Here is a 51,961-nt window from a genome sequence, read left to right on the forward strand (position 1 = left end):
AAAGCGCCTCTACGTCAGAAGCTCCATCCCCCTCCCATTCTGAGTGAGCCGCTTCCGCTTTTAGATGTTATCCAGCTTCAGCGGCTAGAATGGTCGGTGGCTTCGCGTCTTCCTGTGAGGCAAAAAGCGCCTCTACGTCAGAAGCTCCATCCTCCTCCCATTCTGAACGAGCCGCTTCCGCTTTTAGATGTTATCCAGCTTCAGCGGCTAGAATCTCCGGTCATTTCGCTCTCTCGCATGAAGCAAAAAGCGCTTCAAGGTCGAGAGCTCCAATGCCCTCCCATTCTGAGCGAGCCGCTTTCGCTTTTAAACTGGCCTAACTAATTCAAATTGTTCTCCTAATTTTGCATAGTTGTGTCCTGCTAGGCGGCTTATTGGTTTGAGTCCTTCTGCGTGAATGCGCCCTTTTTCATATAGATGTTCGGCAACGTGGAAACGAACGACTCGTCCAATTAGTAGATCACAAGCTGGTGAGTCTTCCGTTCCGCCAAGTGGAATTGCACGTTCTAATACGCATTCCATTCGAATATTTGCTTCTTTTACACCTGGAACAGAGATGACTTCACTTTCGATTGGTGTTAGTTTTGCTAGTTCAATTTCACTTTCATTTGGCGGGAGGTTAGCTGCTGTTTCGTTAATTGCTGCTACATATGATTCGTCAGAAATATGTACGACAAATTCTCCTTTTTCAATTGCGTTTCGGGAAGTGTCCTTTCTTTCTCCTGCTTTTCGTTGTACAGATACTGAGATAAGTGGTGGATTAGCAGCGACAATATTGAAATAACTATATGGTGCTCCGTTTAGTACACCTTCTTTTGTTACAGAAGTAACGAATGCGACAGGACGAGGGATGATACTTCCGGTAAGTAATTTGTAATTATCTTTTTCAGTTTGTTCATTTGGATTAATGGATAACATGCTTGTAATCCCCTTTCTAAATATGAATACTTATTGTTTGTTTACAAGATAACGATGAGAAAATCCTGCTGGAAATAATATTTTGTTTCATAAAAAGAACTTACTTCAATTGTAATGAAGTAAGTTCTTTTTCAAGAATCTCAAATTTGAGATAAAAATTAAAGTAAAACGTATGCGCCAGGTCCGATTAAAGCTACACCAACAGCGACAGCGATTAACATTAAGTTATATTCATATCCGTTTTGTGTTACCCAGTAACCATTTTTTCCGTGAACAGTGAAGATAGCCATTAACATTGTTCCAACGATAAATAATGAACCAACTACAATGAAAATACCTGATGCGAATAAGAAACCACCTAGTAATTCAGTTGCGCCAGCCATAAATGCCATAAATACACCAGGACGTAAACCGATTGACTCCATCCAGCCACCTGTTCCTTTTAAACCGTAACCGCCGAACCAACCAAATAATTTTTGAGCGCCATGACCCATGAATGTAATTCCTATAATAAGACGAATAATAAGTAGACCGAAATCCATCATTTTTAAAACCTCCTAAAAGTTATTAACTTACCTTACGTAAGTAATAATAAAATAGTTACTTACTATAGTCAAGTGGATTTTGAAAAAAGTTTGAATTAAATTTTACAAATTAACAACAAAAAATAAAATGTAGTAAAGACCTCTAGACAAGTTGGACAAAAAAAGAGAAAATATAAATAGAAGTTAACTTCTTATTGTTATTCAGACAATCAGAATTGACTGGAATTTTGTGAAGCGCTACAATAAGAGTCTATTAGTAATGACATAATTTATTTCGAAAGCGTTTTTACAGTATAATATTCGAAGTATGAAGTCTTACATGTATCCCGAGTTTTACTAGGGATTGCCCTATAAACTTTTAGGTAAATTATAAGGAGGACTATCCTATGTTTAAAAAATTATTCGGTCTTGGTTCAAAAACAAATGAAGAAACAATCGTAGCTCCATTAACTGGAGCAGTGAAAAATATTGAAGAAGTACCAGATCCAGTATTTGCTGGTCGTATGATGGGTGACGGTGTTGCAATTGATCCTACTGAAGGTGTAGTTGTATCTCCAGTTGATGGTGAAATCGTACAATTATTCCACACAAAACATGCTATCGGAATTAAAGCGAAAAACGGTACAGAAATTTTAATCCACGTTGGATTAGAAACTGTAAAAATGGAAGGTGAAGGTTTCGAAGCTCACGTTTCTGAAGGCCAAGCTGTAAAAGCTGGAGATAAATTAATCTCATTCGACTTAGAATTAATCCGTGAAAAAGCGAAAAGCACAATTACTCCAATTGTTATTACAAACACAGATGCAGCTGAGTCTATTAAGACAACTGTAGGCGTAGCAGCTACAAAAGGTTCAACAGAAGTAATGAAAGTTACAATGAAATAATTGCAATATAAGAGGAATCCGTTTCGTATGAAATGGATTCCTTATTTTTGTTGCGTGTTCAGTATGTATGTTAAAATACTCTAGGCACTTGGAAATAGGGTTTCACATATATGTGGATAAGGCGCATTTTTCTTAGAAAAAATATAAGAGAAATGCGCCTTTTGTATATTCACATTTCTTTTGTTCTATTCTAATGTAAGTTATGATGAATGATAAGAAATCGAATATAGGGGTGGGTTTGAATGAAACGAGTGTTATTTGTTTGTACTGGCAATACATGTCGTAGTCCAATGGCTGAGGCGTTGCTTCGTCATCACGGAGGAGATAAGTTTGAAGTGCAATCTGCTGGTGTTTTCGCCTATCCTGGGAGCGATGCATCGGTACATGCGAAGGAAGCTTTAGCTGAAAAAGGAATTTCAATTGATCATGCGGCGCAGCAAGTAAATGAAACTTTGCTTGATTGGGCTGATATTGTCGTAACGATGACAGAAAACCATAAGCAAATTGTACTTGGGCATTATCCGAGCGTTGAAAAGAAATTAAATACGTTATATGGATTAACTGAAGGTATAGGCAAGGACATTTCAGATCCATTTGGAGGCTCGCTTTCTATTTATAAAGAAACGTTAGATGAGATGGAAAAACTTGTACAAACTTTACTGAAAAAACATTCAGTAGGTTGATGTTTCGTGTATAATACGATATTGGAGATCACTTCTTCCTATATGAGGTAGCGAGTGTGAAATGAAGATAATTGATTGAAACTTTGGAGGGGTAAAAATGAAAGTAGTAATAGCATCTGATCACGGTGGTATGAATATCCGCAAAGAACTTGTAAGTTTATTAGAAGAGTTAAATATTGAATATATTGATTTAGGTTGTGAATGTGAAGCTGGTTCTGTTGATTACCCTGACTTTGCGTTTCCAGCAGCTGAAATGGTAGCGAATGGTGAAGTAGATCGTGGTATTTTAGTTTGTGGGACAGGCATTGGTATGTCAATCGCAGCAAACAAAGTAAATGGTATCCGTTGTGCGTTAGTTCATGATACTTTCAGCGCGAAAGCGACGAGAGAGCATAATGACACTAACATGCTAGCAATGGGCGAGCGTGTAATTGGTGCTGGTCTAGCGCGTGATATCGCGAAAATCTGGTTAACAACTGATTATGAAGGTGGTCGTCACGAAAACCGCGTAGGAAAAATTAAAACATACGAAACAAAGTAATAGATTCTAACTATCAGTAGTGTGAAATATAATTTGGTGAACCAACCTGTGAAAGGAAGAGGCGTAATGACAGAAATCGTAAAGGTAAGAGAACAGCTGCAAATGTCGCTTTCTGATTTCCAAGAACAAGCTTCATTACAAAGCGGTCAAGTTTTTGTAGTGGGTTGTAGCACGAGCGAAGTGCTAGGCGAAAGAATTGGAACATCAGGAACGATGGAAGTAGCAGAGGCGATTTTCTCTGAGTTAAAACAATTTCAAGAGCAAACAGGTATTGAATTAGCGTTTCAATGTTGTGAGCATTTAAACCGTGCTTTAGTAGTTGAGAGAGAAGTAGCGATAAAATATCAATTTGAAATTGTAACAGTTACGCCTGTTAGATCAGCAGGTGGTGCATTGGGGACATACGCGTATCACAATTTGAAAGATCCGGTAGTAGTTGAGTTTATTAAAGCTGATGCAGGAATGGATATTGGTGATACATTTATCGGTATGCATTTAAAGCATGTAGCTGTTCCGGTTCGTACAAGTGTGAAGGAAATTGGAAGTGCGCATGTAACGATGGCCAAAACACGTGGAAAACTAATTGGTGGAGCACGTGCTGTCTATGCGGCAGTGGAAGAGACTACCACTTGCCGTTAAATATGAGAAATTAGGAAGTCATATAGTACCTGTTTATCATAAGATAAAAGGTATGTTGTCTGACTTTATAATAGAAGAAAGAAAAGACCGATTTTCGGTCTTTTTTTTCTTTTATGATATAGAAAGTCATGTTAGAATGTAGTTGAAAACATGAAGGTTCGAAAGAATTACAACCTGAATTTTCGTTTTTTCTGAATAAATAAGAAAAAACTATTGGGAATCGATGTAATTCGTTCAGAAAAGGGGGATTTTGGTGGATCATTTAAAACGTCAAGATGAAAAGGTATTTGCTGCAATTGAGGCAGAACTAGGAAGACAGCGTTCAAAGATTGAGTTAATTGCTTCGGAAAACTTCGTAAGTGAAGCAGTAATGGAGGCACAAGGTTCTGTTTTAACGAATAAGTATGCTGAAGGATATCCTGGAAAACGTTACTATGGTGGCTGTGAACACGTAGACGTAGTAGAAGATATCGCACGTGATCGCGTGAAAGAAATTTTCGGCGCAGAGCACGTAAATGTTCAACCACACTCTGGTGCACAAGCGAACATGGCAGTATACTTCACGATTTTAGAGCAAGGCGATACAGTACTTGGTATGAACTTATCTCATGGTGGTCACTTAACACACGGAAGCCCTGTTAACTTCAGTGGAGTACAATATAATTTCGTAGAATATGGCGTGGATGCTGACTCTCACCGTATTAATTACGATGATGTATTAGCAAAAGCGAAAGAACATAAACCAAAATTAATCGTTGCAGGTGCAAGTGCATACCCTCGTGTTATCGATTTCAAGCGATTCCGTGAGATTGCAGATGAAGTGGGCGCTTATTTAATGGTTGATATGGCACATATCGCAGGTTTAGTAGCTGCTGGTTTACATCCAAATCCAGTACCACATGCACATTTCGTTACAACGACAACACATAAAACGTTACGTGGTCCGCGTGGTGGTATGATTTTATGTGAAGAGCAATTTGCAAAACAAATTGATAAATCAATCTTCCCTGGTATTCAAGGTGGTCCACTTATGCACGTAATCGCTGCAAAAGCTGTTGCATTTGGTGAAGCACTTCAAGATGATTTCAAAACATATGCACAAAATATCATTAACAATGCGAACCGCTTAGCTGAAGGTCTTCAAAAAGAAGGACTTACACTTGTTTCTGGCGGAACAGACAATCACTTAATCTTGATTGATGTTCGTAACTTAGAAATCACAGGTAAAGTAGCAGAGCACGTATTAGATGAAGTTGGTATTACAGTGAACAAAAATACAATTCCATTTGAAACAGCAAGCCCATTTGTAACAAGTGGTGTACGTATCGGTACAGCAGCTGTAACATCTCGTGGTTTTGGTTTAGAAGAAATGGATGAAATTGCGTCACTTATTGCTTATACATTAAAAAATCATGAAAATGAAGCTGCATTAGAAGAAGCACGTAAGCGTGTAGAAGCGTTAACTAGCAAATTCCCAATGTATCCAAATCTATAATAGATTGAAGAAGACTGCCGAGACTTAATTGTTTTGGCGGTCTTTTTTTTGGACATATATTATTTTTAAAGTATGTATACAAATGATGAATAAATTTTGGCGATATAATGAAGGATACAGCTCCCATAATTGGTAAAGATACTAGATAGATTCATTGTAAAATCATGATTTTGCCAAATTTGCCCTTGAATATTAGTAGCGTTTTCTTTACAATCGTAAATAGTGTAAAAAAGCGTGCAAACGCATGAATATCATCTAAAGGAGAGATTCACATGGGAAAACTGTATGTATTTGATCACCCGTTAATTCAACATAAGATTACATATATTCGCGATAAGAATACAGGTACGAAAGATTTTCGTGAATTAGTGGACGAAGTAGCAAGCTTAATGGCTTTCGAAATTACTCGCGACCTTCCACTTAAGGACATTGAAATTGAAACACCTGTAAGCAAAGCGACAACAAAAGTGATCGCTGGTAAAAAACTTGGTTTAATTCCGATTTTACGTGCAGGTTTAGGAATGGTTGATGGAATTCTGAAATTAATTCCAGCAGCAAAAGTAGGACACGTTGGTTTATACCGTGACCCTAAAACATTGCAACCGGTAGAATACTATGTGAAACTTCCAACGGATGTAGAAGAGCGTGACTTTATCGTACTAGATCCGATGCTAGCAACAGGTGGTTCTGCGGCTGAAGCAATTAACTCTCTGAAAAAGCGCGGTGCGAAACAAATTAAATTAATGTGTATCGTTGCAGCTCCAGAAGGGGTAAAAGTAGTACAAGAAGAACATCCTGATGTTGATATTTATGTAGCAGCATTAGATGAGAAATTAAATGACCACGGATATGTAGTACCAGGTCTTGGTGATGCTGGTGACCGTTTATTCGGAACGAAGTAAGACAACTGACGAGCAGGGGAGATTCCCCAGCTCGTCTTTTTTTGCTGTAAGCAAGTAGGGGAGGGGGAGAGGATAAATATACATCGTATATACAACATAAGTTGCATACACCTCACATATAATATAGAAGTCTTACGTCTGAGGAACACTATATTATGGAAGAAAAGCGTTATATCTCGAAAATATAATAGTGACAAACTTGTGAACATTTCCTTCTATTATAAAGAGAAAACTGTTAGAAATTGCATATATGTAACCAGTATTTAGAAGGGGAACGTTTTCATTTTTGGGAGGAAATGCCTAATACTCAAATTTTTAGATTTTTTACGATTTCTCGTTGACACTGTTAATACCCTATTGTATGCTAACAACGGGGATAGATGGTAGGGCTTTCAGTGACAAAATTACATCTATTCCGTGACGAAAATGTAAACTTTTTGTTTTGTATAGGATTTATGCAAAAAAATGAGTTATTATTAACACATCGTGAATGAGGGTTACATATTGGAGGGATGAATCCTTGCAAAAAAACGATCGCAGCCATATAAAAGCTTATGCTTTAATGTCAGGTATTCTTGCTCAATTAGTCGGTTCTATTCTTGTTGGAATCTTTGGTGGGCAGTGGATTGATAATAAGGTTGGAACGTTTCCGTTGTTTCTTATTATAGGGTTATTACTCGGACTAGGAACAGGGGTATACGCAATGATTCGACTCATTCGACATTACTATTCGGGAGAGCAATGATGATAGACGTACATGGACTTGTCCAAAGACAAAAGAAATATATGTACTACTTGCTTGCGCTTCTAGTGCTAGGATGGGGATTTACCTCTTACAAGGATGTATTTCTTGGACTGATTATCGGTACGATTTTCAGTTTTCTTAGTTTGCGCATCATTGCACGTAGAACAGACAAGCTGCTAGATCGCGTAACAAATGGAGAAAACGTGAAGTTCAAAGCAACAGCGGTAAGTACATATTCAAGATTCGCCACGATTGGGTTATTAATTTTATTTGCAGCCAAATATCAAGAGTTAATCGCGATGTGGGGCCTAGGTGTAGGATTGCTGACAGGATACCTTGTCATGATCATAGATTTTCTTTATTTAGAGTATAAGAGCAGGGAAGAGAGGTGAATTACTAGTGGAACACGGTAAATTAGTTGAATTTCTAGGTTTAACGTTCGATTTGTCATCAGTTATGATGGTTACTGTAGCAGCAGTTATTGTTTTCTTAATCGCTGTTATCGGAACTCGCAGCTTAGCTCTTCGCCCAACCGGGATGCAAAACTTCATGGAATGGGTGTTTGACTTCGTGAAAGGGATTATCAATAGTACGATGGACTGGAAAACAGGTGGACGTTTCTTAACGCTTGGCGTTACGCTTATCATGTTTATCATCGTATCGAACTTCCTTGGTTTACCATTCATGTATTCAGCAACTGAAGCTGGCGAACATATTGCATGGTGGAGATCACCAACGTCTGATCCAGCAGTTACATTAACATTAGCCGTGATGGTAGTTACCCTCACCCATTATTATGGAATTAAGATGAAGGGTACGAAAGAGTACGTAAAAGGTTATTTCCAACCTATGAAATTCTTATTCCCATTAAAGGTTATTGAGGAGTTTGCTAACACATTAACGTTAGGTCTTCGTTTATTTGGTAACATTTATGCAGGTGAGATCTTATTAGGATTACTTGCTAAGTTGGGCGGAGCATCAGTCCTTGGGGCATTAGGTGCGCTTGTACCAATGTTAGCGTGGATGGGATTCAGTGTATTCGTTGGATCAATCCAAGCATTTATTTTCGTTATGTTAACGATGGTTTATATGGCTCATAAAGTAAGCCATGACCATTAATATAATTTAAGTAAGAAAAAATTTATTTTTTTATAATACAAAGGAGGACAAATTAAATGAGTTTAGGTGTAATCGCAGCTGCAATTGCAATTGGTTTATCAGCATTAGGTGCAGGTATTGGTAACGGTCTTATCGTATCACGTACAATCGAAGGTGTTGCTCGTCAACCAGAATTAAAAGGCGCACTTCAAACAATTATGTTCATCGGGGTTGCTTTAGTTGAGGCACTTCCAATCATCGGTGTAGTTATTGCATTCATCGTAATGAACAAATAAGGGAGACTCCCCTTACATAGATGGCGAAGAGTGTTTTTCCGAACTTTCTTCGCCATTGCTTTATGAACGAAACGTATGTCTTTTTTTTTCATATGATCAATTTAGATATTTTGAAGGGAGTGAATCCTTGTGCCAACTTTATTATTAGGAGCTTCCATTCCATTTGGAACGATTGCTTATACATTGTTCATTTTCTTACTTCTATTAGTAATGCTACGCAAATTTGCGTGGGGTCCTTTAATGGGAATTATGAAAGAACGTGAAGAGCATGTTGCTAATGAAATCGACGCTGCAGAAAGAAATAATGCTGAAGCGAAGAAATTAGTAGAAGAACAACGTGAGATGTTAAAACAATCGCGTGTTGAAGCACAAGAGTTAATCGAAAGAGCGAAAAAGCAAGCTGTAGATCAAAAGGATGTTATTGTTGCTGCTGCGAAAGAAGAAGCAGAATCAATTAAAGCATCTGCTGTACAAGAAATTCAACGCGAAAAAGAGCAAGCAATTGCTGCTTTACAAGAACAAGTCGCTTCTTTATCTGTTCAAATTGCTTCTAAAGTAATTGAAAAAGAATTAAAAGAAGAAGATCAAGTGAAGTTAATTCGCGATTATATTAAAGAAGTAGGAGAAGCGCGATGAGCAATGGGATTGTAGCAAAACGTTATGCTGTCGCTCTTTTTAAAATTGCAAAAGAAAAACACGTATTAGAAATGTTTGAAGAGGAATTACGCCTTGTACAAAACGTTTATGTAAAGAACGGAGAACTACATAGCTTTTTAACGCAACCGAACATTTCAAAGGAACAAAAGAAAACGTTTCTTGCAAACGTATTCGGATCTGTTTCTGAATCTATTTTAAATACGTTATATATTTTAATTGATAACAAACGCATTGATATCTTACCTGAAATTGCAGATGAATATGTTGTTCTTGCTAATGAAGAACGTAATGTAGCGGATGCAACTGTATATTCTACTCGTCTTCTATCAGAAGAAGAGAAGCTTAACATTGCTGAAGCATTTGCAAAGAGAACGGGAAAAGATGCAATTCGCGTGAAAAATGTTGTAGATGAAGATTTACTAGGCGGAATTAAAGTACGTATTGGAAATCGCATTTATGACGGAAGTTTACAAGGAAAATTAGCACGTATTCAGCGTGAATTAATGAAGAATAGATAGGGGTGAAGCACATGAGCATCAGAGCTGAAGAAATTAGCGCACTGATAAAGCAACAAATCGAGAACTATCAGTCTGAAATCGAAGTTAGTGATGTTGGTACAGTTATCCAAGTTGGTGACGGTATCGCGCGTGCTCATGGTCTTGATAACGTTATGGCTGGTGAACTTGTAGAGTTCTCTAACGGCGTTATGGGACTAGCACAAAACTTAGAGGAAAACAACGTAGGTATTATCATTTTAGGACCTTACACAGAAATCCGTGAAGGTGACGAAGTTCGTCGTACTGGTCGCATCATGCAAGTACCAGTAGGAAAAGAACTAATTGGTCGTGTTGTAAACCCATTAGGTCAACCAGTTGATGGTTTAGGCCCAATCAATACAACAAACACTCGTCCAATCGAAAGTCCAGCACCAGGTGTAATGGATCGTAAATCTGTTCATGAGCCACTTCAAACAGGTATTAAAGCGATCGATGCTCTTGTACCAATTGGCCGTGGTCAACGTGAGTTAATCATTGGTGACCGTCAAACTGGTAAAACAGCAGTTGCACTTGATACAATCATTAACCAAAAAGATGAAGACATGATTTGTATCTACGTAGCAATTGGACAAAAAGAATCAACTGTACGTAACGTAGTAGAAACACTACGTAAGCACGGTGCATTAGAATACACAATCGTTGTAACTGCATCTGCTTCTCAACCAGCTCCATTACTATACCTAGCTCCTTACGCTGGTGTAACAATGGGTGAAGAGTTCATGTACAATGGTAAACACGTATTAGTAGTATATGATGACTTATCAAAACAAGCAGCGGCTTACCGTGAGCTGTCATTACTATTACGTCGTCCTCCAGGTCGTGAAGCTTACCCAGGGGATGTATTCTACTTACATTCTCGCTTATTAGAGCGTGCAGCAAAATTAAGTGATGCAAAAGGCGGCGGTTCTTTAACTGCACTACCTTTCATCGAAACACAAGCAGGGGACGTATCAGCATACATCCCAACAAACGTAATTTCTATTACGGATGGACAAATCTTCTTACAATCTGACCTATTCTTCTCTGGCGTACGTCCAGCGATCGATGCGGGTACTTCTGTATCTCGTGTAGGTGGATCTGCTCAGATTAAAGCAATGAGTAAAGTATCAGGTACACTTCGTCTTGACCTTGCATCTTACCGTGAGTTAGAAGCGTTCGCTCAGTTCGGTTCTGACCTTGATAAAGCAACTCAAGCGAAATTAAACCGTGGTGCTCGTACTGTTGAGGTATTAAAACAAGGATTACACAAACCGTTACGTGTAGAGAAACAAGTTATCATTCTTTACGCTTTAACACGTGGATTCCTAGATGATATCCCAGTAGTAGATATCACTCGTTTTGAAGAAGAATTCCATGCTTGGTTAGATTCTAATGCGACTGACTTATTAGAAGAAATCCGCACAACTAAGAAACTTGCGGATGACGACAAATTTGCAGCAGCAATCAATGGATTTAAAAAAGTATTCGTAGCTTCTGAATAATAATAAAAAGTGGAGCCGACTGTTCAGCCCCATCGGCTAAGGTTCTTTCTCACAGAAGGTGCTTTTTACCTTCTTGTGGGGAAGGTTCTTAGACGAAAGGGGCTAGGAGGCGGAACTAGATTAATAAAAGCGGAAGCGGCTCATTCAAGCCGCTGGAGCTAGATAGTATATATAAAAGGCATCTCGGGCTCTGAGATTGCTAAAGGTCATGTAAAGGAAAAGAGTAGGTGCACCTATTCTTTTCCTTCAATCATGAGCAAGAATATCTTGCAACGTAGATTAGGAAGAGGATTCTTACTAATCGTGCCAACTTCCGGAAAAAAGGTGGTGAAAACCTGTGGCATCTTTACGCGATATAAAAGCGAAGATTAACTCGACAAAGAAAACGAGTCAAATTACGAAAGCGATGGAGATGGTATCTGCATCTAAGTTAAACCGTGCAGAGCAAAATGCTAAATCTTTCGTTCCGTATATGGAAAAGATTCAAGAAGTAGTAGCGAGCATTGCGCAAGGAAGCAAAGGGATTAATCATCCAATGCTAAATGCGCGTCCTGTAAAGCGTACAGGATACATCGTTATTACGTCTGATCGCGGACTAGCAGGTGGTTATAACAGTAACGTATTACGTACAGTAAGTAACGTAATTCGTGAACGTCATAATATGGATTCAAACCAATATTCTATTATTGTGCTTGGACGACTAGGACGTGATTATTTAAAACGTCGCGGCTTTAACATTATTGATGAAGTAGTTGGATTATCTGACCACCCATCATTTACTGATATTAAAGACCTTGCTTCTCGAGCAATTGCGATGTTCGCAGATGGTGCTTATGATGAGCTGTACATTTACTACAACCATTACGTAAGTAAAATTTCACAAGAGGTAACGGAAAATAAAATTTTACCGCTTACTGATGTGGCGTCTGACAAACCGACGACAGCTTATGAATTCGAACCTTCTGAAGAAGAAATTTTAAAAGTACTATTGCCACAATACGCAGAAAGCTTAGTGTACGGTGCATTACTAGACGGTAAAGCAAGTGAGCACGCAGCGCGTATGACAGCAATGAAGAGTGCTACAGACAACGCAATGGAAGTTATCGATTCACTTACACTTTCATTCAACCGTGCGCGTCAGGCAGCGATTACGCAAGAAATTACGGAAATCGTTGGTGGAGCAGCAGCGTTAGAATAGTATTAAAAAGCGGAAGCGGTTCGTTCAGAATGAGAGGGGGATGGAGCTTTTGACGTAGAGGCGATTTGTGCCTCGTAGGAAAAAGCGAAGCCACCGAACATTCTAACCGCTGGAGATAGATTCAATAAAAAGCGGAAGCGGCTCTTTCAGGAGAGTCGCGTAAGCTAAACTAATAAAAAATTAAAAGCTAACTTCTCTGATAGAGGTAGCTAATTAAAAGAAAGCTAGGAGGGAACCCGATGAATAAAGGGCGCGTTACGCAAATCATGGGTCCGGTTGTAGACGTTAAGTTTGATGGCGGAAAGCTACCAGAAATCTACAATGCCCTTACGGTAAAACAAAGCAACGAAAACGGAAGCATGAACTTAACATTTGAAGTTGCACTTCATTTAGGTGATGATACAGTTCGTACAGTTGCGATGTCTTCCACAGATGGACTTGTTCGTGGCACAGAAGTAGAAGATACTGGTAAAGCAATCTCTGTACCAGTTGGTGATGCAACACTTGGACGTGTATTCAACGTATTAGGTGATGCAATTGACTTAGATGGTGAACTTCCTGCGGATGTACACCGTGATCCAATTCACCGTCAAGCACCTGCATTCGAAGAATTATCTACTAAAGTAGAAATTCTTGAAACTGGTATTAAAGTAGTAGACTTACTTGCTCCTTACATTAAGGGTGGTAAGATCGGCCTATTCGGTGGTGCCGGCGTAGGTAAAACAGTATTAATTCAGGAATTAATCAATAACATCGCACAAGAGCACGGTGGTATCTCTGTATTCGCTGGTGTAGGTGAGCGTACTCGTGAGGGTAATGACTTATACCACGAAATGAGCGATTCTGGCGTAATCAAGAAAACTGCGATGGTATTCGGACAAATGAACGAGCCACCTGGAGCACGTCAACGTGTTGCATTAACAGGTTTAACAATGGCTGAGCATTTCCGTGATGAGCAAGGACAAGACGTACTTCTGTTCATCGATAACATCTTCCGTTTCACGCAAGCGGGTTCTGAAGTATCTGCCCTTCTTGGTCGTATGCCATCTGCGGTAGGTTACCAACCAACACTTGCAACAGAAATGGGTCAATTACAAGAGCGTATTACATCTACAAATAAAGGGTCTATCACGTCTATCCAAGCGGTATATGTACCAGCCGATGACTATACTGACCCAGCACCAGCTACAACGTTCGCTCACTTAGATGCAACAACAAACTTAGAGCGTCGTTTAACGCAAATGGGTATTTACCCAGCCGTAGATCCATTAGCATCTACATCTCGTGCACTTTCTCCAGAAATCGTAGGAGAAGAGCATTATGAAGTAGCTCGTCAAGTACAGCAAACTTTACAACGTTATAAAGAGCTTCAAGATATCATCGCTATCTTAGGTATGGATGAGTTATCTGAAGAAGATAAGTTAGTTGTACATCGTGCTCGTCGTATTCAATTCTTCTTATCTCAAAACTTCCACGTAGCTGAGCAGTTTACAGGTCAAAAAGGTTCTTACGTACCTGTAAAGAATACAGTTAGTGGTTTCAAAGAAATTCTAGAAGGAAAATATGATGACCTTCCAGAAGATGCATTCCGCTTAGTAGGTGGCATTGAAGAAGTTATTGAAAACGCGAAGAAAATGATGGCGTAAGGCCTTAGGAGGGACGAAGTATGAAGACATTTCCAGTCAGTATTGTAACTCCTGATGGACCGGTTTACGAAAAAGAAGTAGAAATGGTAAGTGTAAAAGCAGAGAGTGGGGAAATGGGGATCTTACCAGGTCACATTCCAACTGTTGCACCATTAAAAATTAGTGCAGTTCGTCTGAAAAATGGTGGACACACTGATTATGTAGCAGTAAGTGGTGGCTTTATCGAAGTTCGTCCAGATAAAGTGACTGTATTATCATCATCTGCTGAAGAAGCAAACCATATCGATATCCATCGCGCAAATGAAGCGAAGCGTCGCGCTGAGCAACGTCTGCAAGATAAACAAGCACATGTTGACTTTAAACGTGCAGAAATGGCATTACAACGTGCTGTGAACCGTTTGAACGTTTCCGATATGAAGTAAAAAAATCCGTAAGGGCTTTGCCTTTACGGATTTTTTTTTGTGTATTTTATGGATAATTTTACAAAACTGGTATAATTATATTGATGCTTGTATAAGTAGAAGTGTAAAACAATTTATATTTCATAAAGGGGATGGATCAATGATTGGTGAAATGAAGCGAGAAGCATTGTACTCTTTAAAGGGAAAATGGGGACTAGGTGTTGGATCAACAATTTTATATTTTATTTTAAGTTATGTTGTTTCGCTGGCTGCAATGCTTATACTATTAATTCCAGGAATTATTATATTTCTCTCAGTTGTAAGCTTAACTGGATCATTTGAAGAGGAAACGATGTCAATTGGAGCAGGTATTACCTTTGGAATTTTTTATTGCATTATGATAATTTTAAGTAACGCATCGTATGGGATTACGTCATATGGTTATACAAATGTATTTTTACAGATTAGTAAACGAGAAGATGCTAAAGTAGATTACTTATTCGAAGGATTTCGTGGCTTTAAAAGAATGATGAAAACAATGTGGGCAATGCTTGCGATTTTGTTATATACAGGTACATGGATTCCGATGCTGTTAATAGGCTTATTTGCATTGTTAGGTGAAGAAGGGAATACGTCATTTGCAATAGCTTTCTTCGTACTATTAGCAATTTCAATTGTTGGTATGATTGTGATGTATTTTTCTTATGCACTGACGTACTATGTGATGATTGAAAATCCAGAATATAGTGTTTCGCAGGCGATGAAGGAAAGTAAGAATCTTATGAAGGGTCATAAGTTAGATTTGTTTCTTTTATGGCTGAGCTTCATAGGATGGGCTATTTTAGCGCTGCTTACTTTTGGAATAGGATTTCTTTGGCTTAGTCCGTATATGAGTACGACGACAGCACACTTTTATCGCTACATTTCAAAAGGTGAATTTCAATAGGAACATGCTATACTAATAGAATTATTGTGTATAGGAGGCGAGGCTACGCATGATTAGTGATTTAAAAGGAGAAGCACTAGATTCATTAGAAGGGGAATGGGGATTAGCTGTTGGAGCTACACTACTCATTTCAATTCTTATCACGGCTTTTAGTTTTAGTGTTGATTGGGGATTTTCTTTAATTTTCGGTTGGCAAAAAACAAATGGTTCAATTTCAACGAATATTCTTTCATTTTTTGTAACTGGACCGTTAACTTTAGGTGGATATTACCTTGGTTTAAATATCCTTCGTGAAAAGCAAGCTAGTATTGGTAATGTATTCATTTGGTTTTCAGAGGGAAAGAGATTTCTAAAATCATTTTTATTATATTTATTAGTAAATCTTTATCTTTTCTTATGGACGTTATTGTTCATTATTCCAGGTATTATTAAATCATTTTCTTATGCGATGACATACTTTATTATAAACGATCATCCTGAGTATTCACTGAACCAAGCTATTACAGAAAGTCGTCGTATGATGGATGGACATAAGATGGAGTATTTCATTTTATGTTTAAGTTTTATTGGCTGGTTTATATTAAGTTGTATTACGTTAGGGATTGGATTCTTATGGTTAATTCCATATTTCTATACGACATCTGCAGCTTTTTACGAAGAGATTGCAGAAGAATATTATGAGAAAAAAATTTAGCACTATAAAACCCCCAGTATGAATTATTTGTTCATACTGGGGGTTTTTTGTAGAAATTTTATAAATTGATTACTAGTAAGTGGTTTACTGAAATAGTAACCTTGCATATATTTACAGTTATGTTTTTGCAGAAACTTAAGTTGTTTTTCGGTTTCAATTCCTTCGGCAACGACTGAAAGATTTAAAGTATTTGCGAGGGAAAGTATTGTAGAAACGATGGCTCGTTCTTCAGGACGATGATCAGCTAATTGTGTAAATTCTCTCGGTACTTTTAATGTGTCGATTGGAAAAATTGATAAATAAGCAAGAGAAGAATACCCAGTACCGAAGTCATCAATGGAAGTTTGGATACCGTACTCTTTTAATTGCTTCAGTCTCAATAACGTTTCTTTCTCGTCAATCATTGCAATTCTTTCTGTTAACTCAAGTGTTACATATTTTGGATCGACTTGCACGTCGTTTAATATTTGTGAAATGTTTTCGATTAATTGATCTTGCCGGAATTCTTTTGCGGATAAATTAACACTTATTTTTAAATTTTGGTAGCCAAAGGTATGCCATATTTTTAATTGGAGACAAGCTTCTTGTAATACCCAATGTCCAAGTGGGACTACTTGTGGCGTCTCTTCTACAATTGGAATAAACTCACATGGTGAAATGTCACCTAATAGCGGGTGTTTCCATCGTATTAAAGCTTCAGCACCGATAATTTTATTTGTTGTCGTATCAATTTGTGGTTGATAAACGAGATAAAATTCTTTGTTTACTAAAGCGATTGGCAAATCTTTTTCAATTCGAGCTTTTCGTTCCATTTTTTTATATAGTTCTTTCGTGTAAAGAGAGCTACCGTTTTTTCCTTTATTCTTTGCTTCGTACATGGCCATATCAGCATGCTGCAAAATGGATAGCGCATCTTCACCTGCTTCAGGATATATTGCAATTCCGATACTCGGTGAGATTTGTAAATGTTGATTTTCGATTTCAAATGGCTCATTCATGACCGCTACAATCCTATCAGCTATTTTTTGGACATCTGGCTTTTTTTTGTAATTCTCGATAAGGATTGTGAACTCATCCCCAGCTAGCCGCGCGAGTTTCATATTTGATGTTGCTATTCTTTCGAGCCTTTTTGCTACTGCGATGAGCAATAGGTCTCCTACTCGATGACCGAGGGTATCATTAATAACTTTAAAACGGTCTAGGTCGAGAAACATAACAGCAAAAGGCTTTTTCGATATTTTTGCTCGCGCAATTGCCTGTTCTAAATGTTGATGAAATGCACGACGATTTGCAAGCTCTGTTAAAGTATCATGGTATGCTAGGAAGTTGATTTGTTCTTGTTGTTGTTTGCTTTCCGTAATATCTTTAATCATTAAATAAACCCCAGAAATTTTCTCCTTTAAAAAGATCGGTACGGCGGTAACGTGCAAGTAGTAAATATCTCTGTTTTTATGGTAAGCCCGTATTTCTAAAGAAATAGAATATCCCTTTTTCACGCGATGAAAGGCGTTAATCATTTCTTCTAAATCTTCTTCGTATATGAGTGAATAGTAAGGCTGGTTTAATAATTCATTCGTTTGATAACCGAGTAAAGTAGTACCAGCGTTATTTACTTTGAGAAAATTACCGTACAAATCTAATGTGAAAATTGGATCTGGATGATGCTCGTATAAAGATTTAAACATTTGTTGATTATGATAGAGTTCATTTTTCTGTTCTACTAAATCTTCTGTACGTAGTTTAATTTGTTTCTCGAGTTCTGAGTTGAATTGCATTTGAGCGATCAATAATATTTTATTTTGTTTTCGAACTAAACTATGACGTATGAGAACGAAAGAAAAAGTTATTATAAGTCCGATTACTATAATAGGCGCAAAAACGTATTCAACTAATATAAAAACAATAAGCATTACTACAGAAATATACGGTAATGATAATCGGATTGATTCGCCAATTTTAGGTGTTAGTAGTACTTGTTCTTGTTTTTCAGGCTTTTTTGTATGGAGAATACAGGCGATTGCTACTAGTACTAAGGTTACTTGATAGAAAGGTGTAACTGTAAACATAGAATACTCTGGTATGAAGTATTTTATATAAGCATAAATCGCATCTGTAGTAGCATATAAAATTAAAGCACTGCCAAGAAGTGCACCGACCTTTTTAGGTAATAAGGATAGTGGTTTGAATAAAAGGTTGATTCCTATTAAGAGAAAGAGTAAATCAGCCATTGGATAGGTAAGTTGAACAAATATGTCGATATAGGATGTTGTAAAGATATGAATAGTTCGTTCAATAAGTAAGTAGTAACTTAAAGTAAATTGGGCTGTAACGATAATACAAATATCACATAGCATAAAAAGTTTTTCTAATAAATCTCGGTTATAAATGATTTCGTATAGAAAGGCAAACGTAAAGCTAACTAAAAAAAGTAAGTAAAAAAAGTCAGATGGATCAACGAACGTATAGAAGTCCTTTACAATTAAACGCTGATAGGCAACGACTATATCACCGATAAAATAAGAGAGAGCTCCAACAGATAATATGATCCAAAATAAACGAGATAGCCCTTCTTTCATGTTTGAAAAATAAAGTATATAACTACAAGCGATAATATCAATTAATAGGGTGCTCGTTCCGATTAATAGCTGAAAAGGAAATGAGTATTCATATACAAAAGGCATTGCTACATAGTGAAGCGTTATAGACAGCAATACAATGCTTATAAGAATACTTACATGTGTTTGTTTTTTCATTTATATCACCTACGGTTTCTTGAAAAGCATATATAAGTTTTATATTTATTTTGCACAATTATAGCAAGTTGTAAAGATAGATTTTAATAATTCTTGTTTCTGTCTCCCAACATATCGACATAGGAATTTGAAGTTTGCTATAATGATTAGAATAGTTGCATTATTTAGAAAAATTTAAAAATAATAATTACTGCAACTAGGACATATTGTTTACTATGTGAACTTGTTCTTAATTTAGGGGGGAGGGTTTCACAATGGCAAGTGTATATGAAAATAGTTATATGATCGTTTTGATTTTCTTGCTATTAGGTATATTGCTGCCGGTAGTGGCTCTTACATTAGGAAGGATGCTGCGCCCAAATAAACCAAGTGCAGCAAAGGCGACGACGTATGAGAGTGGAATTGAGCCTTTTCATGATGCAAATATTCGGTTTCATGCTCGTTATTATATTTTCGCTTTATTGTTTGTGATCTTTGATGTAGAAACTTTATTTTTATATCCTTGGGCTGTTGCGTATGACAAGCTAGGTTTATTTGCATTAATTGAAATGCTCATCTTTGTTGTAATGTTGCTAGTTGGATTAGCGTATGCTTGGAAAAAGAAGGTGTTACAATGGTTATAAATTTTGAGGAATTACATCCAAATGAGCGAGCAGAATTAGAACGAAATATCTTTTTTTCTACATTGGAACAGTTGAAAGGATGGGCGAGGAGCAACTCTTTATGGCCGATGACATTCGGACTGGCATGCTGTGCAATTGAAATGATGGGGGTAGGCTCATCACATTACGATTTAGATCGATTTGGGTCATTTTTTCGAACTTCACCAAGGCAATCGGACGTCATGATTGTATCGGGAACAGTAACGAAGAAGATGGCTCCTATTGTTCGGCGTTTATATGATCAAATGCCCGAACCGAAATGGGTTATTGCGATGGGATCTTGTGCGACAGCAGGTGGTCCGTATGTAAATTCATATGCTGTTGTGAAAGGTGTAGACCAAATCGTACCAGTTGATGTGTATATTCCTGGTTGTCCCCCAAATCCAGCTGCTTTAATCTATGGAATTAATAAATTAAAAGAGAAAATTCGTTACGAGGCAAAGACCGGAAAGCAGGTGACGAATAAATGAGTAATCCAAATAAAGATTTAGAGGATCTGAAAAAAGAAGCAGCTAGGCGTGCGAAAGAAGAAGCGAGAAAACGCCTTGTAGCGAAACACGAGGCGGAAATAAGTGAACTTGAGGAGGAAGATCAAGAAAAAGAGAAAGCGCTACCAAAAAATGATGATATTACTATAGAAGAAGCAAAACGACGTGCAGCAGCAGCCGCAAAAGCAAAAGCGGCAGCATTAGCAAAACAGAAAAGAGAAGGGACAGAAGAAGTAACGGAAGAAGAAAAAGCGAAAGCCAAGGCGAAGGCAGCAGCAGCCGCAAAAGCAAAAGCGGCGGCGTTAGCGAAACAGAAAAGAGAAGGGACAGAAGAAGTAACGGAAGAAGAAAAAGCGAAAGCGAAGGCGAAGGCAGCAGCAGCCGCAAAAGCAAAAGCGGCGGCATTAGCGAAGCAGAAAAGAGAAGGGACAGAAGAAGTAACGGAAGAAGAAAAAGCGAAAGCGAAGGCGAAGGCAGCAGCAGCTGCAAAGGCAAAAGCGGCGGCGTTAGCGAAACAGAAAAGAGAAGGAACCGAAGAAGTAACGGAAGAAGAAAAAGCGAAAGCCAAGGCAAAGGCGAAAGCGGCAGCATTGGCGAAGCAGAAAGCCTCGCAAGGTGATGGGGATTCGGGAGATGAAAAGGCAAAGGCAATTGCAGCGGCAAAAGCGAAAGCAGCAGCGGCTGCAAGAGCGAAGACAAAGGGAGCTGAAGGTAAGAAAGAGGATGAGCCGAAGCAGGAAGAACCGTCCGTAAATCAGCCGTATTTAAATCAGTATGTTGAGGCTATTAGGGAGAAGTTAGGAGAGGGTGCATTAGTAGATTCCTACATTAATAAACTGTCAAAGGATGTGCCAACTCTTGTGGTGGATCCCGAAAAGTATTATGAAGTGATGGAGTCACTGCGATTCCATGAGGGACTTGCTTTTGATTATATGTCAGAGCTACATGCGACGGATTTTGTGACACATATGGAAGTGTATGTTCATTTGTTTTCATATGGCAAGAAACAATCGGTAGCGGTGAAGGTAAAGCTAGACCGGGAAGCGCCACAAGTCGAATCTGTGACAGCGCTTTGGAAAGGAGCTGACTGGCCGGAGCGAGAAGCATACGATTTGCTCGGCATTGTATTTAAAGGGCATCCGAATTTAACGCGTATTTTAATGCCAGATGATTGGGTAGGATACCCGCTTAGAAAAGACTATGAACCGTATGATGTGGAGGTGTAGCTATGATCCGCACGGAAGAGATGCTTTTGAATGTAGGACCTCAGCATCCGAGTACACATGGTGTGTTCAGGCTCGTAATTAAGATTGACGGGGAAATTATTAAAGAAGCTACACCTGTTATTGGATATTTGCATCGCGGGACCGAAAAGATCGCTGAGAGCTTACAGTATACGCAAATTATCCCTTATACAGATCGAATGGACTATTTATCAGCCATGACGAATAATTACGTCATTTGCCATGCTGTAGAGACGATGATGGGGCTTGAAATTCCAGAGCGTGCCGAATACTTGCGAGTACTTGCGATGGAGTTAGGAAGAATTGCGAGTCATCTCGTTTGGTGGGGGACGAATCTTCTTGATATAGGAGCGGTCAGCCCGTTTTTGTACGCGTTTCGTGAACGAGAGATGATTATAAATTTATTAAATGAATTATGCGGGGCACGGCTTACTTTTAACTATATGAGAGTTGGCGGTGTGAAGTGGGATGCGCCAGATGGTTGGATTGAAAAGGTGGAAGAGTTTGTTCCGTATATGAGGGAGCAATTAGCAGGGTATCACGATCTTGTTAGCGGTAATGAGATTTTCTTAAATCGTGTGAAAGGCGTTGGTATATATAGCGCGGAAGAAGCAATCTCGTATTCTTTAAGCGGAGCAAATTTGCGGTGCACTGGAGTAAACTGGGATCTTCGCAAAGATGAGCCGTATTCGATTTATGATCGTTTTGATTTTGATATTCCTCTTGGAAGCGTGGGAGATGCTTGGGATCGCTACGTTTGCCGAATGCAAGAAATCGAGGAGTCTTTAAAGATTGTTGAGCAAGCGGTTCAGCAGTTCCCGAAAGATGGAGCTGTGCTGGCAAAAGTACCGAAAATTATTAAGGCACCTAAGGGAGAAGCATTTGTACGTATCGAATCGCCGCGCGGAGAGATTGGTTGTTATATCGCAAGTGACGGAAAGAAAGAGCCGTACCGTTTGAAGTTTCGTAGGCCATCTTTTTATAACTTGCAAATTTTACCGAAGTTATTGAAAGGTGAAAACATCGCTAATTTAATTACGATTTTAGGTGGAGTTGATATTGTACTTGGGGAGGTTGATGGCTAATGATTGAGACGCTCTTACAATCACCTTCAAGCTGGACGAATTTCTTCATTTTTTTCGGATTAGCGGTACTTCTACTATTTGCAGTCCTTGGCTTCGTTACATATGGAATTTTGGCAGAACGGAAAGTGATGGGGTTTATGCAAGGGCGGATTGGACCAAACCAGGTTGGAGGCCGATTCGGTTTACTGCAAACGGTAGCTGATGTTTTAAAACTATTATTGAAAGAAGATAGTATTCCGAAAGCAGCAGATAAACCGCTGTTTATATTAGCGCCTGTCATTGCATTTGCACCAGCATTTATGGTGCTTGCGGTTATCCCGTTCACTGATAAATTTCAATTTGCAGATATTGGAGTCGGGCTACTTTATTATATTGCTGTTTCCGGTATTACGACGATAGGTGTTGTAACTGGGGGATGGGCATCGAATAATAAATATTCCCTTTTAGGAGGGATGCGTGCGGCGGCGCAAATGATTTCTTATGAGATTCCGCTCGTAATGAGTGTAATTGGTATCGTTTTGCTAGCTGGTAGCCTGAATTTAAATGAGATTGTAGCGGCGCAGGAGAAGGTCTGGTACATTTTCGTACAGCCAATTGGATTCGTCGTTTTCTTAATCGCAGCAGTTGCAGAGTTAAATAGGACGCCATTCGATTTGCCGGAAGCGGAGTCAGAACTTGTTTCTGGATATCATACGGAATACTCAGGTTTTCGCTGGGCGTTTTTCATGCTTTCAGAGTACGTATATTTCTTCGGGATGGCATCGTTAATTACAGTGCTCTTTTTAGGCGGATGGAATCCAGTTATGTTTCTTGGATTTATCCCAGGTGCCGTATGGTTTGCTTTGAAATTTAGCAGTGTAGTCTTTCTATTAATTTGGTTCCGCGTTACGTTCCCGCGTATAAGAGGTGACCAGTTAATGGAGTTTGGATGGAAAGTATTATTGCCGATTGCACTTGCAAATATTTTCTTAACGGCATTGATTAAGGAGTTATTCTTCTAATCTATGAGGGGGGTGCCAGTAAGAGATGAAAGGACTATTTAAAGGGTTAAAATATACATTAAGTAATTTGAGCAAGAAGAAGGTAACGTATGATTATCCAAATCAACCGTTGCCGTTGCCAGACCGTTTTCGGGGGATTCAAAAATTTTATCCGGAGAAATGTATTGTTTGTAATCAGTGCTCTAACATTTGTCCGACAGACTGTATTCAGTTAACAGGAAAGAAACATCCGGATCCTACGAAAAAAGGAAAAATTATCGACACGTATGATATTAATTTTGAAATTTGTATTCTTTGTGATTTATGTACAGAAGTTTGTCCGACAGAGGCAATTGTCATGACAAATAACTTTGAACTCGCGGAATATTCACGTGATAACTTATTTAAAAATTTGCAGTGGCTTGACGAAAACGACGAAAACGTCAGGAAGGAGAATAAGGCATGAATGGCGAGTTTGTAGCATTCTTTATACTATCCTTGTCTGCAATTATCGGCGGTGTTCTTATGTTGAACTTAACGAAAGTTATGCACATGATGCTAGCTCTCGTTCTGACATTTCTCAGCATTGCAGGTTTGTATTTTCTTTTGTCAGCCGAATTTATAGGCGTTGCACAAATTTTACTTTACTCCGGTGCAATCACAATTATTATGATTTTCGGCATTATGTTAACGAAACATAACGCGGAAAATGAATCGCGTCTTACTCTTCGAAAATGGATTATCTTCTTTGCAGTTGTAGCATTTGGAGCGGTTATGTATTTCGCTGTTAATAATGTTGATTTTGCAAATGAAAGCACACAAGGAAGTTTACCTCTCCATGAAAACAACACACTTCAAATCGGTACGCTTCTCTATTCAAAATATATTATTCCATTTGAACTAACTTCAGTTATTTTACTTGTAGCACTCGTTGGCGCAATTATACTTGCGAAAAAGGACGAGAAAGAGGAGGATTCCAATGAGTAGCGTTCCAGCTTCTGCATATTTAACACTTGCGATTATTTTGTTTTGCATCGGTCTATTTGGAGCTTTAACAAAGCGGAATACAGTAATCGTATTAGTTTGTATCGAATTAATGCTGAATGCTGCCAATTTAAACTTAGTGGCGTTTAGTAAATTAGGCTTATTTCCGAATTTAACAGGTCAAATTTTCTCACTGTTTACGATGGCTGTAGCGGCAGCGGAAGCGGCGGTAGGACTCGCTATTTTAATTGCTTTATATCGTAATCGTACGACAGTTCAGGTGGATGAAATGGATACGCTCAAAGGATAGCATTGTGACCGAAAAAGGGGGAAGGAAACAATGATCGATTATGCATGGCTCATACCGCTTTTCCCACTCGTTTCGTTTTTGTTACTTATTATATTCGGGAAGAAAATTAGAGAAGGAAGCAGCGTACTTAGTATTTTTTTCGTCTTTCTCTCCTTTATACTTGCGGTACTTGTGTTAATAGAAAGGTTTTCAGAAGCAAGCGTGAAGCATAAGTGGGTGTGGCTTAGAGCTGGAGATGTGGATATATCATTCGGCTTTGAAGTGACTGCATTAGGAGCTTTAATGTTATTTATCGTGACGCTTGTGAGTCTACTTGTACATGTGTATTCGAAAGGTTATATGAAAGGTGATGAACGATTACCGACCTTTTACGCATATTTAGGACTCTTTACATTTGCGATGTTAGGGCTTGTTATATCAACGAATTTATTACAACTTTATATATTTTGGGAATTAGTTGGCCTTGGCTCATTTTTACTTATCGGTTTTTATTTCTTTAAAGAAGAAGCGAAGGCTGCTGCAAAAAAGGCTTTTATTATGACCCGTATTGGGGATGTTGGTTTATTTATCGGGATGATTTTAATTTTTTGGTACGCAGGTAGTTTTGAATATGACGCAATATTTAGGGCGATTTATACAGGGGATCTACCTCCTTACATGATTACAATAACAGCGATATTAATTTTTATCGGGGCGATGGGGAAATCAGGTCAGTTCCCGCTTCATACGTGGTTGCCAGATGCAATGGAGGGGCCAACACCCGTTTCGGCACTTATTCACGCGGCGACGATGGTCGCAGCTGGCGTATATTTAGTAGCGACGATGTTCCCTCTATTTTCAGCAAGTACAGTGGCGATGCAGACAGTGGCAATCGTTGGAGCTTTCACTGCAATCTTTGCGGCCTCTATCGGTCTTGTGCAAACAGATATAAAGAGGGTGCTTGCTTATTCTACAGTTAGCCAGCTCGGGTATATGATGCTCGCGTTAGGTTCTGCCGGTTATGTAGCTGGTATATTTCATTTAATGACACATGCTTTTTTTAAAGCACTACTATTTTTGGCGGCAGGAAGTGTAATTCATGCTGTGCATACGCAAAACATTAATAAAATGGGCGGTTTACAGAAGAAGATGAAAGTAACTGGTACGCTATTTTTAATAGGTACCCTTGCCATTAGCGGTGTTCCGCTGCTTTCCGGTTTTTTCAGCAAAGATGAAATTTTAGCGGCGACGTGGATGAATGGCAATTACGTTTTATTTACTTTAGCGGTAATTGCGGCGTTTTTAACAGCGTTTTATATGTTCCGCCTTTACTTTCTTGTCTTTACTGGAGAAACGAAGACGAAGGAAGAAGTGCATGAATCGCCTCGCGTTATGACGTATCCAATGATTGTTCTCGGCGTTCTCGCAGTAGTGGCAGGATATATAAATACACCATGGTTTGGGACGTTTCTCGGAGATTGGTTGACGAAAGATGTAGGGTTTAAGGTTGAAGAAACGCATGGACCAGTTTGGATTATGATTGTTGCGACACTCGTTTCATTTGCGGGAATCGCTCTTGCATATTTCATATATAGGAAGAAATCAATTTCTAGGAATTGGGCTGGGGGTACGGAAACATCGCTTTATAATCTTTTGAAAGAAAAATATTATGTGGATGAACTATACAACATGACGGTGATCCCTATTACGAAAGGAATCGCTCATGTGCTTCGCTTATTTGAAGTGTATGTAGTCGAAGGAATTGCAGTTTTAATTGCAAGTGTAGTGAAAGGCACAAGTAACCTTGGATCGAAACTTCAAAACGGGAATGTACAAGTGTACGGTACTGTAACGGCGGTTTCGCTCGCTGTACTCGTCATTATTTTGCTCTATACGGGAGGGGATTTACGATGAATGATTTGTTGTTAACGTTCTTCATTTTTTCCCCGCTTTTAGGAATTTTATTGCTTGTATTAACACCGAAAAAGGAATTGCGTACAGTGCGAGCGCTTGGCTTATTTGGGACGGCGCTTCCATTTGGAATCGCTATCGTCCTCGCTTGTACATATGCTTCTGGAAAGAATTTGTCACTATTCGATGAAAAGATGAAATGGATTAAGTTCGGCGATTTTACAGCGGTAGATAAAAGGTGGTTTTCTATTTATTACGAGCTCGGTATTGATGGTTTGTCGCTTGTCATGATGGTACTGACGGCTCTTCTAGCAACGCTTGCAGCAATTGCAGCCTTTTCTATTAAAAGAAATTTAAAAGCATTTTATATGCTGTTACTCATGCTAGAAATAGGAATGCTCGGCGTCTTTGCTGCTCAAAACTTAATGTTGTTTTTTATCTTCTTTGAAATTACGTTGCCACCAATGTTCTTATTAATTGGAAAGTGGGGAAAATTGTCGAGTGAAAAGGCTGCGTATAGTTATTTAATATATAACGGTATTGGCTCAGCTATTTTGCTCATTGTTTTCTCAATTTTGTTCGCGAAAACAGGTACAACAAATATTGTGGAGCTGAAAGAGATATTAAGAAGCGTAAACGCAGAGGGAGCACTCGTCATCCCAAGTAGTTTGCAGCTTAGTGTATTTATTGCCATAATGATTGCTTTTGCAATTAAACTACCTGTTTTTCCGTTGCACCGCTGGATGGTCAATGTACACATAGAAGCGCATCCAGCTGTAGTTATGCTTCATGCGGGTGTTTTGCTGAAGATTGGAGCGTACGGTATTATTCGCTTCGGGAAAGGGCTATTCCCGGAATATTTTCACGATGTTGCAACACTAATTGCGATATTAGGCGTAATTAATTTATTATACGGTGCCTTTTTAGCGCTCATCCAAACAGACTTTAGGAAAGTATTGGCTTACTCTAGTATTTCGCATATGGGAATTGTGTTAATGGGACTTGCGTCACTTAATGCACCTGGTACACAAGGAGCGTTATTCCAGGTTGTATCGCACGGTTTAATTGCAGCCTTGCTGTTTTTCTTACTCGGTGTTATAGAACAACGTTTCGGAACATCAGACATTACAGCGCTTGGTGGACTCGCAAAAAGTGTCCCAGTACTTAGCGGCTTCTTCTTAGCAGGAGGAATGGCATCGCTCGGATTACCAGGGATGTCTGGGTTTGTTAGTGAATTTCTTGCCTTTCTCGGTTTATTTCAAGGAGAGCCCGTCATTGCTGCAGTCGGTGTGATTGGCATCATTTTAACCGCTGTATATGTATTAAGGGCGACACTTCAAGTGACATTTGGAAAGAAAGAGTGGGAAGCAAAATCTGATATACACGGATGGGAGTATGTCCCTGTTTTACTACTTATCTTTTGTATTATTGCAATTGGAGTTATGCCAGAAATACTAGGGGATCCGCTTCAAAATACATTGAAAACATTGGGGGTGAAGTAGGATGGATATGAATACGTTACTTAGCTTATCGTGGCATCTAATGGTGCCAGAATTTATTATTCTCGGCGCCGCCATCCTCCTTTCCATATGTGATTTGTTTTTTAAGCTGAACCATAGATATGTAGCTCTTGGTGCGATTGCTGCCATCGTATTAGCAATCGTGTCATTAATTACTCTATATAGCGAACCGGCAGGAGATATTTTAAATGGATCGTTTGTGTTAGATGGATTTTCAAAAGGGTTTAAAACGTTGCTATTAGGTGCCTCAGCCCTCATTTTATGCACCGCAATGAGCGATGATAAGAAGAATCCAATCGAAGATAAAGGTGAATATTATTACTTATTTTTAATGGCACTTCTTGGTGCGATGTTCATGGCTTCTAGTGTAGATTTTATTACCCTTTTCGTTGGTTTGGAGTTACTTTCACTTTCTTCTTATATTTTAGTAGGAATACGAAAAAAGAGCCGTGCATCAAATGAAGCGGCAATGAAATACGTCATTAGCGGAGGAATTGGAACGGCGATTACGCTCTTCGGAATGAGTTATTTATACGGTATTACAGGTTCAACTAACATTGTAGATATGCAAAAGGTACTCACTGGGGAACTCGCTAGTGGTATTCAGTTATTGTTAGCTCTCGCATTTCTTTTATTGCTAGTTGGTCTCTCATTTAAAATTGCCACAGTGCCGTTTCATATGTGGGCACCTGATGTGTATGAAGGAGCGGCTACACCAGTTACTGCTTTTCTTGGAACGATTTCTAAAATTGCCGGGTTCCTACTCATTATTCGTTTGTTCCTTATGATCTTTGCAAGTGTATTAATACAAGGAGATATGCAATCTTTATATGGGCATATGAGTATATATATTGCGGTGCTAGCAAGTATTACGATGATTGTTGGGAATGTAGTCGCGTTAAAACAATACAATATAAAGCGTTTATTTGCTTATTCGGGCATTGCTCATGCAGGATATTTACTCGTTCCACTTGTGGCATTATCACCATTTACGATGGATAGCATGTGGTTTTATATGCTGGCATACATGCTTATGAATATAGGGGCATTTGCTATCATCCACGGATTAATCTTACAAAATAATGAGGAAAATATAACAATTTTCACAGGTTTATATAAAAGGTCGCCATTTACAGCGATAATGATGACAATTTTTATTTTATCGTTGGCTGGGATACCAGGAACGGCTGGCTTCATTGGAAAGATTAATATCTTTTTAGGCGCACTTCATGTAGAGCCAGCACATTACGTACTAGCTTCGATTATGATGGGTACGACAGTTGTTTCATTCGTATATTATTTCCGTATTTTACAACAAATGTTTTTCCGCACCGGAGAGACAGAAGAGAGAATACGGTTACCGTTAAATATAAAGGTTGTTATGAGTCTTTGTGCAATTTCGATTGTAATACTAGGGATTATGCCGATGATTGGGTACAATTTCTTTTATGAATATTTTCCATTAATGAAAGATTTCTTCTTCTTAGGGAACGTGGTACAATAGTGAAAATAAAAGGTGTGGAGTCAGTACTCTGCGCTTTTTATTTTGTGTTAACTTGTAATGTAGATATACGTTTTTGGAAAGAAAATCACGATGTAAAATGTAAGATGTCTATGTGCATTTGAAAAAGTGTAGCTCCTACTTATTATGGTATCGTTTTTATATTCTTTCATAAGTAGTAGCTGAGTAAAAAGGGGTCGATTTTTTGGCACAACTTTTAGGGCAACAAGCACTGATTGCCATTGTTTCGCATTTATTGTTTATTACCATTACGTGGTGGGCCTTACAAGGCATTCACATTGAGCGTTTAATGAAGTCCGGAAAAGTGCTGCAGACGCGAGTATTACTCATCTTAATTACAATTGCAATTGGGACATCTGTAAGTAACTTTTTCCTTGATTATTTAGGCTATTCGAAGAGTTTAACGTATTTAGTAAAGTAAGTGTATAGAACCTCAAATCTCCGTTAACAATGGGGATAGGAGGGGATGAAATTGAAGTTTAAAGCTATTCTTATTGTTGCACTTAGTGTTGTTTTATTTTTGGTTGGATATAGAGAGATGAAACCGATAAGCGATGAACAGAAAATGGAGAGCATGATCAAGGCTTTAGAGAAAAATGATGCTAAAGTAGAAAAATGGTCATGGTTAGCGAGAGAAACAAAAACAATTTCTAACATACATACGTTTCAAAAGTTGTTAAACGATGTGAAGGAAAAGGCAAATATTCAAAAGTGGGAAGTAGAGCAATCTCCAGATGGATATAAAGCTACATCCTATAAAAAGCTTTCTTCTTATGAAGAACGAGTAGTAGTAACTTGGAGTAAAGAAAATACTAAAGAAAACACTTTCATTATCTTTGAAGTAAGTGGGGCGAAATGGGACCCGAAGTATGTTCAAAACATGAATAAAATTTTTAGTGAAAAACCTATAATTTACACTTGTGTTCAAGGTGTACTGAATGATAAGATTGAAGGTGTTTTGCAAAATAAAACCAATCAGGTTTTGAAAGATCTTTCAGCAAGAGCGATCGAACAAGTAGAAGAAAGAGCATTTGTGTCAGTCTCCGCATACAATAAAAAGTGGGATGACGCTCTTTCAACAAATAGAGAGAAAATAAATGTGCAAATAGCAATACGTTCTACAGACAACAAAGATACAATTGTGGTTGGCACACCGATCATAACTTCTGAGTATTGAGTGAATAGATACTGAAAAAAGGACACGGAGGGGAATAATTTGGAAAAGATCATCGTCCGTGGCGGAAAGCGGTTAAACGGCACAGTGCGTGTTGAGGGCGCAAAAAATGCTGTATTACCTATAATCGCTGCAGCCCTATTAGCGAGTGATGGAAAGAATGTACTATCTGAAGTACCAGTTTTGTCTGATGTATACACAATTAATGAGGTATTACGTCATTTAAATGCTGAAGTCGTATTTGAAAATAATCAAGTAACAATCGATTCTTCTAAAGAACTAAACATTGAAGCACCATTTGAATATGTACGTAAAATGCGTGCATCTGTTCAAGTAATGGGACCATTATTAGCACGTAACGGTCGTGCTCGTATTGCACTTCCTGGTGGATGTGCAATTGGTTCACGTCCAATTGACCAACATTTAAAAGGCTTCGAAGCAATGGGAGCAAAAGTACAGGTTGGTAACGGTTTTGTTGAGGCATATGTTGAGGGAGAACTAAAAGGAGCTAAAATCTACTTAGACTTCCCAAGCGTAGGCGCGACAGAAAACATTATGTCTGCAGCTACATTAGCAAAAGGGACAACAATTCTTGAAAACGCAGCGAAAGAACCAGAAATCGTTGACTTAGCTAACTTCTTAAATGCGATGGGAGCGAAAGTACGCGGAGCTGGAACTGGAACGATTCGTATCGAAGGCGTTGATAAATTATATGGTGCAAACCACTCTATTATTCCTGACCGTATTGAAGCGGGAACATTCATGGTTGCAGCAGCAATTACTGGTGGAGACATCTTAATTGAAAATGCTGTACCTGAACATTTACGCTCAATTACAGCGAAAATGGAAGAAATGGGTGTTAAAATTATTGAGGAAAACGAAGGTGTACGTGTTATCGGCCCAGATAAGTTAAAAGCGGTTGATATTAAAACTATGCCTCACCCAGGTTTCCCAACAGACATGCAATCACAAATGATGGCATTATTACTACAAGCTGATGGAACAAGCATGATTACAGAAACGGTATTCGAAAACCGCTTTATGCACGTTGAAGAATTCCGTCGTATGAATGCTGATATTAAAATTGAAGGTCGTTCTGTTATTATGAACGGTCCAAACAGCTTACAAGGTGCTGAAGTAGCAGCAACTGACTTACGTGCTGCAGCTGCATTAATCTTAGCTGGTTTAGTATCAGAAGGTTATACTCGTGTAACTGAGTTAAAACATCTTGACCGTGGCTATGTAAACTTCCATAAGAAATTAGCTGCATTAGGTGCAACTATTGAACGTGTAAACGAAAAAGTAGAAGAAGTGAAAGAACAAGAAGTTTCTGATCTTCACGCTTAATTAAAATAGTCTCTATGTCTTTTGACATAGGGGCTATTTTTTTTGGTTATTACTGTTATAGTCAATAAATTCTATACTTATGCATGTACCAGTAAAAATATTTAGAAAATTTCTGTTTTATACTCTTCCCCTTAAGTATGTTCTAAAAGAAAGAGTTGTTCCATAAGAATGAATGGAGTAAAGCTTTTATATTGGAGGAAAATAGGATGAAATTTTCAAAGCCACTTTTTATTACAGTAGCGCTCTTAATAGCGCTCGTTATCATTGTACCTGCAGCCCTTGTTATTCCATTTGCGAAAGCAAAAGTAGGGGAAGAAACGGCCTCTAATACTCCTCCAGCGATAGAAAGCATACCAGCTCCAGGAAAAGTAGATACAGCTGTTCAAGTTGCTGTATATCGCGAAAAACAGAAGAAGGTAGAAACATTACCAGTGGAGGAGTATGTGACAGGTGTAGTAGCTTCTGAGATGAATGCCAGTTTTGAAATAGAGGCACTAAAGGCGCAGGCATTAGCAGCGAGAACATTTGTAGTACAACGTATGCTAAGCGGAGGAAAGAAAAATAATGCGGACGTGACAGATACGGTGAAAGATCAAGTGTACAAAAGCAAAGATGAATTGAAGAAGCAATGGGGTAATAACTACGAAAATAATTTGAAGAAAATCGAAGAAGCCGTTTCGAAAACAGCAGGACAAGTTTTAACGTATGATGGAAAACCAATTTCAGCATCCTTCTTTTCAACGAGTAATGGCCGAACAGAAAATGCAGCTGACTATTGGGGAAATGATTATCCGTACTTGAAAAGTGTAGATAGTCCGTGGGATCAAGCCTCTCCAAAGTTTACGAGCGAGCAAACATTTACAGTAGCTGATTTTCAAAAACGTCTCGGTGTGAAAGTGCTAGCAGACGGGAAGGTTGGAAATATTAAAGACCTTACGGAAGGAAAGCGCGTAAAGGATGTAGTTTTTCAAGGAAAAACATTAACAGGAAAAGAAGTTCGTGAAAAGTTAGATTTACGTTCTTCTGATTTTACGTGGAAACAACAAGGAGATAAAATCATCGTTACGACGAAAGGCTTCGGTCACGGCGTTGGTATGAGTCAATACGGGGCGAACGGCATGGCAGCGGAAGGAAAGAAATATACAGATATCGTCGCTCATTACTATAAAGGCGTTGAAATAAAGACGATGAATGATTATGAAGGAAAATTGATGGTGAAGAAATAGGTGTCAGAACTCTGGCGCCTATTTTTTTGTTTAGAATAGAATAATTTTCCATTAATTGTTTGATATAATAGGATAAAAAATATTTGGAGGAGACGAAATGGCGCTACTGGAGTTGAAACAGTTAGAGAAGACGAACCAGTTACCAGAAATTGAGCTAAAGGTTGAAAAAGGACAATGTATTGTTTTGCAATGCAATAATCATACAGCTAAAGTGTTACACCGCATCATTATTGGTGAAGAAGAAGCTTCGACTGGCAATGTACTGTTTGAAGGAGAAGCAATTGGAAAGAAAAATTATTCCCGCATCGGTTTTTGTTTTTTGAAAGATGAGGCATATGATCGTTTGAAGGTGAAAGAATACTTTAAGTTTTTAATAGGGCTTTATGAATCAAAGATAAGTATAGAAGAAGTTGTGCAGTCTGTTGGTCTCCTAGATAAACTAAACGTTAAAATAGAAAAACTATCATTTTCAGAGAAACGCCGTCTTCATATTGGACGAATGATGATTCATAATCCGGATTTAGTCATTTTGGAAGAGCCAGAGCAAAATGTAGATATAGAGAGTACGATTATTATTCGAAAAGCAATTATGAAAATGAAAGAGCAAGGAAAGGCGATTTTTATTACGTCATCTTTTCTATCGGATGCCCTTTCGTTAACGGAAGATGTATACATATTAAACAACGATGGTGTGAAAAAGATAGAAATTGAGCAAGAGGAAGTGGAAGAAGTCGGTGAAGAAAAAGTCATTCAAATGATTCCGCAAATGAAGTTAGAAAGAATACCTGCGAAAGTGAACGATAAAATCATTTTACTTGATCCGATGGAAATCCATTTCATTGAAACGCAAAACGGAGTAACGCATATTCACGTTCGTGAAGGTGATTTCGTATGTGCATTAACATTAAGTGAACTAGAAGCAAGATTAACAGGTTTTGGTTTCTTTAGATGTCACCGCTCGTATCTTGTGAATTTACAAAGAGTACGAGAAGTGATTACTTGGACTCGTAACAGTTTTAGTTTAATTTTGGATGACGAAAGAAAAAGTTCAATTCCGCTTTCAAAAGGACGCATGGATGAATTAAAAGGCGTGATTGGGCTATAAAAAGTGTTCCAATAAGCTCAACATGCGATTCATTCACCGGTAAAAATACTCCTTTTACCGGTATTTTAATGCGACTACCCTTTGTTTTTCATATGATTGAGTCAAGAAAAGTGAAACAAACGAACGAAAAGCGCTAAAGCGACTTTCATCTATAAAGAAGAAAAACAAAGGGGATGAAGAAATGACATTGGCAATTGAAATGAAAGATGTAATGAAAAGTTTCGACGGAAAAACGGCACTTCGAAATGTAAATATTGAGGTGAAGCGAGGAGAGATATTCGGATTCCTCGGACCGAGTGGATCTGGGAAAACGACAACAGTAAAAATTTTAACTTCTCAATTACTTCATAGCGTTGGAACGGTAAGAGTATTAGGGAAAGATATTACAGGACCAAGTAGCATCGAGTATAAACGAATTGGTATTTTAACAGATAACAGCGGCTTATATGAAAGACTTAGCATTTATGATAACTTACTATTATTTTGTGACTTATACGATTGCAAAAAAGAACGAATCGATGAAGTACTAACACAAGTAAATTTATTAGATGATAAAAAAACACCAGTAAAGAAACTATCAAAGGGAATGAAGCAACGCGTCACACTAGCGAGAGCAATCCTTCATAAACCAGATATCCTCTTCTTAGATGAACCAACATCTGCACTTGATCCAGTAAACGTACAAAACATTCATAAAATCTTAAAAGACTTAAATGAAGAAGGAACGACGATTTTCTTAACGACGCACAACATGGATGAAGCAGAAACGCTTTGTAACCGTATTGCCTTCCTTTGTGGCGGAGAAATTGTAGCACTCGATACGCCAGAGAACCTGCGCTTACAATACGCTAAGGATCAAATAGAGGTCGTATTAAAAGGTAAACGAAAAGAAGTAGTGCAAAAAGATGAATTAGGCGCAAATCGTATTTCAGAATGGATGAAAAAGGGCGAACTGTTATCTATTCATTCATACGAACCAACGCTAGGCGATATCTTTATTGAAGTTACTGGGAGGGGATTATAATGACATTTTCAATGAAACGGTTTTCGGCTATTGTAAGAAAAGAAATAAGTGATGCAGGTAAAAACTCACAAGTTATATTAATGGCGCTATTACCTATTCTACTTGCTGTATTTTATAGTAATATGGATTCTATAAAAGAGTTCTTTGCAGGTTTTATTATTGTAATGACGATTACTATGGTGGGAAGTTATGTGCAAGCAATTATTATTGCAGAGGAGAAGGAAAAACACACGTTACGAGTATTGATGTTGTCTCCAGCAAGTCCAATAGAAGTTATTTTAGGTAAAAGTGTATTAACTGTATTTTTTGTACTAGCATCTAGTTTTATTAGTTTAGTGATTTTAGATACTTTTAAAGGAAATATTAGTATGCTAGTTATTATTATTTTAATAGGAACATTGTTATGTGTCGTTTTAGGTACTATAGTTGGCTTACTATCCCAAAATATAGCACAAACATCTATATTGGGGCTTCCGATTTTTATAATATTCATAATGGGGCCGATGCTACAAGAAATGGTTAAGAATGAGTTTATTATAAAAGTAGTTAAGCTTCTTCCGACAAATCATGTTATGGAAGCATTGCAAAAAGTTATAAAGGGAGAAGGATTTATTGCAATTCAAGAACATATTTTAAACAATACAATTTGGACTATATGCCTTATCATTCTTTGTATTATTGTGTACAAAAAGAAACAATTAGACTAAAAACTGAGCTAAAAGTGCTCAGTTTTTTCTTTTTTCTATCATTTCCTCGGAAATTTTACAGTTCTTATACATATTTTTACAGATTTTGTCGAAAAGTAATTAGTTATACGTTGTATAGGATACGTGAATATTGTTCAAAATGATTGCTGAGGTGATGATGGAATGCGAGGAAGAAATAATAAAAAGTCGCAAAAGGTAGTACATTTATTTCAAAAAAGATGGGTGTTTCCGGCACTATACATTGCTTGTGCAGCGGTAATCTTAATGGTTGCGCTATGGTTCCAAGGAGCTAATCCGAAGAAGACTCCAAACCACGATCAAGCAACACCGTATACACAATCGGAAGATCCAGCAGTACCAGTAACGAAATCTTCAGAAGTAGTGAAAATGCCAGCTGCCGCGAATGCGGAAGTAGTCGTACAGAAGAAATTCTATGAAGATGCAGCAACTGAGGCGGAACAAGAAAAAGCACTTGTCTTTTATAACAACACATATTCCCCAAACAAAGGAATTGACATTGCTGCGAAGAATGGAAAAGAATTCAATGTTGCTGCTGCTTTAAGTGGTACAGTAACGAAAGCTGAAAAAGATTCACTTCTTGGTTATGTTGTAACAGTTGATAGTGGAAATGGTGTAGCGGTATCTTATCAAAGCTTAGGCAGTGTGAAAGTAGAAAAAGGTGCAAGAGTTGCACAAGGTGAAGTATTAGGAACATCCGGTCTAAGTGCAATGAATAAAGAGGCAGGCTCTCACGTTCACTTTGAAGTACGTAAAGACAATGTGGCTGTGAACCCTGAACGTTACTTAAATAAATCAGTAACAGAAATTAAAGCTGATGCAGGTGCTGCAAAGGCTACGAATGCTTCTGGTAAAAAAGCTGATGACAAATCTCAAAAAGAAGAGAAGTCAACGAGCACGAAACCAGAAAGTAAAACAGAAGACAAGTCTCAAAAAGAAGAGAAATCAACAAGCGGTTCAACTAGTGACAAAAAAGAAGAACCGAAGAAAGAAGAAAAATCAACAAATGGTTCTACAGAATCATCTAACGATTCTTCTTCACAAGAATAAGAAAGTGAAAAAATCAGTTCCCACTAGGGGAGCTGATTTTTTTATTTTTATATAAAAATACTTAATTTCGAGAAAAAAGTTGCAAAAACAAGGAAAAATGACGAGATTCTCGAATATATATTACAAAAGGGAGGGGATACTGTGTCATTTTTATTTGTTCTGTCGACTGCTATTATTTTATTGTTTGTTTTATTCACCTTATATTATTATATTGCCGGTAAGAAAGAGGTTCCCCACCATCAATTATTAGAAGAAGAGTTTGAAAGAGAAGAATGACGCCTTATATATAAGGTGTCATTTTTTTTCGTCAAAATAGTCACTGTTAACGTATTTCTCACAAAAAAACGTAATTTTTCTTAACTTAGTCCGCAAAAATAGTGAACATGTAGCATATATCAGTAGTGCGGGCAATACAATGGTATAAACCAAAGCAAAGAGAGTGTTTGAGGTGAGAAATCGTGAATCATTTCATTATAAATCCAAGAATGTTTAACGCTTACAAACAGCACTCACACTTACTTCTTAGTCGTATGCAGCGAGGCTCATTTCACCCTTCTCACATCCAAATTAGGGAGGCGAGTGGTGTGCACGATTACATCAAAGAGAGAACTATCAAGATTGGTAAGTATATCGTGGAGACAAGAAAGACAGTGCGTGTCATTGCAAAGGAATTTGGGGTATCAAAGAGTACAGTCCATAAAGATTTAACAGAGCGTCTACCAGAAATTAATCCAGAGCTCGCAAATGAAGTGAAAGAAATTCTTGATTATCATAAGTCTATTCGTCATTTAAGAGGTGGAGAAGCAACAAAGCAAAAGTATAGAAAAGAAGATGTAGAGAAGCCTGTACGTCAATAATGTTACAGTAGCAAGCATTCCGTTCACATTCGATAATATTTTTCAGAAGAATTCTTTTTGCGAATATTACGTTTCTGTTAAATTTATGATAAAATCAGAAATTAGGTGAAAAGAATTCGGGTGTAACCTGATTTTGAATATCGAGGAGGAAAAAACGGGAATGTTTGCGCGAGATATCGGAATTGACCTAGGTACGGCTAACGTATTAATTCATGTTAAAGGTAAGGGTATTGTATTAAATGAGCCATCTGTTGTGGCAATCGATCGTAATAGTGGTAAAGTATTAGCAGTCGGTGAAGAAGCGAGAAGTATGGTGGGACGTACGCCTGGTAATATTGTAGCAATTCGTCCACTTAAAGATGGTGTAATCGCAGACTTCGAAATTACAGAAGCAATGTTAAAGTATTTCATTAACAAATTGGACGTAAAGAGCTTCTTTTCAAAACCTCGTATTTTAATTTGTTGTCCAACAAATATTACATCAGTAGAACAAAAAGCAATTCGTGAAGCTGCTGAACGTTCAGGTGGTAAAACAGTATTTTTAGAAGAAGAACCAAAAGTAGCCGCAGTTGGTGCTGGTATGGAAATCTTCCAACCAAGCGGTAACATGGTTGTTGATATTGGTGGAGGTACAACAGATATCGCTGTACTATCTATGGGTGATATTGTTACCTCTTCCTCTATCAAAATGGCTGGCGATAAGTTTGATATGGAGATCTTAAACTATATTAAACGTAAGTATAAGCTATTAATCGGAGAACGTACTTCAGAAGATATTAAAATTAAAGTTGGTACAGTATTCCCAGGTGCACGTAGCGAAGAACTTGAAATTCGCGGACGTGACATGGTAACAGGCTTACCACGTACAATTACAGTATGCTCTGAAGAAATTACAGAAGCATTAAAAGAAAATGCAGCTGTTATTGTACAAGCTGCAAAAGGTGTATTAGAGCGCACACCACCAGAATTATCTGCAGATATCATCGACCGCGGTGTTATTCTAACAGGCGGTGGAGCTTTACTACACGGTATCGACATGCTTCTAGCAGAAGAACTAAAAGTACCAGTATTAATTGCTGAAAACCCAATGCACTGCGTTGCGGTTGGTACAGGTATTATGTTAGAGAATATCGACAGATTACCAAAGCGTGCTTTGAGATAATTTGAAAGAACTAAGGCTAATGCCTTAGTTCTTTTTTTTCGTTTTTATATTTTTTTATTTTGATTTTTTGCGAAAATGGAAGGAAAATAGAGAAATGTGAAGGAAACAGGTAAAATATTCATATATATGGTTAAATTTAATATTTCCTTAATTGAAAACGTTTATAATATAATGAGTCGAATACGACATTAAGGCAAATAATGTTTCAATACATATTGCCTTTCCCTAATTTGGGCATACACTCCTTTCCACCTCCGTGTCAGTTGCAAAAATGTGCAACTATTTTAATGGAATAGAGTGTGTGCATTTTTTTTTTAGGAAGTTGTACTAAATATAAAATGTTACTTTGTAATGACAAACAATAAACAAAATGGGATAATAGCAATATGTCCAAGTGGTAAGACCAATATTACAAAAGGGGCGATTGTTACATGCTAAATATAGAACAAATTAAAGAAATCATTCCTCACCGCTATCCATTTTTACTTGTTGATAAAATATTAGAAGTAGATGAAGGTAAAAGAGCGGTTGGGATTAAAAATGTATCCGCAAACGAAGAATTCTTTAACGGACACTTCCCTGACTATGCAGTTATGCCTGGTGTACTTATTGTAGAAGCATTAGCACAAGTCGGAGCAGTTGCAGTATTAAAGAAAGAAGAAAACCGCGGAAGACTTGCTTTCTTTGCAGGTATCGACAATTGCCGTTTCAAAAAACAAGTACGCCCAGGTGATCAGCTTCGTCTAGAAGTAGAAATGACACGCGTACGCGGCCCAATTGGAAAAGGAAAAGCAATCGCAACAGTAGATGGTGAAGTTGCATGTGAGGCAGAAATTACATTTGCGATTGGTGATAAAAAAGAATAGATAGTACTAAAAAATCTCCTTGTGAAAAGACAAGGGGATTTTTTGTTTACTGCTATATAACGATGAAAAGATAATATACAAACTAATCAGAAAATAACTTGTAAATAGATGGTAATTACCATATACTTACTTTATTATTTATTTAGAAAACAGGATAAGTGATAAAGGTAATAAAGAAATAAAGGCATTGTCATATTGTTAAGGTACTTAAGTAAGACAAAGTAGAATGTTATTGATTATGATGAGATATGGGGAAATCAGCAAAAATATTAATTAGACGTATGAAATCGAGCATAAAAGAGAGAAAAGGGAAATGTCGCATTTCACAAAAGGAGATTATGAATATGTTCGGGAGAAAGAAAAGAAAACCATTACGACAATTAATTACACATAAAGAGCCTAAATCGCGTATTACAGAACAATACCGTAACATTCGTACAAACATTGAGTTTACATCTGTAGATAATCATGTTCGTTCTATTATTGTTACTTCAGCCGATCCAGGTGATGGGAAAACAACAACAATCTCAAACTTAGCAGTTGTTTTTGGACAACAAGGAAAGAAAGTTTTATTAATTGGAGCTGACTTGCGTAAGCCGACAATACAAAACTTATTTGCTATTCATAGTTCAAATGGGCTAACGAACTTATTATCAGGACAAGCAAAACTTATGCAATGCATTCAAAAAACAGATATAGAGAACGTATACTTAATGGCAGCAGGTCCAATCCCCCCAAACCCAGCAGAACTATTAGGGAGCCGGGTAATGGACGAGGCATTGCTAGAAGCATATAACATGTTTGATATTATATTAATCGACACACCACCTGTGCTTGCGGTTACGGATGCACAAATACTAGCGAACAAATGTGATGGAATCGTACTCGTTGTACGAAGTGAAAAGACAGAAAAAGATAAAATCGTAAAAGCGAAACAAATATTAGATAAAGCATCAGGCAAAATACTCGGTGTCGTTTTAAACGATAAAAGAGAAGAAAAAGAGCAGTATGGTTATTACTAAAATAGAAAAAAGCCAATAAGAAATACTTATTGGCTTTTTTCTCATTTTGAAATTTATTTCTCAAGTTACATAGCATAAAAAACATGATATGATAAATAATTTGGAAAATCATTGGAATGTGTTGTCATATTTAAGATTATTTTGTAAGATTATACTTGTTTCCTGTGAACAAATATAGAACTGAATTATTAAAAATAAAAAATGTAAGATTTATATGTTATAATTTTTCCTATGTGTAAATTTTAGAAAGTTGGAGGAACTTATGGAAGAAACAATTAGTTTAAAAGAGTTATTTCATATTTTTAAAAAACGTTTAGCAATGATCCTCGTAATTGCCTTTGGTGCAGCAATAGTAAGTGCTATTATTAGCTTCTTCTTTATGACACCAATCTATCAATCTTCGACGCAAATTCTTGTTAACCAGAAGAAACAAGAAGGGGCAATGTTCCAAGCTGGTGAAATTCAAACGAATATTCAATTAACGAATACATATAAGGTTATTATTAAAAGCCCAGTAATCTTAGAACAAGTGAATGAAAAATTAAATTTAAATATGACAGCGCAAGAGTTAACAAAAAAGGTTAATGTTGCGAATGAAAAGGATTCACAAGTAATCGCTGTAACAGCTGAGGATAAAGATCCTAAAATAGCTCGTGATATTGCGAATGCAACTGCAGATGTATTTAAAGGCGAAGTTGCAAAAATTATGAACGTTGATAACGTAACAGTAATATCTAAAGCAGAAGTTGCAGAAAATCAATCTCCGATTAAACCAGCTCCTATGCTTAATATAGCAATTGCTTTCATTGTTGGTTTAATGGCTTCAGTTGGTCTTGCATTCTTACTCGAATACTTAGATAACACAGTGAAAAAAGAAGAAGATGTAGAAAATTTACTTGGTTTACCAGTATTAGGTATTGTAGCTCGTATGGATGAAGAAACATTGAACGTGAAATCACACGCTCCATCATCAAGAAAAGTGAGGGGACAAACAATTGGCTCTTAATTTATTTAAAAAGAAAAAGAATCATCGTCAACGCCGTCAATTAATTGCTCATCAACAACCGAAATCACCAATTTCAGAACAATATCGTAATATTCGAACGAATATTGAATTTGCAGCTGTTGATACGAATTTACATTCATTAATGGTAACATCTGCGAACCCAAGTGAAGGGAAAACGACAACGACAGCGAATATGGCAGTTGTGTTTGCTCAACAAGGAAAAAAAGTATTATTAATTGATGCAGATATGCGTAAACCAGCAATGCATCAAATGTTCCAAGTAGATAATATTTTTGGACTCACGAATGTATTAACACATAGTGAACGTTTAGAAAAATGTGTACAAACGACATCTGTAGACAATCTACACTTTTTAGCTTGTGGTCCAATCCCACCAAACCCGGCAGAATTGTTAGGTTCAAAATCAATGAAAGAACTTCTTGGACAAGCATACAGTATGTATGATTTAGTTATTTTTGATATGCCACCAATTTTAGCTGTAACCGATGCGCAAATTATGGCAAATGTATGTGATGCTTCTATTCTTGTTGTTCGTAGTGAATCAACAGAGAAAGAAACAGCGGTAAAAGCAAAAGGATTGTTAGAATCAGCTAAAGGTAAATTGTTGGGCGTTGTTCTGAATGATCGTGAACGTGAAGAAGGCTTATATTATTATTACGGTGCAAACTAATTACAAGAGTGAGATATGGTTGAAACATATCTCCTTTTTTCCCTTGAATATGAGCGATATCTCATATTCAAGGGAAAAAAGATCTTTATAGGAGAGAGGGAGGATGAAACAAATGATAGATTTACATTGTCACATTTTACCTGGTATCGATGACGGTGCACAGACAGTAACAGATAGTTTAGCCATGGCGCAACAAGCTGTGTCAGAAGGAATACATACCATTGTCGCAACACCACATCATCAAAATGGAAAATATGTAAATGAACGTACCTCAATTATTCATCACGTAAAACAACTAAATGATGAACTACAACAACATAATATTCCACTTACTATTTTACCTGGGCAAGAAGTCAGGTTATATGGTGAGTTATTAGAAGACTATGAAGCTGGTAAAATCGTTACTTTAAATGAAACACATAAATACATATTCATTGAGTTCCCATCGAATCACGTACCTCGTTATGCCGAACAACTATTATATGAACTACGTGTAAAAGGAATGATTCCAATTATCGTTCATCCAGAACGTAATGCCGAGTTAATTGAGCGGCCAGATAAGTTATATAACCTCGTAAATAAAGGTGCATTAACACAAGTGACAGCAGGTAGTTTACTTGGGAAATTTGGTAAAAAGATTAAAAAATTCTCACTACAGCTTGTGGAACATAATTTAACACATATGGTCGCTTCAGATGCACATAACACAACGTCAAGAGGATTTCATTTAGCAGAAAGCTATGAACTAATTGAGAAAGAATTTGGAACGAGTGTTATGAGTGATTTGAAAGAAAATCCGTATTTATTAATTAGCGGGAAGGCAATTTACAAAGAAGATCCAGAACAAATTCGTCGTAAAAAATTGTTCGGTATTTTTTAAATAAGGAACTGGTGATGTCTCCTAACCGTTATCAATGGGGGCACTCGGTCGTGCTGTGGGTAGAAATTTTTATTTCGAACCTACCTTAGACGCTTGTCGTCGGGAGTATGACGTGAGGATGGGTTGGATGCCCATAATTTATTTCTAATAGAAACTCTACCTATAGAGTTATAAAAATAACTCTATAGGTAGGGTTTTTGTTATTGCTACATATGAATAAATGGATGCAGGGGGGATATTTTTGAAAAAAGTAAGAAAGGCGATAATTCCAGCTGCTGGTCTTGGGACAAGATTTTTACCAGCAACGAAAGCGATGCCGAAAGAAATGTTACCTATCGTTGATAAACCAACAATTCAATACATAGTAGAAGAAGCGATAGAATCAGGAATTGAAGATATTATTATTGTTACTGGAAAAGGTAAACGTGCCATTGAAGATCATTTTGATCATTCCTTTGAATTAGAGCAAAATCTCTTAGAAAAAGGGAAGTATGAAATGCTTGAAAAAGTACAAGCTTCTTCAAAAATTAATATTCATTACATAAGACAAAAAGAACCAAAAGGGCTAGGACATGCAGTATGGTGTGCACGTAAATTTATTGGAAATGAACCATTTGCGGTATTACTTGGTGATGATATTGTGCAGGCAGAAACACCATGTTTGCGTCAATTAATGGATCAATATGAAGGTACAAAATCATCTGTAATTGGTGTACAAACAGTGCCAGAAAATGAAACACATCGTTACGGCATTATCGATCCAATTGAGCGAAATGGCCGCAATTATCAAGTGCGTCAATTTGTAGAAAAACCACCAGAAGGAACAGCACCATCGAATTTAGCGATTATGGGTCGTTACGTATTAACACCGGAAATATTTATGTTTCTTGAAGATCAACAGACAGGTGCTGGCGGAGAAATTCAGTTGACAGATGCGATTCAGCGTTTAAATGAAATGCAACGTGTGTTTGCGTATGACTTTGAAGGTACTCGTTATGATGTTGGGGAAAAGTTTGGGTTTATTAGGACTACAATTGAAATGGCACTGCAACAAAAAGAATTAAAAGAACAACTCATAAAATATATGGTTGAACTAGTACATAAAGAAGCGATCAAATAATTGTAGGGGAGAGGGAATATGAAAACTGGTGAAAATATAGCGAGGGATTATCAAATTACACCTGATACTCAAACTATTCAAGTAGAAAGTAATCAATCTAAAATCTATTTAGGAATTAAGTATTTATTAGATGTTATGTTTTCTTTAGTAGGATTAATTGTATTAATGCCTGTTATATTGATATTTAGTATACTTATTATTTTAGAATCTCCAGGGTCTCCTTTTTATCTGCAAGAAAGATTAGGATTGAATGGGAAGAGATTTAAAGTTATTAAACTACGCTCCATGCGGAATGATGCAGAAAAAAATGGAGCAAAATGGGCAGAAAAGAATGATCCACGTGTTACAAAAATAGGGTTATTTATTCGTAAAACAAGAATTGATGAATTACCGCAACTATTTAATATTTTAAAAGGTGATATGTCTCTTGTCGGACCAAGACCGGAAAGACCGATATTTACGGAGAAATTTGAAAGAGATATACCTGGGTTTAAGAAAAGATTAGAAGTCAAACCAGGATTGACTGGGTGGGCACAAGTCAATGGTGGATATGAAATTACACCGAAAGAAAAATTAAACTTAGATGTTTATTATATCAATCATGCAAGTATAATTTTAGATTTTAAAATTATTATTAAAACAGTTAGAGTTGTAATCACTGGTGATGGTGCTAGATGATATAATAAATTCTCTAATTGCTTAAATTTAGATTGAGTATAATAAATAAAAAGAGTAAAGATTTGAGGAATAGAATTTGTTGAAAAATGATTTTGTTAAAAATGCTATGAAGTTATTAACAGGTACTACAATTGCTCATGCTATTACATTTTTATTTTCTCCAATTATCACCAGAGTTTATAGCCCAAGTGAATTTGGATTATATACTTTATTTCTGACAATAGGAACATCGTTAGGCCTTTTTGCTACAATGAGATATGAAATGGCTATTTTACTACCTAAGGATGAAAAAGAAGCTGATAGCTTAAAAAAACTATGCATATTCTCCAGTTTAATAATATCTATTATAATATTATTTGCTACCTTAATTTATAATAGTATTTCTAATGAAGGAAATAAGTTATTTTTAGGTTTGTTTATATTTGTTTTATTTACGGGTTTATATCAAACATATTATTATTTAAGCAATAGAAGTAACGATTATAAAGGAATGGGTAATTCACGTATAATACAGACGCTACTATTTTCTGTCTTATCAATAGCTTTTTATAAAATAGGTGGTACTGGATTAGTTATTGCACATATATTGTCAGTGATAGCATCTTATATATACTTAAAGAATCGAAGAAGTAATAACTTTTTTGAAATCAATTTTCAGTTAAAAGGTTCCAGAAGTATAATAAAGGTTGCAAAAAAATATAAAGATATGCCAATGTATAATTCTATTCATGCATTTATGGATGTAATTATGAATAATGGGTTATTATTTTTAATCAGTATATTTTATGGAAGTGCTGTTTTAGGATTATATTCATTTGCATGGAAAGTATTGAGGGCACCATTAGCAGTTATTGGATCTGCTGTAGGACAAGTTTATTTGAATAGAGCTTCTCAATATTATAATGATAAACAAGCCATTAAACCATTAATGAACAAAATTATATTTAGATTGTTATTAGTTGCGCTTCCATTATTTCTTATTTTGGGGCTTGAGGGAGACGTAATCTTTAGTTTTGTTTTTGGTCAAAGTTGGAAAGAGGCTGGAAGCTATGTTCAAATACTATCACCTTGGTTATTTTTTAATTTTATGAGTTCACCCATTGTACAGACATTTGTTGTGTTAAATAAGCAGAGAAATGCTTTAGTTTATTCATTTATTCAAACAGTTATGACGATATCAACCATAATAGCTATTCCTTTCTTCAGTAAAGACATCTATACATTATTACCTTGGTTATCACTGATTGGTTCATTAAGCTGTATTGTATTTATAATATGGATATATAAAATTGTTTCAGAATATGAGAAGAAAATAATAAGTGAGTAAATTTTTATAAGGATACTAAGTCGTATCGTATGCTGGGGGTAAAAGTGATTGGAAAATATTATTTCTTCTACTGAAGTAGAAAAAGTATCAAATAAAATACTATCAATATTACTGAGTATGTTTATTATTTGTGCTATTTTAAATAATAGTGGTATACCGGTTTTAGATAAACTAGGCTTCCTTAGTTTACTGTCTATTTTCGGTATGGGAGCGTTTTTTTTATTATCTTTACTATCAATTAATTTTAGAGTAGGATCGAGAAAAATATATATATATGTTGTGTTTATTGCTTTTACGATTTCTTCATTCTTTAGTTTGCTAGATCATCCAAGTAGTAAAGGTGTCTATATATTTAGCGAATTGTTGTTAATTAACATACTTTTTATTTCTTTAACAATTTATAATTTAACTGAAAATATAATAAAGTATATGTCAATATTTGGAATGGTATATGTGGTTATTTGTTATATATTAGATGTTGCTACTAATGGAAGAATGAGTAATATATTATATACAAACCCTAACACTTTGGGGGCAACAGTATTCTATTTGTATATATTTTTTATATTTAGAGTGAATTATTTTAAAACAAAGCGAATAGGTAATTTATATTTTCTTTGTGTGTCTTTCTTTTCAATAATATTAATTTTTTATAGCCAAGCTAGATCCATTTGGATTAGTCTTGCTGTCTTTTTTATAACTTACTATATATGGGATTTCCTTTGCAAAAGAAAAATTTTAACACATATATATATATGTGTTATTTTAGCTTTTTGTATGTTATTTAGCTTCTGGTATCCTAGATTGCCAGAATATGACTTTGCACTAGAATGGAATAGTAAGTTATTGGAGTTAACGGGGAAATCATTATTCTCTGGACGACAGCTTGTTTGGAAAGATCTATTGAATTCAGCAATGGAAAATCCATTATTAGGATATAGCTTTGATATGAGGTTTAATGGTGGTATGTCAGCACATAACATGTATCTAGAAATTATATTACAGTCAGGAATATTAGGAGTAGGACTTTTGTTAATCTTATTCTATTGTCTTTGGTTGTATCTGTGTCGTTATGGTCATTATGCTAATTCTAGAATTTCAGGAGCAGCTTTAATTGCTATAATAATACATCAATTATTTGAAGTAACGTTAATTCAAAATAATTTAGCAATTGGTATAATGCAATGGATAATTATTTCCTTAGGATTTAGTGGAGGTTTAATTCGAAAAAAATACCTCAAAGGAGTAAAATAATGAAAAAAATATGCTATTTAGCCCCTGCATCAAATATTCATACTGTTCGATGGGTAAATGCATTAGTTGAAAATCAATTTGATGTTACCCTAGTCACTATGCATGAACCTGATATGGATAAGATAGATTCTAATGTCAAGATAGAGGTGTTACCTTTTAAAAAGGGATATGGTTATTATTTAAATGCATGGGCTTTAAAATCTGTATTAAGAAAATATAACCCAGATTTCTTACATGTACATTATGCAAGCGGTTATGGAACTTTGGCTCGATTAGCTAAATTTGAACCAACAATCCTTTCTGTTTGGGGAAGTGATGTATATTTATTTCCTAATAAAAGGGAAGTAAATAGACGAATATTAAAGAAAAATTTGAGCCATGCAAAATATATTACTTCAACAAGCCATGATATGAAAAGAGAGACAGAAAAATACTTAGATTATAATAAGGAAATATATATTACACCATTTGGTATTGATACCCAATTGTTTAGGGTGAATGATAATAAGAATAATAATGAAAATAATCAGCTTCGTATAGGAATTGCAAAAAAACTAGAGAAGGTATATGGGATTGATTATTTAATACGGGCAGTAAGTGAATTAAAAAAGAAGTTAAAAATCCAGGGATATAATAATATAGCCGATAATTTAAAATTAATTATTATTGGTGAGGGAAGTCAGAGAGAGGAATTAAATTCATTAGTCAAGGAACTTGAGTTAGAAAATCAAGTAGAGTTTATAGGGAATATTCCAAATGTAGAAATTCCTAATTATTTGAATGAAATAGATATCTTTTGCATCCCTAGTTTATCAGAAAGCTTTGGGGTTGCAGCTTTAGAAGCTTCAGCTTGTGCCGTTCCAGTTGTTGCTTCAAATGTAGGAGGATTACCAGAAGTCGTATTACATGGGGAAACTGGATATCTAGTCGATGCAGGAAATTCAAAAGAGCTATCTGAGAGGTTATATGAACTAGCATTAAACCCAGAATTAAGAAAAGCGTTTGGAGAAAAAGGTAGAGAACTTGTAAACTCTAAGTATAGTTGGAAAGAAAGTGTAAGGATTATGCTTGAGGTTTATAATAATATAGAGGATTAATTGTGATGTGAAAGCATTGTGATTTACAAGGTACAGTAATGAGGTTTTTAAGTTGTATTTAAAATGACCTTTTATTTAAATGTGGAAAGTCTATGCTACCTTCAAAATAGTCTATATTTAGATATAGTTTTACCTAAGCTACTAGTGTTTTAGCATTAGTAGCTCTTATTATGATTTTTAAAGGAGTATTGTAGAAAAATGGATATTGATTCGAATGTATCAGATATTAAACCTATTATTTCAATTGTTACACCATCTTATAACGCAAGTTCCTTTATTAAAGAGACGATTCATTCCGTACAATCTCAAACTTATAATAATTGGGAAATGATTATTGTAGATGATGTTTCAAAGGATAATACTCGTGAATTAATAAAAGAAGAAATTGAAAAAGATAACCGTATTCGGTTAATTGAATTGACAGAAAACAGTGGAGCAGCAATAGCGAGAAATACTGGCATTAATAATGCAAAAGGAAAGTATGTAGCTTTCCTAGATAGTGATGACTTATGGCTACCGGAAAAACTAGAAAAGCAATTAGAATTTATGCAGAATAATGATATAGCTTTTTCATTTACGAGTTATCAAATTATGAATCAAGATGGTACTCTCACTGATAAGGTTGTGCATGTTCCAGAGAAAATTAATTATAATGGATTATTAAAAAATACAATAATCGGCTGTTTAACGGTGATGTTGGATATTGAGAAGTTAGGTAGAGTACAAATGCCTAATATTAGAACACGGCAGGATACTGCAACATGGCTGAAAATATTAAGACAAGGTCATTATGCTTATGGATTAGATGAAGTTTTATCTAAGTATAGAAAAGTTGAAAATTCTATTTCTAGTAAAAAATTTAAAATGGCTAAAATGAATTGGAAATTATATAGAGAAATTGAGGAGTTAAGTATCCCGAAATCTGTATGGTGTTTTATAAATTATGCTCTAAATGGAGTAGTAAAACATTTTGTTAAATAAGCATTAAAAGCCCTTTTCTTCAAAGGGCTTTTTTTATTGTTAATAATTAAGGAGGATATAAGATGAATATTGCTATTTTTGGTACAGGTTATGTAGGACTAGTAACGGGGGTTTGTTTATCGGATATTGGGCATCGCGTGACTTGTATTGATATTGATGAAAATAAAGTTGCAAGAATGAAAAAGGGTATTTCACCAATATATGAACCAGGTTTAGATGATTTAATGAGTAAAAATATTAAAGAAAATAGATTGTTATTTACAACGGATTGTCGTCAAGGGATTGAAGAAGCAGATGTTATTTATATAGCAGTAGGTACACCGCAGCAAGCAGATGGTTCAGCTAATTTACAATATATTGAGCAAGTTGCTTTAGATATTGCTAATAACCTTAAAAAAGATTCGATTGTAGTAATTAAAAGTACAGTTCCAGTTGGAACAAATGATCATGTGAAAAATTTAATTCAACAAAATTTAAAAGCAAATGTAAAAATTAGCATGGTATCGAACCCTGAATTTTTAAGAGAGGGTTCAGCAATTCACGATAGTTTCTATGGAGATCGTATCGTTATTGGGACTGATGATGCTAAAACTGCCGAGGCTATGGAAGAAGTGAATAAACCTTTTAATGTTCCTGTTTTTAAAACAACAATTAGAAGTTCAGAAATGATTAAATATGCAGCAAATGCTTTCTTGGCTACAAAAATTAGCTTTATTAATGAAATTGCTAATATTTGTGAAAAAATAGGTGCGGATGTAGAGCATGTAGCTAATGGTATGGGATTAGATAAAAGAATTGGTACACAATTTTTAAAAGCTGGTATTGGATATGGTGGTTCTTGTTTCCCAAAAGATACACATGCTTTAATACAAATTGCTGGTAATGTAGATCATGATTTTGACTTGTTAAAATCAGTTATTACAGTAAATAATAATCAACAGGCATCGCTCGTTGAAAAAATAAAAAATGTATTAGGTGATATGGAAGGAAAGCAAGTGGCTATGCTTGGTTTAGCTTTTAAACCAAATACTGATGATATGAGAGAAGCGGCATCTATTGTTATTGCAAATGATTTAGTAAAAATGGGTGCGAAGGTCGTAGCTTATGATCCGATTGCTACTGAAAATGCAAAGAAAGTATTACCTAATGAGGTTCAATATGTGTCCTCTGTTGCAGGAGCAGTTAAAAATGCCGATGTAACACTTATTGTAACTGAATGGGATGATATAAAAGAATTCCCTATTGAACAGTATATCAAATTAATGAAACAACCTATTATTTTTGATGGTCGTAATTGCCATGGTTTAGAATATGTGAAGAAGTTTAATGTAGACTATTATTCAGTAGGAAGACCAGCTGTAGTTCGTGAAAAAGTTTCTTTATAATTAGGGGATAATTTATAGGATGAGAATCTGTAAGACTAATTTTTATAAATAAAGAAGTTTTTTATTAACCTAGCTAGTTTGAATTATAGCTAGGTTAGTGTTTACATGCTTATTATAAAGATATGAAGTAACGGGGAGGCTTGTAATTATGGCAATACTTGTAACAGGTGGAGCAGGATATATTGGTAGTCATACATGTGTAGAATTACTAAATAGCGGT

The 51,961-nt window shown here is 36.5% G+C and carries 57 protein-coding genes; 54 read left to right on the top strand and 3 right to left on the bottom strand.

Features of this window, described 5'->3' with window-relative positions; genetic code table 11:
• Window positions 1-306: 306 nt before the first annotated feature.
• Complete coding sequence (locus ACS2QP_RS24985) at window positions 307-918, bottom strand: flavin reductase family protein (protein WP_000949055.1); 612 nt, start codon at window positions 916-918, stop codon at window positions 307-309.
• Between the two features lie 158 nt (window positions 919-1,076).
• Window positions 1,077-1,463, bottom strand: coding sequence for a DoxX family protein (locus ACS2QP_RS24990; protein WP_000968616.1), 387 nt, complete (start codon window positions 1,461-1,463; stop codon window positions 1,077-1,079).
• Between the two features lie 386 nt (window positions 1,464-1,849).
• Here ACS2QP_RS24990 and ACS2QP_RS24995 point away from each other — a divergent pair, with 386 nt between their 5' ends.
• The 19 genes from ACS2QP_RS24995 to ACS2QP_RS25085 all read left to right on the top strand — a co-directional run bounded on the left by ACS2QP_RS24995 (window position 1,850) and on the right by ACS2QP_RS25085 (window position 16,326).
• The gene (locus ACS2QP_RS24995) at window positions 1,850-2,347 is read left to right on the top strand and encodes a PTS sugar transporter subunit IIA (protein ID WP_000473665.1); all 498 of its coding nucleotides are present in this window, start codon (window positions 1,850-1,852) and stop codon (window positions 2,345-2,347) included.
• A 242-nt stretch (window positions 2,348-2,589) separates the two neighbouring features.
• A complete protein-coding gene (locus ACS2QP_RS25000; RefSeq protein WP_000832373.1) occupies window positions 2,590-3,030 on the top strand; it encodes a low molecular weight protein arginine phosphatase in 441 nt (146 codons plus the stop codon).
• A gap of 97 nt (window positions 3,031-3,127) precedes the next feature.
• Window positions 3,128-3,571, top strand: a complete 444-nt coding sequence (gene rpiB, locus ACS2QP_RS25005; RefSeq protein ID WP_000869542.1) for a ribose 5-phosphate isomerase B — start codon at window positions 3,128-3,130, stop codon at window positions 3,569-3,571.
• A 66-nt stretch (window positions 3,572-3,637) separates the two neighbouring features.
• A complete protein-coding gene (locus ACS2QP_RS25010; protein WP_000136386.1) occupies window positions 3,638-4,210 on the top strand; it encodes a TIGR01440 family protein in 573 nt (190 codons plus the stop codon).
• Between the two features lie 253 nt (window positions 4,211-4,463).
• On the top strand, window positions 4,464-5,705 hold the full coding sequence (gene glyA, locus ACS2QP_RS25015) for a serine hydroxymethyltransferase (RefSeq protein ID WP_000349805.1): 1,242 nt from the start codon (window positions 4,464-4,466) through the stop codon (window positions 5,703-5,705).
• Between the two features lie 272 nt (window positions 5,706-5,977).
• Window positions 5,978-6,607 carry a uracil phosphoribosyltransferase gene (gene upp, locus ACS2QP_RS25020; protein ID WP_000517539.1) on the top strand — a complete coding sequence of 210 codons (630 nt, stop codon included), beginning with the start codon at window positions 5,978-5,980 and terminating at the stop codon, window positions 6,605-6,607.
• Between the two features lie 380 nt (window positions 6,608-6,987).
• Window positions 6,988-7,101, top strand: a complete 114-nt coding sequence (locus ACS2QP_RS25025) for a DUF4024 domain-containing protein (RefSeq protein WP_000232962.1) — start codon at window positions 6,988-6,990, stop codon at window positions 7,099-7,101.
• Between the two features lie 26 nt (window positions 7,102-7,127).
• On the top strand, window positions 7,128-7,352 hold the full coding sequence (locus ACS2QP_RS25030) for an AtpZ/AtpI family protein (RefSeq protein WP_001171223.1): 225 nt from the start codon (window positions 7,128-7,130) through the stop codon (window positions 7,350-7,352).
• Entirely contained in the window at window positions 7,352-7,744 is a 393-nt protein-coding gene (locus ACS2QP_RS25035; RefSeq protein WP_000567600.1) for an ATP synthase subunit I, read from the top strand. Before ACS2QP_RS25030 ends, ACS2QP_RS25035 begins: the two co-directional genes overlap by 1 nt.
• A gap of 7 nt (window positions 7,745-7,751) precedes the next feature.
• Window positions 7,752-8,471, top strand: coding sequence for a F0F1 ATP synthase subunit A (atpB, locus tag ACS2QP_RS25040; protein WP_000399871.1), 720 nt, complete (start codon window positions 7,752-7,754; stop codon window positions 8,469-8,471).
• Between the two features lie 56 nt (window positions 8,472-8,527).
• On the top strand, window positions 8,528-8,746 hold the full coding sequence (atpE, locus tag ACS2QP_RS25045; RefSeq protein WP_000052064.1) for a F0F1 ATP synthase subunit C: 219 nt from the start codon (window positions 8,528-8,530) through the stop codon (window positions 8,744-8,746).
• A gap of 129 nt (window positions 8,747-8,875) precedes the next feature.
• A complete protein-coding gene (gene atpF / locus ACS2QP_RS25050; RefSeq protein ID WP_001142624.1) occupies window positions 8,876-9,382 on the top strand; it encodes a F0F1 ATP synthase subunit B in 507 nt (168 codons plus the stop codon).
• Entirely contained in the window at window positions 9,379-9,921 is a 543-nt protein-coding gene (gene atpH, locus ACS2QP_RS25055; protein WP_000064683.1) for a F0F1 ATP synthase subunit delta, read from the top strand. The genes atpF and atpH overlap by 4 nt, the downstream gene beginning before the upstream one ends.
• 11 nt (window positions 9,922-9,932) lie before the next feature.
• On the top strand, window positions 9,933-11,441 hold the full coding sequence (gene atpA / locus ACS2QP_RS25060; protein WP_000027518.1) for a F0F1 ATP synthase subunit alpha: 1,509 nt from the start codon (window positions 9,933-9,935) through the stop codon (window positions 11,439-11,441).
• Window positions 11,442-11,778: 337 nt separating this feature from the next.
• On the top strand, window positions 11,779-12,639 hold the full coding sequence (atpG, locus tag ACS2QP_RS25065; RefSeq protein ID WP_000157696.1) for a F0F1 ATP synthase subunit gamma: 861 nt from the start codon (window positions 11,779-11,781) through the stop codon (window positions 12,637-12,639).
• A 239-nt stretch (window positions 12,640-12,878) separates the two neighbouring features.
• On the top strand, window positions 12,879-14,285 hold the full coding sequence (gene atpD, locus ACS2QP_RS25070; protein ID WP_001032595.1) for a F0F1 ATP synthase subunit beta: 1,407 nt from the start codon (window positions 12,879-12,881) through the stop codon (window positions 14,283-14,285).
• Window positions 14,286-14,305: 20 nt separating this feature from the next.
• Complete coding sequence (atpC, locus tag ACS2QP_RS25075) at window positions 14,306-14,707, top strand: F0F1 ATP synthase subunit epsilon (protein ID WP_000847211.1); 402 nt, start codon at window positions 14,306-14,308, stop codon at window positions 14,705-14,707.
• A 139-nt stretch (window positions 14,708-14,846) separates the two neighbouring features.
• Window positions 14,847-15,632: a DUF975 family protein gene (locus ACS2QP_RS25080; protein WP_000578820.1), complete on the top strand. Its 786-nt coding sequence runs from the start codon at window positions 14,847-14,849 to the stop codon at window positions 15,630-15,632.
• A 49-nt stretch (window positions 15,633-15,681) separates the two neighbouring features.
• Window positions 15,682-16,326 carry a DUF975 family protein gene (locus tag ACS2QP_RS25085; RefSeq protein WP_438882952.1) on the top strand — a complete coding sequence of 215 codons (645 nt, stop codon included), beginning with the start codon at window positions 15,682-15,684 and terminating at the stop codon, window positions 16,324-16,326.
• 23 nt (window positions 16,327-16,349) lie between these two features.
• On the opposite strand, the gene ACS2QP_RS25090 is transcribed toward ACS2QP_RS25085, so the two are convergent.
• A complete protein-coding gene (locus ACS2QP_RS25090; RefSeq protein WP_065212348.1) occupies window positions 16,350-19,079 on the bottom strand; it encodes an EAL domain-containing protein in 2,730 nt (909 codons plus the stop codon).
• A gap of 254 nt (window positions 19,080-19,333) precedes the next feature.
• Here ACS2QP_RS25090 and nuoA point away from each other — a divergent pair, with 254 nt between their 5' ends.
• The 35 genes from nuoA to ACS2QP_RS25265 all read left to right on the top strand — a co-directional run.
• Window positions 19,334-19,702 (top strand): NADH-quinone oxidoreductase subunit NuoA, encoded by a 369-nt coding sequence (gene nuoA / locus ACS2QP_RS25095; protein WP_000179273.1) that lies wholly within the window; start codon window positions 19,334-19,336, stop codon window positions 19,700-19,702.
• Window positions 19,693-20,211 carry an NADH-quinone oxidoreductase subunit NuoB gene (gene nuoB, locus ACS2QP_RS25100; protein ID WP_000236331.1) on the top strand — a complete coding sequence of 173 codons (519 nt, stop codon included), beginning with the start codon at window positions 19,693-19,695 and terminating at the stop codon, window positions 20,209-20,211. Before nuoA ends, nuoB begins: the two co-directional genes overlap by 10 nt.
• A complete protein-coding gene (locus ACS2QP_RS25105; protein WP_438882953.1) occupies window positions 20,208-21,455 on the top strand; it encodes an NADH-quinone oxidoreductase subunit C in 1,248 nt (415 codons plus the stop codon). Before nuoB ends, ACS2QP_RS25105 begins: the two co-directional genes overlap by 4 nt.
• A 2-nt stretch (window positions 21,456-21,457) precedes the next feature.
• Complete coding sequence (gene nuoD / locus ACS2QP_RS25110) at window positions 21,458-22,558, top strand: NADH-quinone oxidoreductase subunit NuoD (RefSeq protein WP_000621428.1); 1,101 nt, start codon at window positions 21,458-21,460, stop codon at window positions 22,556-22,558.
• Window positions 22,558-23,559, top strand: a complete 1,002-nt coding sequence (nuoH, locus tag ACS2QP_RS25115; protein ID WP_000573426.1) for an NADH-quinone oxidoreductase subunit NuoH — start codon at window positions 22,558-22,560, stop codon at window positions 23,557-23,559. Before nuoD ends, nuoH begins: the two co-directional genes overlap by 1 nt.
• Before the next feature lie 25 nt (window positions 23,560-23,584).
• A complete protein-coding gene (nuoI, locus tag ACS2QP_RS25120) occupies window positions 23,585-24,004 on the top strand; it encodes an NADH-quinone oxidoreductase subunit NuoI (RefSeq protein ID WP_017674216.1) in 420 nt (139 codons plus the stop codon).
• The gene (locus ACS2QP_RS25125) at window positions 24,001-24,525 is read left to right on the top strand and encodes an NADH-quinone oxidoreductase subunit J (protein ID WP_001012812.1); all 525 of its coding nucleotides are present in this window, start codon (window positions 24,001-24,003) and stop codon (window positions 24,523-24,525) included. The genes nuoI and ACS2QP_RS25125 overlap by 4 nt, the downstream gene beginning before the upstream one ends.
• A complete protein-coding gene (gene nuoK, locus ACS2QP_RS25130; RefSeq protein WP_000100079.1) occupies window positions 24,518-24,832 on the top strand; it encodes an NADH-quinone oxidoreductase subunit NuoK in 315 nt (104 codons plus the stop codon). Before ACS2QP_RS25125 ends, nuoK begins: the two co-directional genes overlap by 8 nt.
• Before the next feature lie 30 nt (window positions 24,833-24,862).
• Window positions 24,863-26,725, top strand: coding sequence for an NADH-quinone oxidoreductase subunit L (nuoL, locus tag ACS2QP_RS25135; protein WP_438882954.1), 1,863 nt, complete (start codon window positions 24,863-24,865; stop codon window positions 26,723-26,725).
• Window positions 26,722-28,224: an NADH-quinone oxidoreductase subunit M gene (locus ACS2QP_RS25140; RefSeq protein WP_000998925.1), complete on the top strand. Its 1,503-nt coding sequence runs from the start codon at window positions 26,722-26,724 to the stop codon at window positions 28,222-28,224. Before nuoL ends, ACS2QP_RS25140 begins: the two co-directional genes overlap by 4 nt.
• Window positions 28,225-28,231: 7 nt before the next feature.
• Window positions 28,232-29,746 carry an NADH-quinone oxidoreductase subunit NuoN gene (nuoN, locus tag ACS2QP_RS25145; RefSeq protein ID WP_002180561.1) on the top strand — a complete coding sequence of 505 codons (1,515 nt, stop codon included), beginning with the start codon at window positions 28,232-28,234 and terminating at the stop codon, window positions 29,744-29,746.
• A gap of 202 nt (window positions 29,747-29,948) precedes the next feature.
• Entirely contained in the window at window positions 29,949-30,185 is a 237-nt protein-coding gene (locus ACS2QP_RS25150; RefSeq protein WP_000057889.1) for a DUF1146 family protein, read from the top strand.
• Window positions 30,186-30,236: 51 nt separating this feature from the next.
• Window positions 30,237-30,941, top strand: coding sequence for a YwmB family TATA-box binding protein (locus ACS2QP_RS25155; RefSeq protein ID WP_000669016.1), 705 nt, complete (start codon window positions 30,237-30,239; stop codon window positions 30,939-30,941).
• Window positions 30,942-30,980: 39 nt separating this feature from the next.
• Window positions 30,981-32,285 (top strand): UDP-N-acetylglucosamine 1-carboxyvinyltransferase, encoded by a 1,305-nt coding sequence (murA, locus tag ACS2QP_RS25160; protein ID WP_000411274.1) that lies wholly within the window; start codon window positions 30,981-30,983, stop codon window positions 32,283-32,285.
• Between the two features lie 206 nt (window positions 32,286-32,491).
• Complete coding sequence (gene spoIID, locus ACS2QP_RS25165) at window positions 32,492-33,511, top strand: stage II sporulation protein D (RefSeq protein ID WP_438882955.1); 1,020 nt, start codon at window positions 32,492-32,494, stop codon at window positions 33,509-33,511.
• 97 nt (window positions 33,512-33,608) lie between these two features.
• Window positions 33,609-34,616: a LytTR family transcriptional regulator DNA-binding domain-containing protein gene (locus ACS2QP_RS25170; protein ID WP_044306738.1), complete on the top strand. Its 1,008-nt coding sequence runs from the start codon at window positions 33,609-33,611 to the stop codon at window positions 34,614-34,616.
• 181 nt (window positions 34,617-34,797) lie between these two features.
• Complete coding sequence (locus ACS2QP_RS25175) at window positions 34,798-35,640, top strand: ABC transporter ATP-binding protein (protein ID WP_332284118.1); 843 nt, start codon at window positions 34,798-34,800, stop codon at window positions 35,638-35,640.
• Window positions 35,640-36,347, top strand: coding sequence for an ABC transporter permease (locus ACS2QP_RS25180; protein WP_006926555.1), 708 nt, complete (start codon window positions 35,640-35,642; stop codon window positions 36,345-36,347). The genes ACS2QP_RS25175 and ACS2QP_RS25180 overlap by 1 nt, the downstream gene beginning before the upstream one ends.
• 162 nt (window positions 36,348-36,509) lie before the next feature.
• Entirely contained in the window at window positions 36,510-37,415 is a 906-nt protein-coding gene (locus ACS2QP_RS25185; RefSeq protein WP_001214926.1) for a M23 family metallopeptidase, read from the top strand.
• Window positions 37,416-37,556: 141 nt separating this feature from the next.
• Window positions 37,557-37,691 (top strand): hypothetical protein, encoded by a 135-nt coding sequence (locus ACS2QP_RS25190; protein WP_000008901.1) that lies wholly within the window; start codon window positions 37,557-37,559, stop codon window positions 37,689-37,691.
• A 308-nt stretch (window positions 37,692-37,999) separates the two neighbouring features.
• On the top strand, window positions 38,000-38,272 hold the full coding sequence (gene spoIIID, locus ACS2QP_RS25195; RefSeq protein WP_000544012.1) for a sporulation transcriptional regulator SpoIIID: 273 nt from the start codon (window positions 38,000-38,002) through the stop codon (window positions 38,270-38,272).
• Between the two features lie 160 nt (window positions 38,273-38,432).
• Window positions 38,433-39,434 carry a rod shape-determining protein gene (locus ACS2QP_RS25200; RefSeq protein ID WP_000457978.1) on the top strand — a complete coding sequence of 334 codons (1,002 nt, stop codon included), beginning with the start codon at window positions 38,433-38,435 and terminating at the stop codon, window positions 39,432-39,434.
• Window positions 39,435-39,865: 431 nt separating this feature from the next.
• Window positions 39,866-40,300: a 3-hydroxyacyl-ACP dehydratase FabZ gene (gene fabZ / locus ACS2QP_RS25205; RefSeq protein WP_000931959.1), complete on the top strand. Its 435-nt coding sequence runs from the start codon at window positions 39,866-39,868 to the stop codon at window positions 40,298-40,300.
• A 344-nt stretch (window positions 40,301-40,644) separates the two neighbouring features.
• Window positions 40,645-41,322: a CpsD/CapB family tyrosine-protein kinase gene (locus ACS2QP_RS25210; protein WP_141529016.1), complete on the top strand. Its 678-nt coding sequence runs from the start codon at window positions 40,645-40,647 to the stop codon at window positions 41,320-41,322.
• 262 nt (window positions 41,323-41,584) lie between these two features.
• The gene (locus ACS2QP_RS25215; protein WP_000393115.1) at window positions 41,585-42,328 is read left to right on the top strand and encodes a YveK family protein; all 744 of its coding nucleotides are present in this window, start codon (window positions 41,585-41,587) and stop codon (window positions 42,326-42,328) included.
• Entirely contained in the window at window positions 42,318-43,019 is a 702-nt protein-coding gene (locus ACS2QP_RS25220) for a CpsD/CapB family tyrosine-protein kinase (RefSeq protein WP_001207164.1), read from the top strand. The genes ACS2QP_RS25215 and ACS2QP_RS25220 overlap by 11 nt, the downstream gene beginning before the upstream one ends.
• Before the next feature lie 112 nt (window positions 43,020-43,131).
• Window positions 43,132-43,899, top strand: a complete 768-nt coding sequence (locus tag ACS2QP_RS25225; protein ID WP_031312366.1) for a tyrosine-protein phosphatase — start codon at window positions 43,132-43,134, stop codon at window positions 43,897-43,899.
• 241 nt (window positions 43,900-44,140) lie between these two features.
• Window positions 44,141-45,019, top strand: a complete 879-nt coding sequence (gene galU, locus ACS2QP_RS25230) for a UTP--glucose-1-phosphate uridylyltransferase GalU (protein ID WP_017674224.1) — start codon at window positions 44,141-44,143, stop codon at window positions 45,017-45,019.
• 18 nt (window positions 45,020-45,037) lie between these two features.
• Window positions 45,038-45,697, top strand: a complete 660-nt coding sequence (locus tag ACS2QP_RS25235) for a sugar transferase (RefSeq protein ID WP_017674225.1) — start codon at window positions 45,038-45,040, stop codon at window positions 45,695-45,697.
• 76 nt (window positions 45,698-45,773) lie between these two features.
• Window positions 45,774-47,024 carry a lipopolysaccharide biosynthesis protein gene (locus ACS2QP_RS25240; RefSeq protein WP_232732721.1) on the top strand — a complete coding sequence of 417 codons (1,251 nt, stop codon included), beginning with the start codon at window positions 45,774-45,776 and terminating at the stop codon, window positions 47,022-47,024.
• 48 nt (window positions 47,025-47,072) lie between these two features.
• Window positions 47,073-48,278: an O-antigen ligase family protein gene (locus ACS2QP_RS25245; RefSeq protein WP_089607752.1), complete on the top strand. Its 1,206-nt coding sequence runs from the start codon at window positions 47,073-47,075 to the stop codon at window positions 48,276-48,278.
• Window positions 48,278-49,375 carry a glycosyltransferase gene (locus ACS2QP_RS25250; RefSeq protein WP_089607751.1) on the top strand — a complete coding sequence of 366 codons (1,098 nt, stop codon included), beginning with the start codon at window positions 48,278-48,280 and terminating at the stop codon, window positions 49,373-49,375. The genes ACS2QP_RS25245 and ACS2QP_RS25250 overlap by 1 nt, the downstream gene beginning before the upstream one ends.
• Before the next feature lie 198 nt (window positions 49,376-49,573).
• The gene (locus ACS2QP_RS25255) at window positions 49,574-50,356 is read left to right on the top strand and encodes a glycosyltransferase family 2 protein (protein WP_438882956.1); all 783 of its coding nucleotides are present in this window, start codon (window positions 49,574-49,576) and stop codon (window positions 50,354-50,356) included.
• A gap of 62 nt (window positions 50,357-50,418) precedes the next feature.
• A complete protein-coding gene (locus ACS2QP_RS25260; RefSeq protein ID WP_033696084.1) occupies window positions 50,419-51,741 on the top strand; it encodes a UDP-glucose dehydrogenase family protein in 1,323 nt (440 codons plus the stop codon).
• 148 nt (window positions 51,742-51,889) lie between these two features.
• Window positions 51,890-51,961, top strand: a 72-nt coding sequence (locus tag ACS2QP_RS25265; RefSeq protein WP_135238493.1) for an NAD-dependent epimerase/dehydratase family protein, incomplete at its 3' end; no start/stop codon positions are given.

Origin of the sequence: Bacillus cereus group sp. Bce019 (assembly GCF_051781745.1) — a bacterium.
Classification (GTDB): Bacteria; Bacillota; Bacilli; order Bacillales; family Bacillaceae_G; genus Bacillus_A; species Bacillus_A cereus.

Coding starts and splice junctions, on each gene's coding strand:
- ACS2QP_RS24985 (WP_000949055.1), bottom strand. CDS start 918: ATGTTATCCATTAATCCAAATGAACAAACTGAAAAAGATAATTACAAA.
- ACS2QP_RS24990 (WP_000968616.1), bottom strand. CDS start 1,463: ATGATGGATTTCGGTCTACTTATTATTCGTCTTATTATAGGAATTACA.
- ACS2QP_RS24995 (WP_000473665.1), top strand. CDS start 1,850: ATGTTTAAAAAATTATTCGGTCTTGGTTCAAAAACAAATGAAGAAACA.
- ACS2QP_RS25000 (WP_000832373.1), top strand. CDS start 2,590: ATGAAACGAGTGTTATTTGTTTGTACTGGCAATACATGTCGTAGTCCA.
- rpiB (WP_000869542.1), top strand. CDS start 3,128: ATGAAAGTAGTAATAGCATCTGATCACGGTGGTATGAATATCCGCAAA.
- ACS2QP_RS25010 (WP_000136386.1), top strand. CDS start 3,638: ATGACAGAAATCGTAAAGGTAAGAGAACAGCTGCAAATGTCGCTTTCT.
- upp (WP_000517539.1), top strand. CDS start 5,978: ATGGGAAAACTGTATGTATTTGATCACCCGTTAATTCAACATAAGATT.
- ACS2QP_RS25025 (WP_000232962.1), top strand. CDS start 6,988: ATGGTAGGGCTTTCAGTGACAAAATTACATCTATTCCGTGACGAAAAT.
- ACS2QP_RS25035 (WP_000567600.1), top strand. CDS start 7,352: ATGATAGACGTACATGGACTTGTCCAAAGACAAAAGAAATATATGTAC.
- atpE (WP_000052064.1), top strand. CDS start 8,528: ATGAGTTTAGGTGTAATCGCAGCTGCAATTGCAATTGGTTTATCAGCA.
- atpH (WP_000064683.1), top strand. CDS start 9,379: ATGAGCAATGGGATTGTAGCAAAACGTTATGCTGTCGCTCTTTTTAAA.
- atpA (WP_000027518.1), top strand. CDS start 9,933: ATGAGCATCAGAGCTGAAGAAATTAGCGCACTGATAAAGCAACAAATC.
- atpD (WP_001032595.1), top strand. CDS start 12,879: ATGAATAAAGGGCGCGTTACGCAAATCATGGGTCCGGTTGTAGACGTT.
- atpC (WP_000847211.1), top strand. CDS start 14,306: ATGAAGACATTTCCAGTCAGTATTGTAACTCCTGATGGACCGGTTTAC.
- ACS2QP_RS25080 (WP_000578820.1), top strand. CDS start 14,847: ATGATTGGTGAAATGAAGCGAGAAGCATTGTACTCTTTAAAGGGAAAA.
- ACS2QP_RS25085 (WP_438882952.1), top strand. CDS start 15,682: ATGATTAGTGATTTAAAAGGAGAAGCACTAGATTCATTAGAAGGGGAA.
- ACS2QP_RS25090 (WP_065212348.1), bottom strand. CDS start 19,079: ATGAAAAAACAAACACATGTAAGTATTCTTATAAGCATTGTATTGCTG.
- nuoA (WP_000179273.1), top strand. CDS start 19,334: ATGGCAAGTGTATATGAAAATAGTTATATGATCGTTTTGATTTTCTTG.
- nuoB (WP_000236331.1), top strand. CDS start 19,693: ATGGTTATAAATTTTGAGGAATTACATCCAAATGAGCGAGCAGAATTA.
- ACS2QP_RS25105 (WP_438882953.1), top strand. CDS start 20,208: ATGAGTAATCCAAATAAAGATTTAGAGGATCTGAAAAAAGAAGCAGCT.
- nuoD (WP_000621428.1), top strand. CDS start 21,458: ATGATCCGCACGGAAGAGATGCTTTTGAATGTAGGACCTCAGCATCCG.
- nuoH (WP_000573426.1), top strand. CDS start 22,558: ATGATTGAGACGCTCTTACAATCACCTTCAAGCTGGACGAATTTCTTC.
- nuoI (WP_017674216.1), top strand. CDS start 23,585: ATGAAAGGACTATTTAAAGGGTTAAAATATACATTAAGTAATTTGAGC.
- ACS2QP_RS25125 (WP_001012812.1), top strand. CDS start 24,001: ATGAATGGCGAGTTTGTAGCATTCTTTATACTATCCTTGTCTGCAATT.
- nuoK (WP_000100079.1), top strand. CDS start 24,518: ATGAGTAGCGTTCCAGCTTCTGCATATTTAACACTTGCGATTATTTTG.
- nuoL (WP_438882954.1), top strand. CDS start 24,863: ATGATCGATTATGCATGGCTCATACCGCTTTTCCCACTCGTTTCGTTT.
- ACS2QP_RS25140 (WP_000998925.1), top strand. CDS start 26,722: ATGAATGATTTGTTGTTAACGTTCTTCATTTTTTCCCCGCTTTTAGGA.
- nuoN (WP_002180561.1), top strand. CDS start 28,232: ATGAATACGTTACTTAGCTTATCGTGGCATCTAATGGTGCCAGAATTT.
- spoIID (WP_438882955.1), top strand. CDS start 32,492: ATGAAATTTTCAAAGCCACTTTTTATTACAGTAGCGCTCTTAATAGCG.
- ACS2QP_RS25170 (WP_044306738.1), top strand. CDS start 33,609: ATGGCGCTACTGGAGTTGAAACAGTTAGAGAAGACGAACCAGTTACCA.
- ACS2QP_RS25175 (WP_332284118.1), top strand. CDS start 34,798: ATGACATTGGCAATTGAAATGAAAGATGTAATGAAAAGTTTCGACGGA.
- ACS2QP_RS25180 (WP_006926555.1), top strand. CDS start 35,640: ATGACATTTTCAATGAAACGGTTTTCGGCTATTGTAAGAAAAGAAATA.
- ACS2QP_RS25185 (WP_001214926.1), top strand. CDS start 36,510: ATGCGAGGAAGAAATAATAAAAAGTCGCAAAAGGTAGTACATTTATTT.
- ACS2QP_RS25200 (WP_000457978.1), top strand. CDS start 38,433: ATGTTTGCGCGAGATATCGGAATTGACCTAGGTACGGCTAACGTATTA.
- fabZ (WP_000931959.1), top strand. CDS start 39,866: ATGCTAAATATAGAACAAATTAAAGAAATCATTCCTCACCGCTATCCA.
- ACS2QP_RS25210 (WP_141529016.1), top strand. CDS start 40,645: ATGTTCGGGAGAAAGAAAAGAAAACCATTACGACAATTAATTACACAT.
- ACS2QP_RS25215 (WP_000393115.1), top strand. CDS start 41,585: ATGGAAGAAACAATTAGTTTAAAAGAGTTATTTCATATTTTTAAAAAA.
- ACS2QP_RS25225 (WP_031312366.1), top strand. CDS start 43,132: ATGATAGATTTACATTGTCACATTTTACCTGGTATCGATGACGGTGCA.
- ACS2QP_RS25235 (WP_017674225.1), top strand. CDS start 45,038: ATGAAAACTGGTGAAAATATAGCGAGGGATTATCAAATTACACCTGAT.
- ACS2QP_RS25250 (WP_089607751.1), top strand. CDS start 48,278: ATGAAAAAAATATGCTATTTAGCCCCTGCATCAAATATTCATACTGTT.
- ACS2QP_RS25255 (WP_438882956.1), top strand. CDS start 49,574: ATGGATATTGATTCGAATGTATCAGATATTAAACCTATTATTTCAATT.
- ACS2QP_RS25260 (WP_033696084.1), top strand. CDS start 50,419: ATGAATATTGCTATTTTTGGTACAGGTTATGTAGGACTAGTAACGGGG.